Origin of the sequence: Sinorhizobium sp. NG07B (genome assembly GCF_002532005.1) — a bacterium.
Classification (GTDB): Bacteria; Pseudomonadota; Alphaproteobacteria; order Rhizobiales; family Rhizobiaceae; genus Sinorhizobium; species Sinorhizobium fredii_C.
Genome location: NZ_NWTD01000019.1, coordinates 1 through 55,707 on the forward strand (window position 1 = coordinate 1; position 55,707 = coordinate 55,707).

Consider the following 55,707-nt stretch of genomic DNA (forward strand, 5'->3'; position numbering starts at 1 on the left):
GCACTCCTTATCAAGGATCCGTTCCGCTCCGACCTGAGAATAGCAGAGGTCAGGCAGCCGAAGCTGTTCATCCACGGGCGGCGTGACGCTGTCATTCCGCTTTCCTCGGGCGAGGCGCTGTATAAAATCGCACCCAAGCCCAAGCAAATGCTGATCTACGACGGCTCCGGCCATAATGACCTCTGGGACGCCCCGATGGTCGACGACATTATCCGGTTCTTGGAGGGCTTCAACGAGCTCTAGTACCATATCTGAGGGAGCGGACGGCCGCTTTCAGAGTTTCGGTTGATACATTTTACGATTTTCGAAGCAAGAACATATAAATCGCGGCGACTTTCCGCTTCAGGCGCAAATGCCGACATATAATCCGTTCTCACCCTACTGCGACGAAACTGAACCGGACAGATCGACCCGAATCCGTCGCCGGCGACAGTCCGAGAGAACGTCCCCTGTCGGCCCCGAAGCGGCCTTTAGCTGGCGTTGCTACCCTGCGTCAGCCGCTGTCACTGGCTCTCTGTCAGAATGGCATATTCGATTGCCGAGGAGACCCCACCGTTGAGGGTCGAGAACGGCGGAACGATGTTGCGGGCATTGCGGCAGACGAAGAGATCTCCGGGCCCGGCTTGCGTGATCGTCTCGGGCATCACCCGGCTATCGGCGCAGGATATCATCAAAGCTTGCGGTTGCTGGCCTTCCCTCGCCAGCTTGCGGTAAAGCGCCGATTGGTTGGGAAACACCGCGCCGCGAAAATTGGAGATACCTTTCAGGAGATCACCCATGTTCGGATCCTCTTTCTGGCCGAACGTAGAACTGGGAGGAATGTCTCTCGTCCGGCGGGTTGCAGAAGCGATCTGTTCGCAGGCGCGAAAAAGAACAGCAAAAGGGTGCAGCGCAACCAGCCGCTGCCAAATCACAACCAACAATGCGTAGGGCGTGCATGCGGCCCCCCCGACTGGGGGCGTTCCGGACGACACATTATGCGATCTTCTTGGCCCAGAACGCGAACAACCCGTGCACCGGGCTCGTGAAGAGCGGCTCCACTCGACCCACCTGTGCCGCTGACGGCGACACCTGGAAGGACCGGATTGGCGTCCGAGCCGACCTTCGCCGCAGGTAACCTGCGTGACTGTCTTGCGCCTTCAAGTCGGCCGTAGAACCGGCAGCAGGCCAATGCCTACGAGCTTGCGACGCCCAAGGCCGCACACTCGACGAGACATGCGACCACGGTTCCCCACCTACCTAGCGCCGGTTCGTGAGGATCACCGCACGTCAAACGGTGCCGCGGACCTATTCAACGAGAAAAGCCGCAATCCAGCGCAAGCGCATCCCCGTGACCTATAGCGGCTGCAACCGATTTCAGACGACCTCCACGAAGGCGATCGCTTAGCCGGTTATTCGATTCCTCTGCAAACGGCGTTAACGCGGAGTAATGGGGGGAAGACGCATGAATAGGATCGAACCTCGTTTGCGAGATGGCACTGCTGAACTTCAGGCAAAGAGTCGGCGGACATACTCAACATTCTGAGGCAATAGACCAAGTTTGAGATGGCGTTTGGGGCGGCTTCATTGGAACCGGCAGGCTGTCGCCGGCTAAAACTTTCTCGCCCCATCAACTGGTTCGCGCTCAGGCACTTCCTGTGCTGCTGCAGGGCCGAGGGAATTCGCCGCTTTTAAGTCCGCCTGTTGTTCACGATCGACTGATAAGACGCGCCGCGCTGTAGTCGCGGAGCCACGACATTCAAGCCGACACTTGGGTCAGGGCGTCCGCGCGACTGGTGCGGAGCGAGGCGAAACCAGCGTCGCTTCCAAGTAGCGCGACGCCGCCTCCGTCCGATTGCGCACTTTCATCTTCTGGTAGATGTTGCGGACATGCACCTTGACGGTGTTTTCGGCAAGCCCGAGACGATCTGCGATGATCTTGTTCCGTGTGCCCTTGCATACGAGATCGAGAACCTGGATCTCTCGCGCGCTCAGGAGGCTTGGGGCAATGTCGGCCTCGCGTTCCATATTGATATCTTCCGAAATCGCCTGTTTTTGCGCGACAACGCCGCCCCCTGCGAGCGCTCTCGGCACCAGACACCGAAGCAATGCAGCGGGAAAATGCTCGCCGCCCTTCATCAAGAGATCGATGGCGCTGAGGCATACGTCGAGATTGAGATTCAGGGGCAGGACGCCTTGAAGCAACCCTTCGTCGACAAGTTCCGCAATTGACGAGTCGAGTTCGTCCGCATTCTGCACCATCAGGCCGATCGCAGCATTTGGATGGAGCTCGTGAATCGTCCTCATGAATGATGGAAATACTGCCGCCGGCAGACGATAGAGCATGATCAGGCTTACGCCGATAAGATTGCTGGTCAAAAGACCCTCGGTATCGGGAAGGCTTACGACGTCTTGACCTTGAAAACGCATGCTGATCGCCTGCGTCAGACACTCGGACAACAGATCGGCCTTGGCGAGAATGACGACCTTGTTTTTCTTCGGCAACGCCTTATTGCGCTCTTCAGCATTGCTCAGGGTCGAGCTCTTGCGTTCCATTTTGCCCTCCTTAGCACTCTCAAGATCTTGCTGATTACGTGTCGATACTATTCGACCTCATGAAAAAGAAATTTAATTATTGAACTGGCACGCTCTTGAACAATCAATACTTGGTCTAATTGTGTTTTATCGATACTATTAACGAGCGCCATTGTCATTATCGCTAAGTTCCGATAGTTATCGCACCGTTCATTTCTACTCACGATGGACTAGCTCAGATCGCCGTCAACCAGAGTATGGTGCCTAATGAGCGCGCTCATTCGGTCAGAATGCTGCGTCAACGCTCGCCTCACGGTAATTGCGGTTCAGAAATCCCCGAAGGTTCAATCGGGCAGCCGCGCGCCGCGTCTGCCGTCGCACCCGAGAAGAGTGGCCGGATGCGCGGGAATTCCCGGGCTGCGGAACGATTGCCTTTTGCCGCCTGTTGTGACGCGCCCGGAGCAAAGCAGTTTTTTCACAAGGAGAGACGTCGCGCCCCAAAATACCCTTCGATCCTGCCGGGATTGCCGCGCAGGATGAGGGTATTCAAACTTTGCGGCTACAGTTGTTGCTGTAGGCGGAATGCAGTTGTGAAGCTTCCTTCTTGCCGGGAATGCGGAGCTCGCGCGCTTACGATTGCTCGCACCACCAACGTCGCAAGCAGACGAGCGAGAGCAAAGCACGACCGGCATCTTCAACTCGCTCCCTCTCCGGGGTTCCCGCTCGGCTTGGCCGGCGGCAAGCAACTGGCTGGACGCAAGCTTCCCTCAGGCAGCGCCATCGCGGCCGGAGGCATGTGTCTCTTTATGGCGACTCATGGCGCGAATTCTTTATTTGTTAGCTTCTATCGCATAAGATTTTGAGTGAGCGCGAGCGAGCGTGAGTCTAGGTTGGCCCAGTGTTTAGGGGATGAATATTGACCTATCAAACTCAGTCACGACTTGGTCGTCTTTCGCCATTGCTGTTGGTCGCGCTCTTCGTTTGCGGATGCCAATCGGCTGCTTTCGACGACGTTGCGGCATTTGGCGATAGTGCCAAAACCCTTGAGGACGACTCGGCCGTCGCCTTCTACAAGAACGACGAACTGATCCCGACCGGCAAGTTGCAGTTCAAGGAAAAGAACTACGGCAAATCCTACGCCATATATAAACGTGCGGTTGCCGTTTTTCCGCAGGACCCCGCTGCTTGGCTCGGCTTCGCTGCCTCTGCTGACATGATCGGACGGTTCGACACATCGGATCGGGCCTATCAGCAACTCTCCAAGATGATCGGCAAGAGTCCGGTTTATTACAACAATGTCGGCTATTCCCATCTTCTGCGCGGCGACTTGCCGCGCGCACGCCAGTACTTTCTCAAGGCGTATGAGCTCGACCCTGCGAATGAGACGACGGCGCGCAATCTCGAGCTGATGAAGAACAGCGTCAAATACGCGCAGCGGTAATAGCCGGCGGACTGCCGACCGCATGTTTCGCAAAAACCCTACAGCGCCGCGCGTCTTATCAGACGCGCGGCGCTGTAGTTTTTTTAATTGCCGCATGTCTGTCGATCAATTCTTGGACCGGCTACAAGTTAAGAACTGCTTCAGTTCTATCGCATGTTTTCCGGTCACACGCCGCCGCTGTAGCCTGCGCGTTCTCGCCGCTTTGATTGCCACATAGCTTCGGCTATCGCACCTTCCGCAGGATCAACTTGCCTTCCGGCGAAATCGATCTTTCGTAACGCGGCAAGTTGGATGGGGCGCCCTCGCTCCCGATAGCGGGCAGGCTGCCGTCCTGGGGCTGCAACTCCGTGGCAGCCGTAGTCAGCGAGGGCTCGAGGCGCTGCGTCGCCCCCTTGCCCGGGGCGCTCAGGATAACCGAGCCGCCGGAACTCGGAAGGCCCGAGCGCATTCCGTCGTCCAGCTCCGAGACCGCCTTCTGCAGGTTCTCAACCCGCTGGCGAACGATCGCCAGTTCATCGGCTCCTGCGACCCTGGCGATGTTGCGGCTCTGTTTTTCGAGTTGAAGCTTCAGTCCGTCAATGGAGCGCTTCACGCCTGCGAGTGTTTCGCGGCTTTCTCGGACGTCTGCTGCGTTCTTGGCCGTGTAGAGCAGTATACCGGCGTTCAGCGGCAGAAACACCAGTGCCAGAGCAATGAATGGCGCAGCCCGTTTTCGGACAGGCTCATCCGCTTTTTCGCGTCGCGCGTCGGGTTCGATCTCGATATTCGCCATGCCAACCATCACCTTACTCCGCCCCAAACCGGGCCGTGGCCCCCGAACTACCAAATCCCCGGGACGTCGGGGCAGATGTTGCCGAGGCAAGTGCTCCGCCTCGATACCCATGAATCTTTCCGCCGCCCGACGGCTAGTCCGCCGTGAAGACCCCTTCCCACGCCCGTTCCAGCATCTCCAGCGATGCGACCTTTCGCAATCCGTTGAACGCGCAATAGGACCCGATAAAGTCGAGAAGATACTTCGGATGGTAGCAGGAGCCCAGTGATTCGCCACCGTATTTCCGATCGTAGAACAGCTCCAAGTCCGACACAGACATCTCTACTGCCACGCCTCGCGCATAGGCCTCGAATATTTGGATATATTCTTCTCGAGAAGGATTGTTGACGAATATCTTGTATTTCAGCCGCCGCAGCCCAGCCTCGTCGGAAAGTTCCTTCGGGGCAATGTTGGTCGAGAAGACAACGAGCTCATCGAAAGGAACCTTGAATTTCTTGCCCGTATGCAGGGTCAGGAAGTCGTAGCCGCGCTCGAGTGGCACGATCCAGCGGTTGATGAGCGCCTGCGGCATCACCTGCTGGCGGCCGAAGTCGTCGATGATGAAGACACCGCCGGAGGCCTTGAGATGCAGCGGCGCCTCATACACCGTCGAGCCTTCGCTGTAGGCGAGGTCGAGCAGGTCGAGCGTCAGTTCGCCGCCGGTCTTGATCACCGGACGCCGGCATTCGACCCAACGCTGATCGGCCTTCGGATAGGGCATCCCGTTCACCGGCTGGTGAACCGCTTCGTCGTAGAAGCTGATGACGTAACCGCCGACCTCGATGGCATAGGGCACCCAGATCGTCTGTCGGAACAGGCGCGAGGTGCGCTCGGCGATGCTGGTCTTGCCGTTACCGGGCGGGCCGTAAAGCAGGATGGATTGCCCCGAATTCATAGCGGGACCCAGCTTCTCGACCAGCGACTGTGACAGCACCAGCCCCTCGAGGCTGGCGAGCAGTCCTTCCTGGGTCACGCGCTCATGGTGAATGGACTGCAGGCCGAGCTGGCGGCAAAAGGCGTCGAGCGAGACCGGCGCCGGCCCCACATAGGAGGACTGGCGAATGGCTGCATGGGCATATTCCATGCCCTTGGTCGAAAGCGCGTAGCGGATGTCGGACCTCGCGTCCTCCCCGGCCAGACCCCTTGCCTCCATATAGGCGAGCTTCACCAGTTCCTTGACCAGTAGATTGATCACAGCCTTGGGCAGTTTCATCCGTTCCGCCAGATGCGATGGCGTCACCGTGTCCTGCTCGGTCGCGCATTTTGCGGCGAGCCGCAGCAGAAAGGAGAACTCGAGCCCCGTTTCTTCCACGCTCATCGGCGCCAGCGGCATACGGGCGTCGAGTTCCGGAGCGCTATCTTCATGAACCTGATTGAGCGAATGCATGGGAACCCCGCTTTTCCTTAACCGCCGGGCGTCAGGCCGACGATGAGACTGATGACGCGAATGACGACCGGCACCAAAACGATGACAAGACTTACCGGAAACAGGAAGGCGCCGAGCGGCAGCAGCATCTTGATCGGCAATGCATTGGCCTTTTCCTCCGCCCGGACGACGCGCATGTCGCGCATTTCCTTGCTATAAACCCTGAGCGTCTGCGTGACGCTGGTTCCGAGTTCTTCCGACTGGCGGAAAAGCACCGCAAGTGCCCGCGCCTCGTCGATTCTGAGCCGCGCCGCGAGATTGGCAAGCGCTTCGCGCAGCCGCCGACCGCCGCGCACCTCGAGCATCATGATCGAAAGATGGAGGCCGAAGTCCTTCCGCTTGCTGACGAACTCCCGCGCGACGCGGTTTGCCGCGGCTTCAAGGCTCATGCCCGCATCCAGGCAGACGATCAGCATGTCCATGAAATCCGGGAAGAGACGGCGATACTCGCGCTCCTTCGCGTCACCGCGCCGATCGATGTAGATGTTCACCAGAATAAAGGTCGTGCCGGCGGCGAACATGCCAACAAGCAAGGTCATCATCCGCGTCGTCTCGGGGAAGAAGCGATTGAACGCCCAGACCGTCAGGACCATCATACCGATGCAGACGATCGCGCGGATCGCCTGGAAGGTGGTGACCGCATTGGCGCTGAAATAACCGGCGCGAATGAGCCGGTTCTGCGTGGAATTCACGTTGGTGTCGTGTCGGGTGATCTCGAAATAGCGGCGGATCAGGCGGTTCTCGGCCTCGCCGAGATCCGCCATCGCGCCATCCGCGATATCATTGCCCGTCACCCGCGATTTGGTCTCCGAAAGCCGGACACCCACCTCGCGCCGACGGAAAACGACTTCAGACGCAGCCGCAGAAAAGATCATGACCGAGAAGAAGACGATGAGGTATATACCGTACTCGTTCCACATGGCGGCGCCTCAATACTCGAAGTGGACCATTTTATAGAGAATGACGTTGCCGATCGCCATTACGACGAGCAGCCCCGAAACGATGGTGGTGCCGTAGCCACTGTTCCAGAGTGGATCGAAATAGGTCGGCGACAGCGCCTTGATCATACCGTAGAGCAGGAACGGATAGATCGACATGAAGATCGCCGTGATGCGCCCCTCCGCGGAGATCGCCTTGACCTTCGCCTTCAGCATGAACCTGTCGCGGAGCGTTTTCGAGAGATTTTGCAGGATCTCGACGAGGTTGCCGCCGGTCCCAGCCTGGACGCTGAGCGATATGGCTAGGAGATTGAGGTCTTCGACGCCGACGCGGTCGTTAAGGTTCATGAGCGCGTCGTCGAGCGTGACTCCATAGGTTAGTTCGTCCGACAGAAGGCCGAATTCGGTGCCGACCGGGTCCGGCATTTCACGTGCCACGAGCGCGATCGCCGCTGGAAGCGGGTGTCCCGCCGCCAGACTCCGGTTGGCGACGTCGAGCGCCTCCGGCAGCTTTTCTGCGAATTTGTGCATGCGCCTGGCGCGCACCCGCCAGACGACAACCGCCGGCACTAGCAGGCAGATAGCAAGGAAGAGCGGTATCCGGACGAGGTTGCTTGGCAGGAGAAACTGAAGTGCCAGCCAGATGCCCATGGCGGCGGCGGCGCCGTAGAGGGCAAATCGCTTGGCATCGAACTTGATGCCGGATTGCACATAGTACCGCCGTAGCCGCTGCAACAGGGGCTGCCACCGAGAGTCCCCGTCGACGCCGCGTGCCTTCAGCATCTCGTGGTAGGTCTCGCGATGGTCCTCGCTCCCCTCGATGAGGCTCAGGCGATGGTTAACCGCCTTGTGGCGCTCCGAGCTTCGGAAATAGCTGCGCAGCAGCGCTTCTGCAGCGACCAGCGCGGCGACGAATACGGCGGCATAGAGGAGGATGAGGGTCATGGCTTGCCGGGTCCCGTGTGAAGTGGTTTACCGGGTTCGAAGATCGCCGGGGAAATGATGACTCCCACTTCGGCGAATTCCTCGATGAAACGCGGTCGTAGGCCGGTGGCGCGGAACTCGCCCTGAATGCGGCCATTTTCGTCGGTGCCGGTCTTCTTGAAGCGCATAATCTCCTGCATCTGCACGACCTCGCCTTCCATGCCGGTGATCTCGGAGACCGAAACGACCTTGCGGCTACCGTCGCTCAACCGCTGCACCTGGACGATAATCGTGATCGCCGAGGCGATCTGCGAGCGTACGCTCAACTGCGACATCGGCATGCCGGCCATGCCGACCATCTGCTCAAGGCGGCTCACCGCATCGCGCGGCGTATTGGCGTGAATGGTGGTCATCGATCCTTCGTGGCCGGTATTCATCGCCTGCAGCATGTCGAAGGCCTCCTCGCCACGCACTTCGCCGACGATGATACGGTCGGGGCGCATGCGCAGCGCGTTCTTCAGGAGTTCGCGCTGGCGGATCTCGTTGCGGCCGTCGAGCGTCGGCGGCCTGGTTTCCATGCGGCCGACATGCGGTTGCTGGAGTTGCAGTTCCGCGGCATCCTCGATGGTGATCAGCCGCTCCTTCTCCGAAATCTGCGAGGAAAGTGCATTGAGCAGAGTGGTCTTGCCCGAGCCGGTACCGCCCGAGATGATCATCGACACCCTGCCCTTGACCGCTGCGCTGAGCAGAATGCGCATTTGATCCGCCATGGCGCCATATTCGACGAGGCGCTCGAGCGTCAGCGGCTTGCGGGTAAATTTGCGGATGGAAACGAGCGGCCCGTCGACGGAGATTGGCCGGATTGCGACGTTGACGCGCGAGCCGTCCTTGAGGCGGGCGTCGACCATCGGTGTCGATTCATCGACCCGTCGCCCGACGGCAGAGACGATCTTGTTGATCACCCGAAGAAGGTGATCCTCGTCCTTGAAGCGGACCGCGGTGCTCTCGAGCTGACCACGGCGCTCCACATAGACGCTTTTGTGGCCGTTGATCAGGATATCGGCGACGGTTTCATCGGCCAGCAGCGGTTCAATAGGCCCAAGCCCCAGCATCTCGTCGGTGATGTCGCGGACGAGGTCGTTGATTTCCTTGGCATTCAACGGTGAGTTGTTGCGACGGATGTATTCCTTGACCAGCGGCCGGATCTCGGCGGCAATCTCTTCCTCGTCGAGTGTGTCAAGGATGCCTAGATTGATCTGGTCCAAGAGGTGGCGGTGCAGGTTGACCCTCTCCGATACCATATCAAGGCCGAGCGGCCCCTGCTCTTCCGCGGTCGCTTCGGTAACCGCTTCCTTCGGCACGGCAGCGACCGCGGCTGCACCATTGGCGGCAATCTCGGCAATCTGCCTGAGCTCCGCACTCTCCTGCGGCGGCTGCTTGTAAAAGCGTCCTATAAACCCGTTCGCCATCAGCCTTACTCCTTACACCTACTTGACGACCACCGTGGCCCCGACCTTCACGCGCTTGTAGAGATCGATGACGTCGGCGTTGCTCATGCGGAAACAGCCGGAGGAGGCAAATTCACCGACCGTCGACTGCTCGTTCGTGCCGTGGATGCGGTAAAGCGTGTCCGCATTGCCTCGGTAGAGATAGATCCCTCGCGCCCCCATAGGATTGAACGGCCCAGCGGGCACGAGTTCAGGAAGCCCCTGCACCCGCGCTTTCATCTCGGCGGGCGGTCGCCAGTCGGGCCATTCGGCCTTTCTTCCGACTTTCACCACGCCGCTCCAACGAAAGCCGTCGCGGCCGACTCCGATCCGGTAGCGGAGAGCACGATCGCGGGAGAGAACGAGATCGAGCGTCCGCTTGTCGCTGAGAACGACAATGGTGCCCGGCGGATGGCTCTGCTCTGCGGTCACGATGGTTGCCGTGCTCGGCCCGAGGCTTCGCGGCACCTGCTGGTTGGCCCCCGCTTCGTCGGCTAGGTCAACCAGGCCGAGGACCAGTGCTGCGCACACCATCCAGTTCCGCCATCTCCCCTGGCGCCCCGGTATCCTGTTCTCCGCTACGCGAGCCTTCATCGTACGAGTGCTCCGAGTTTGCCGACACCGCGGCAGAAGTGAGAACGGGCATTGACCTCAAAGGGCAGCACGCCGCGGTTGAGTGCCTCGCTCAGAGTTTCCCAGTCATAGTCGATGAGATGCGCCTGGGTGTCCGTGAACACCTTGTCGACCTGTTGCCGGCGGAGCCCCAGGCTGAACAGGCTGCTTCGGTGCTTGTTGATGACGACGAAAATGGAATCGGAACTGCCACGCAGCCGCGTGAGATTGAGGAACAGATCTTTTGCCTGGTGAAGCGCCGGAATCGTCATTTCCGTAACGATCGTCACGCTGTTGACCGATCCGAGCACGTCATCCTTCCATGGCGTCTGGTAGTAGGGCACGTCCAGGATGGTCTGGTCGCTCTCGAAGGCGACGACATCGAGCATGCGCAGCACCAGTTCGGCCCCCTTGGGCGAGAGGAGGACGGAAGGCTGCTTGAATGACAGCAGCGAAAAGCCGCCTGAATGACGCTTGCGCACCAGATCGACAAATTCGACGTCGACCCGCGATGGATTGGCAATGACCGGCACCAGGTCGTAGTCATTGACGAGATTGAGATACTGCCCGAGCGATCCGGACGAAAAGTCGAGATCGAACAGATTGACCCGCGGTGCGGAATTCTTCGTCGGCTGTGCAAGAATATGGGCGAGCGAAGAGGCGATCACGCTGGCCCCTGCCCCGCCGACCGCCGAGACGACGGCATGGACGCGGCTGTCGCTCGCGCCCGCTGTCGGCGCATGCAGGGAGATCATGTCGATCAGCGCACGGCGTTCCAACGGCTTTTTCAGCCAATCGTTGCCGTTCAGTCGGAAGAGAAGCCGCAGCCTGTCGTCCCGCAGCTCTTCGGAGACGACCACGAGCGGGATATTGCGGTTGTTCGTTCGGAACGCGATAAGCTCCGGCCGTTGCAGGACATCGCCATTGTCAACGTCGAGGACGATCATGTCGAACTGCGTCGGGTCGATCCGCCCCTTTTCGCCGAGGGCCTTCAGCGCCATGTGCCGTACGTCGTAGCGCGAAAGCGAGCCAAAGGTGTCGAGCATGAAGCTTGCGGCCGCCGCGTCGTCGGAAAGAACGAGGATCTTTGTGGTCGCTACGAAGTTCATATGCGCTGTCATTTCGCAATTCCCACGCTATATCAAGGGTTTAGCACGTCGAGCATGTTTGCAGGTCTTCGGTCGTGATCGTCACCGGATGGGCCGGAACCGCAATTTCATCGAGCCCGAGCAAGGGCCCCAGAAAGAGCATTTCGAGGGTTACATCGCGAACTTCGAGGCGCATGGTCAGCACCGGGCCCTCGGGCCGCCCCCAGTAGCCGAGTCCGGAACGCTGATAGGTGACGACCAGGTTCTCCGGCTGGATACGCCAATTGATGTCGCAAATTCCCGGGCGCGGATCGCCCGCCGTCCCGCATGCGCCATCGCTGCCGAGCACGATCCGGCTCAACTCGTCGCTGCAATTGGCAAGGTCGGGACCGCAGGTGGAAGTGATCGTCGCGTCGTTCGGCGTCGCATCGCCGTTGTTGAGCGGGTTGTCGGCCTCGGTCGGGAACACGTCGTCAAAGTCACTGGTGAGTGGATCGGAGACCGCCGCGAGTCTTGCACCCATCTGCAGCGCCTTGACGGTCTGGTTCCATTGCGACATCGCGTAGCCGAATTCGATGAAGGTTGCGAACATCAGCATCACGATCGGGAAAGTGATCAGCGCCTCGGTAAGGGCAACGCCGCTTTCGTCCTGCCTGAAAGGCTTGAGGAATTGAGAGATTACCATCCCATATACCTCTCTTCATGCGAGGCGCTGATGGTGATGTCATCAATGCCGAGCCAACCAAACAGTGGCGAGGCTTCGTAGATGTGCGCAGTTTCAATCGTGAAAGTTCCGTCGGCACCGACTGCGTTGACTGTGATGTCGGCAAGGGCGGGCCCCCAGCCGGGGACGCGCAGGACAGCGCCGTCTGCCGGGCTCTGCGTTCCATAGAAGGCGATCAGTTTCGCCGTCCCCTCCGAACAGGTTGACGTGTAGGTCGGCGACGTCGGTCGGCAGCGTGCCAGGTAGCGTCCGGCGTCGCGCAATCCGGCATCGATCTGCATCCGCTCCCAGAAGAGGTTGCCGAACTCCAGGATACCCGCTGCAAACACGGTGACGAACGGCACCACGATGATCGTCTCAGTAAGGACAGCCGCATCTTCGCTCAACCAGAAATGGAACCGCAACCGACGGCGAAGGATTTTTCTAAATGCGTTCATCGGACCAACTCCGCTTCTTCGCGAAGGAACTCGTCGAGCGTGCCGCGGCCGCCCTTGCCGGTGATGTCGATCATTTCGAGCGAAAGATAGCGCTCGCTGCCGGCTTTGATCGCCGGTTTTGTCAGGAACATGCGGGCGAAGGCGACAGCCTCCGTCTCCTTGTGGCCGTTCAGGTGGCCGACGGCATTTTCGTAGCCGCAGTTCACGATGGCGGCGAAGATCTCGCGCCGGTCGCCATAGTCGCCGCTCGTATAGTTTGAGAGATCGGGGCCCGTGTAACACTGACCGCCGGTCAGAGGCGCGCCCGTCTCTCCGCTGGCCGAGGCATGGTTGATCATCGCGGAATTGTTGAGCTCGTAACGGTAGACATCATAGGCGGAGGGCTGCGACGGAGAGCCGGTCGGCGACGGATAACTTGAATGATTGCTGAGGATCGTGCTGACGGAAGGAGCGCCGCTCCCTTGGGCAACGTTCCAGTAGCTGTTGTACTGCCAGTCATTGCCGCCGCTGATCTTTCCGCCGGCCAGCGAGGTCATCGACGCGCCGTAGCCGAGCGGCACGGCCTTGGTTACGTCGCCGACGGTGGCGCCGCTCATGAGCGGGTTGTATTCGCCGCAGATCTTGTTGGCGCCGCCCGTCTGGTTCTGGGCAGAGCGCACGTTGCGAGCGGGTCGGTAACGTCCGTCGCTGCGTGCATTGCCGAATGAGCCGGAATACAAGCCAAAGCGCGTATTCAGTCCCGCCTCAACCGGTCCCGCCATCGCGCCGGTCTTCGTCTCTAACGCGTCCTGCTTGTAGCACACACCCGGCGAACCGGTGGCGAGCGCCTCGGCGAGCACGTTTGCACCGTTGCCATAGGTCGCCAGGAAGCCGAAGTTGCCCGGGCCCGGCGCCGACGAGGAGGTGCTGTGAAGCTCAATCTGGCGGCCATACAGATTACCGGCGGCAAAGTTGGTATGCAACGCCTCGGCCGCCGCCTCGTTGGCGGTCGCGCTTGTGTTGCCGGCCGGTTCAAACGGATTGCAGATGAAGATCGGCGTGACGTCGCAGGCGCTGGAGCGATAGACAGCAACGGCATCGGCGGAGACATTGATGGTATCACGGTTGAGCCCGACTGGGACCGGGAAGATCGTCGTCATTGCCTGCGGTTTCGCAATAACCCAAGCATAAGACGCTTCGTTCGCATCCGCCGCCATCATCGAGGCCTCGATCGGATTGTCGTCGTCGGCCGGGATCTCCTTGAGGTAGATGACCGTGACAGTGCTTCCGGCATCGTTGCCTGCATCATAGGTGACGGTGATGTGCGAGCCGAGCTGCATGCCGGTGCCGCCACCGCCGAAGGCGGCACTGTTGGCGAGCGCCTCGATCGCCGCATCGGCGCGGGTAATCGCATCGTCGCGGCCGTCGAGCTCGCGGGCGCCGGCAAGGGCCATGGCATCCACCGCATTCTGCAGGTCAGTGTGAAGATTGCCGGTGCGGCCGACGTCAATGATGAGCAGCGAAAAACCGAGCAGGAGTGGCATGGAAATCAGCGTCAAGGCGATGACGTAGCCACGATTGTCATCCAGGAAGCGTTTAATAGCCTTACGCAACAACATTGGCATGCTCCTCGGACCACGGCGGTTTCCGCCGAGACTCTGATTCGTTGCCGAGGCATCAAAGCCTTCGGGGCAACGACATGCTTTAAAAAACGAGAACGGGACTTTGAAAAATCATGAGCGGCAATTCGCTCGCATCCCGCGTCTCAGCTAATAAAATGCGTTAAATTCCGTATCGTCTTTATGATCTTGGGACCTGGCTAGACCCAGTATTACGGTCAATTTGGTATTTCTATTCCTATTCCCTTCCGGCTCAGTGCCGTTCCTTCAATATTATCCAGTCTACCTTGTTGCTCCGTTCGGCGGCGTGGCCACCGGCAGGATCACCGCCGATGGCGGCGGCGCGCTCGACTGTCTTCCGCCCTGATAGCCACCGATCGCGCGGTAAATCACCTTGCCGTCGCTGGCGATCTGCGTGTTGTACGCCGCCCGCGGGAACGGATCCTGTGTGTGGATGCCCTTGTTGGCCTCCACCGCATTGCCGAGCCCGAAGGTGATCGAGTCGCGGTGATTCAAATAGTCGGCACAGCCGGAGAGAAGGCCGGCTGCGGCGATAGCGAGGAATGCGCGCTTACTTCTTGGAAAGAACAACTGCGCCTCCCACGTCGAGATCGAGCCGGTGGCCATAGGGACCCTTCACGCCTTCGCCATTGCGGAAGCGGCGCAGCATGTCCTTGTCCACCTCCAGAATGCCGAGAGCAAACAGCTCGACGTCGTTGGACGAGCGCGTCTGTTCGAGCGGGCTATAGAGGTCTTCGCCGGGCTTCGACGGCCGCACGATATGCGGGGTGACGACGATGACCAGGTCCGACTCCCTTTTCAGGAAGCTCGTCGAGCGGAACAGCGCCCCGATCACCGGAACCTGCCCGAGCCACGGCAATTGCTGAACGTCCTTGGCGTTGACCGATTGCAGCAGGCCGGCCATCGCAAAGCTCTGACCGTCACGTAGCGCGACAGTCGTACTTGCAGCGCGCGAGATGAAGCCCGGATTGCCGTTGACGCTGATCGAAGGGTCGATTTCGGAGACTTCGGGCTCGATCTTGAGACTGATCAGCCCGCCATCGAGCACCACCGGTGAGAAGGTGAGCCGCACGCCGAAAGGCCGGTAGTCGGTCTCGGTCGCAAGCGTTGCACCGTTCGCGACCGTTGATTGGATCGGCACTTCGCCGCCGGCATGAAAGCTTGCGGTTTCGCCGCTCATGGCAATCAGGTTCGGCTGCGCCAGCCGGCGCACCAAGCCTTTTTGCTCGAGCGCGTTGATGACGATGTCGATCTGGCCGCCGGAAATTTCAAGCACCTTGGCAATCAGCTGGCCGAAGGGCTGCATGCCGGTCGCCGCACCCGCGGCGTCCCCGAGCGTTCGAGCAAGATTACCATCATCATCGACGGTAATACCTTGACTGGTCGTCGCCTTGCCGATGCCGTTCCTGCCCTGACCGGACCAACCGATGCCGAGATCGCGGCCGGTCTGGCGCGAAGCTTCGATGACGCGAACTTCCAGCATCACCTGCTGCGATTCGGCAACACGCAGCTGGTTCAGGACCGGTTCCGCCGAATAGGATTGAGCAATTTCAACCACCCGCTGCAGTTCGACCGCATCGCGAACCGTCCCCGTCAGGCGAATGCGATCATTGGAGTTGAACACCCGCACTTGCGCCGAGGGGGCGGTGGAGCGGATCGCCGATGCAACTTCAGTGAAGTCGGCGGCGACCCGCACGTCGATAACACCGACAAGCGCCTTATTGTCGTCATAGACGGAGATATTAGTAGCACCCGTCTGCTTGCCGCGAATGAACAGCGACTGGTCGGAAAGGGGCACCACGTCGATCATCTCGGCGCTGCCAATGACCAGATCGCCGAAGGGCTTGCCGGTCCTGACTGTAATCGTGTCGTTTGGCGCCAGCGTCACCTGCTGGACCGAGCCGGTGAGGCTTACGAATTTTTCTTGGGCCTTGGCGGGACCCACAACACCGGGTCCTCCATTATAGGCAATTATTGCCGCGGCTACCGCCGCGAGGGTTCCGGCTCTTGCCGCCCCCTTCATGAGTCCCCTGGACATTCCCGCTTCAGCCTCCGCTCCTCGTTCAGCCACAGCGCCTGCGGGCAAAAAAGCCGCTCCCCTCGCTTCACTGGACCATGCCGACTCGGTGCTCTTCGCGCTTCGTCGAGTTCCAGACGCCGACCGTGGCCCATTTTGGCTCTACGGGCAAGAGTGGTTCTGCTTTTCGCTCTGCAATCTGTACCTGTTTTTCTTTAACAGGTTGTTTCATTTTGTCTTCGACGGAATCGATCCGGCTTCCAAGCTCGTCGCCGACCTTGCGCACCAGATTTTCGATGGTCTCGAATCGCCCGTCTTCATTTTTCGCGAGATCCGCGCTGAGGTCGGCGGAGATCAGTCCGCCGCCGAGATCCGCAACCGTGATCGGCCGCGTCTGCTCGACATTGGATGAGGCGATATTGCGCAAAGCCAAAGAAAGCGTGCCGATGCTCGCTCCCAGCGTCAACCGCTGCGCCTCGTCGGTCGTGACCTCGAAGGTGACGGTCTTTACGACAGAAGGCTCGTCCTTGCGCTCATCGGCGGTCTGGTCGACCGCCAGGACCTTAACGCCCTGGAGCAGCACGTCGACATAAGTCTGTTCACTGTTGTTCTGTCGCCGGACGACCCGGGTCAGCAGAACATCGACACGATCCGCCGGCCTCACGAAACCAGCGACGCCCAGAACGTCGTTGACGCGAATGGAAACGGCCTTCATGCCCTGGTCGAGCGCCGCCGACAGAGTGGCGCGCTCGCCGGTCCCGGTAATCTTGGAAGAAAGCACCGGCTCGCCGGGATCGATCGCCTCCATGGCGTAGCGAGGCTCGTCCTTGTCACCGATCACCGACTCGATTGTCTGAAACGAACCTTCCGGCTGTTCGCCGGTCGGCCAAGGGATGGTTTTCAGGCTCTCCGGATAAACCCGATCGCCGAAGCGCATGGGCTTGGCGGCAACCACGAGGGTCTTTTCCGGAGCCTTTACGGAATTAGCTGCTGCAAGTCGAGCCTGTTGTTCCGCGAGATAAGTGCGTGTCCCGAAGACCGCCGCAGAAGCAAGTAAAATGGCGACAGCAAGACTGGTGACCGTCGAAGTACGCATCGCCGACAACTCCATACATGCTAAAATACATTTTCTACAATAATCAAATTGCTAAGGAGGGATTAACAAACCCCTCCTTAGATTCTACCAAACTTCACTGAGTAACGATAGCATCGGTCGATACTGAGTTCATCCACCACGATCCCCATGAGCCCCAAGCATCGCTCAGGTTCCCGCCTGCGGCCGTGACGGTCCCGATCACACCACCGACGAGCAAGGCCAAGAGAATAAGATATTCAGTCAGTGCAACACCGTCTTCTTCCCGCGCGAAAGCGGATACCTTAGCTACAAAAGCTTTCATCGAGAAATTCCTTTCAAATATACTTCGCGTGCCGCAAAATTCCCCGGGCCGCGCCGCCGTTGAGACCATCTCTCCGACTGCCTTGATTAATAAACTGTTAATTTCTGGATCGTCAATCATTATATTTAGCAATTTTCGGAGGAGGTTGCTTATGGTTAAGATAATAAACGAATATCTCTGGCTTTGCGGCGTGAAAAGCGGTATAGAATTGGCGTCCCCTGAATTATATAGTCGGTTTTAAATAGCCCATACGGATTAGATCCCTTCGGTAATTTCTTAAAAATAATCAGTTTGACTGCGTATGGAGTACGATAAAGATGATTTCCGCAATCAACATCTTAATTGTGACAAAAGTATTACTTTTATTTTATGCCGCCTGGAGCGATTTCCGGCTCTGGAAAATACCGAACCTAATCGTGCTGGCTCTTGTCGCCGTTTATGGGTTTTATACTGCCCTGCAGTTGCTGACGGCTGAAGATGTCGGCGCGGCCCTCTTCTCCTCGTCGGGCATTGCCGGCGATGTCGGAGCCGGGCTGCTGCTCTTCGCCATTGGATTTGGCCTATGGTCGTTCAAGCTCTTCGGCGCGGGTGACGCCAAGCTGTTTCTGCCGATCGGCCTCTTCATAGGCTGGCACGGCATGCTGCCCTTTGCGGTCTTCCTGCTGATCGGGGGCGTGGTGACGCTCCTCATCCTCAAGTTGCCGATGCCGCTGCAATTGGCCCACTTGTCCGTGGTGATGCGCGTGGAAGAGATTCGTACGACGCGAAAGATTCCCTACGGCGTCATCATGGCCGCAGCCGCGCTCACCATGATGGCCCTGCGGCCGGGTCTTGCCTAACTCCTAAAACCATTCAGACGAAAAGCAAGAATCGCAAAATAGCAACATTAACGGAGCAGTAACTAATAAATACGGGCGAGTTGACCGCTTAAAAGAATTCAGATCAACTGCCGATTGGGGAAATAATCTATTGGTTTTACAACGATGAGAGCGTTCCTTTCTGCTATGGGGCGAACAAAGGCCGATTACCGCCTTGCCCATTTGATACTGCTATTGCACATTTCTTCCATGTGTGGGCTGGTCTGGTATTTGGGAGTTGAGCCATACTACCGGACCGGCAAGTTCTACCTTCAGCTGTCGTTCATGGCGATGCTGGTTTACGTGATGTGTTATATGCTGTGGACTGTCGTTCGGTTTTTGATCGAGCGGAGAGAGCAGCCGACCGCGGCATTGATCAAGCACATGCGTGATGTTCTGGTCCGGGACGACCGCTATGCCCATGCGCTTCACTCGATGGCAATATTCATTGGGATGATCACGGTCTTTGCGACGATCAAGTCAACGATACCTGCCATCAATCCATTCTCCTGGGATCCTGTCTTCATCGAAATCGACCGTGCAATTTTTGGCGGAGTCGATCCATATATCCTCACAAGTGCGCTCTTCGGCAACGCCTATGCGATTATCGTCATAAACTTCTTCTATAACCTGTGGCTCATTCTCGTTGCGTGCGCCCTGGTGTGGGCCGCGTGGACCTCCAATCATTTCTTGCGCTTGCGCTTCATGTTCTCGGCCCTGCTAGGATGGCTTGTTGCAGGCAATATTCTTGCGATCACCTTTTCATCGGTCGGGCCGTGCTTCGTAGAGCCGTTAACAGGCGATAACACTTATGCCCCGCTGATGCAGCTGCTTGAGCACGTGAATTTGGAGACTCAAATGGTCTGGGCGCTGACTGCTCAGAAAGGCCTCTGGGTCGCCTATACGAGTGAAATCGGGGCGATTTCCGGAATCTCTGCCATGCCGAGCCTGCACGTCGTCTTTGCCGTGACAATCGCCTGCGTAACATGGGGCATGGGACGTCTTCGACGCTGGGTCGGAACCGGTTTTGCGGTCATAATAGGGATTGGGTCAGTCCAACTCGGATGGCATTATGCATGTGACGGCATTGTCGGTGTCGCCCTAGCTCTCCTGTTCTGGAAGGTCTCCGGTTATCTCGCATCTTGGTCACTGGATCATTCATCGCCAGTACTGAAGCCTGCCTAAGCGGACCAGGATATAGACCCAACCCGCGTTGACGGTGTCTACCAAGTCAGCATCCGGGAAGAAACCGGCGAGACGGAGGACGAGAACGGCAGCGGCTTGCCGTCCGTCCCTTGGCAGTTCCCCGACTACTCAACGAGCGACACCGTTCGGCCCACGACGATCTCGTCGGTAGGCGAGGCGCAGGTTTCCATCGTCGAATTCCCCGTGAACGTGATCTGGTCCGCGACGATCTGTGTGCATCCCCCGGACACGGTTGAATTGCCGGTGAAATCGATACTGCCGGTAGGAATGTAGAGGTTTCCTTCCAGGCTCGATTCGGAATTGCCCGTCACCTGATGGGCCACACCGGTGTCGCGCCGGCTGCCGAAGAAGAGCAGCCCGGCGAATGGCCCGGTGGTCGGAGCGGAGAGATCGATATCGCCGTTACCGAGCAGTTTCGCGGCGGCTCCATTGGTGAAGAACAGGGTGACCCCCTCGCCGGTGAGCTTTGCCCCCGCAGTGACCGTGAAGTCGCCGCCGTCTATGATGTAAAGGCCAGGTTTCAGCGCAATGGTGCCATTGATATCCAATCCGCCGCAGAACCGGATTGCGGGGGTCCCGTTCGCAAGCTTGTCGAAGGTGTAGGCGGAATCCGAGATATAGGCGAGCGTTCGACAGGGGAGCTGCTCGACATGCAGCTTGTCGGGCTCGGCGACGGAGGCAAAAGGATCCGCGGTCGGCGGCACCCGCTCGGCGGGTTCGCTACAACCGGTCAGCGTCAGTCCCGTCGTGGTTACGGCCTCGCCGACGGTGTAAACGCAATCGGTCGACATCACTGCGCTGCCGTTCTTCATCAGGAATGCGTCGGCGGCGCTCGAATTCGAGACCACGCTGCAGCCCGACAATTGCACCTGGGTCGAGCCGGTAACGGTTACCGCGCCGGACGCCGCGTTCGACAGCGCCAGCACGCAGGCCTTCGAGCCACCCTTGACCTCGGCGACCGCACGGGCCGAGATCGTCACGGGCTCGCCGATGAAGACGGAGGAAAACAGGCGCGGATGCGTCTCCGTCAGCTCGACCGTGATCTTGCTCGATCCGGCGCTCAGCCCCGGCTTCGTGCCGACGGTCAGGGTACCGGGCGAGTAGCCGGAGGCGCGTGCGATCCTCAGCGCTGTGCTCTCGAGGCCCGATTGCTGGTCGCCCGCCCGATGGCGAATAGCTGCGGCATGGGCCGAGACGTCCGCCGCATGCTGGAGTTTGCGGCTCTCCATATACCAGTAGCCGCTTTCCGCCCCGAGCCCCATGGCACCAACCAGAACGGGGAACACGATCGCCGCGATGACGGCGACGGCGCCGACATCGTCTTCCAAGAACGCGCGCGAAAGGCGCCGCGGGCGCGGCGATGTTTTCCTGGGTTCGCTAACGTTGTTTCCTTTGCGCATCCGAGTGTCCTGGAGTGCTGTTGATCCGGCCGAGGATATATCCCTGCATTGAGGTGGTTGCGATTCGGCCGGGTGGACTAGTCCTCTCCATGCGCCTTTGCGGCCTGTGCTTAGACCATCAGGCCGAGTGGCGACCGGGCGACGCAGAAGGCATATTTCGCAGCACCTCAAACGGCCTTCCCGGCCCTCGTGAAAGGCGCCCTTGTGATGCTCTCCACTTCCGCAGCTTGGCTCGCATTCTTAGTCTTTGCCGGAACGATGACTTATGCCGGCGTAAAGGACGTGGCGACGATGACGATTTCGAACCGTCTCGTCGGTTTTCTGCTGATCGCCTTCGCGGTGCTTGCGCCGCTCGCCGGCCTCGATCTTTCCACGATCTGGTCGAGCATCCTGGTCGCCTCGGCGGTGCTCGCCTGCACCTTCGCCTTCTTTGCCCTCGGCTGGATCGGCGGCGGCGACGCAAAGTTGCTGCCCGTCGCGGTGCTCTGGCTCGGCCCGGGGCTTGCCCTCAGTTTCGTTATCTACGCCTCGGTGCTCGGCGCGGTTCTCACGCTGACGCTGCTGCAGTTTCGCAGGGTGCCGCTGCCGCTCGTCCTGAAGAAGCGCGCCTGGTCGAGCCGGTTGCACCAGCCGCAATCGGGCATTCCCTACGGTGCAGCGATGGCCCCTGCGGCACTTCTCCTGCTCCCGGAAAGCCACTGGTTCTCCGCCCTTCTCTGAGGACTCCCTTAGTCCGTAACGCACAGGTCCTACCATGATCCGCTTGGTCATTCTCCTTTTCGCACTCGCCTCCGGCGGTGCCGCATCCTGGTTGGCGCTCGGCTTCACCGATCAGCCGACAGTCGAGGCAGCCGAAGTTCAACAGTCTCCCTCGCAGGAGGTGCTCGTCGCCGCGCAAGAGCTGGCCCGCGGCACGACGCTCGAGGAGTCGCACCTGCGCTGGCAGGCGTGGGAGGGAGAGATCCCGCCGGTGTTCATCAGCCGCAGCGCACGACCGGACGCGATGGCGACGCTCAAGGGGCTGCTCGCCCAGAGCGGTTTCGTCGCCGGAGAGCCGATCCGCGAGGATAAGCTTGCCCAGCGCGGCAGCGGTTTCCTCTCCAGCATGCTGCCTTCGGGAAAACGGGCGATAGCCGTCCGCGTCACGGCGGAGAGCACGGCCGGCGGCTTCATCCTGCCGAACGACCACGTCGACGTCATCCACACCGTCGCGCGTCCGGACTCATCTGGAAAGGACGGCAAGGTGGCCAGCCGTGCGATCCTTTCCAATATACGGGTGCTCGCGGTCGACCAGACCGTTTCCCAAGGTGCCGACGGTACGTCGGTGGTCGGTAAGACCGCGACACTCGAGGCAGACCCCGAGCAGATCGCCGTCATCGCCGCGGCAGAAGCCTCCGGCACCGTGTCGCTGGCGCTGCGGGCGGTCGCCGACAACCTGGAAGCACCGGTTGTCGAGACGGAAGGAAACCGACCAGGGGTCGTGCGCATTGTTAGTGGTGGGCGGCTGTCGATGGTCGAGGTTCCGTCCCGCTCCGGTGGCAGTTGATTGTTTTTCACGGGATTTCGGACAGATGAAACAGCTCGACGCAAAAGCCCAGGACACCCCGCGGGAACCGGTCGCGCCGCTCCTGTCGATCCCGAAGGTGGACATCGCCGTCTTCTGCCGCTCGGAGGCGTTGAAGGAGACGGTCCACGCGGCGGCCATGGACCGCCGGATGGCTCGCGCCACCGTGACGGTCAAGGAAGGCGGTCTCGAGGAAGCGACGGCACTTTACGCGGGTGTCACTTCGCCAAACCTCGTCGTCGTGGAAAACACCGACGACGAGGAGCGCCTCATGAGTGCACTCGAAGCCCTGGCGGTTGAGTGCGTCACCGGAACCAAGGTCATCGTCGTTGGCTCGTCCAACGACGTGGGACTCTACAAGAGACTCGTGGATGCGGGCGTCAGCGACTATCTGGTCATGCCGCTTGACCCGATCGACTTCGTGGCGGCGGTGCATCGCTGCTTTCGCGACTCTGGCGAAGGGAAGCTCGGGCGCATCGTCGCCTTTATCGGCGCCAAGGGCGGAACCGGATCGTCGACGCTCGCCCATAACGTCGCTTATGCGATGTCGAAGCGCGTCGATGCCGATGTGCTGGTGGCCGACCTCGACCTCCAGTTCGGCACGCTCGGGCTGGATTTCGATGTGGAGGCGGTCCAGGGCATGACCGACGTCCTCAGCAGCCCCGACCGACTGGACGACGTCCTCCTGCGGCGCCTGGCGGTGCCCTATACGGAGCACCTGCACCTGCTTCCGACGACTACCGATCTCAACAGGTTCTTCTATCTCAAGGAGGAGCATGTCGATCATCTGCTCGATGTCGCCCGGTCCAGCTCCTGGCAAATCGTCGTCGATCTGCCGCACATTTGGATGCAGTGGACTCGAAAGATCCTGCTTGAGGCGGACGAGATCGTGATCACCGCAACGCCCGACCTGGCGTCGATGCGCAACGTGAAGAACCTGGTCGACCTCCTGAAGAAGGCGCGCCCCAACGATCCGCCGCCGAGACTCGTGCTGAACAGGACGGACACGCCGAAGCTCGCCGAGATCAAGCCGAAGGACTTCGCCGCCGCTGTCGGTCTTGAGGAAAGCGTATCCGTTCCCTTCGATCCCCAACTGTTCGGCAAGGCGGCCAATAACGGCCAATTGGTCATCGAATCGGCGCCCGAGTCGAAGGCGGGGCAGGCCATAGTATCGCTTGCCTGGCGGGTCGGCGGCACCAGGGAGAGACGGGTGCGGAAGAAGGGTATCGCAGGGCTGGTGCAGAGGTTCACCCAACGGCGAAAGCAGAAGGCAGCGGCGGGGCTTCGTAAGAACGCCCAGGAGCTGAAGAAGTCGGAGGCCGGCGCTTCGGCTGTGGAATTTGCGCTGTTTGCACCGGTGGTGGCACTCGGCCTCGTCGCTATGGCCGATGTGGCACTGGCGCTCCACGAGCGGATGACGATCGACCATGTGCTTCGGGCCGGAGCGCAAGCCGCCATGGCCGATCCGGGGGCGACGCAGGTCGACAAGGTGCTGCAGTCGACGCTGGCGCAAAGCGCGACGCCAGCCAATGTCGCCGTGGCGCCGGTACAGCGTTACTGCGCCTGCCCGGAAAACGCCGACGTCCAGCCGGAGGCCGCGCCGCAATGCGGGACGACATCCTGCGCAAATTCGGCACAGCAGCTGGTATTCTATCGTCTCCAAGCGGCGAAGAATTACCAGCCCATGTCCCTGCCGGAGGCGCTCCCGCCCTTCCAGCTCAACTCCTCGATGCAGGTGCAGGTCCGATGACCCGATCGTTTCATACCCTTCGTCGCGCCTGGCGCAGCCAGTCGGGCGCGACGGCGGTCGAGTTCGCACTTGTCTGTTTTCCCCTGCTTCTGCTGGTCCTTGGCGTGATCGAGTTCGGCCGCGCCTTTTACGTGCGCAACGACCTGTCCTATGCCGCCGACTTTGCCGCCCGGCAGGTGCTCATAGGCCAGATCGCGCGCGATGCGCCCGACAGCGAGGCGCAGTCGAAGCTGGCGAGCGCCGTGCGCGACAAGTTCGGCAGCGGCGATCCCGATCTGCTGCAAATTGCCGTCAGCAAGCAAACGATCAATGGCATCGATTTTCGCGTCCTGTCGATCCGCTACCCGTTCCGTTTCTTCGTCCCCGGGCTGGCCGAAACTCCGTTCAGCCTCGCACTTTCGCGGCGAATTCCGATCGGCTGAGCGTTTTGGTCAGGCCGGTCATTGTTCGCCCCCTTCGTCGAGCGGCGGAGCGTTAGGCGGAGGAGGTGCCGTCGTTTCATCGCTGGGCGGAACCGGGTCGCAATGTTCCGTGCAGCTATAGGTCGATCGCCCGCCGCCGCCGTGCACGGTGACCAGACGGCCGCCCGCTGCGACTACATCGAGAACGATGTTGGCAACCTCGCCGCCTTCAGCGTCCATGACGATGAGGTTCGTCGAGCCGGGCGTCTTGCCGGTCAGGATGACCGTCTTGTCGTCGCTGAGCGTCGCGTGGGCGATGGCGGGATTGCCGATGATGAGCGTGCTCGCCGGTCGGGCGAGGATCAGTGGCCTCGCAAAATCGACAATGACCCTGACGACGCCCTCGGTCTGGCGGCTAGGCTCCAGGGCCGTGGACGGGGGGCTCTCTTCCGCCGCCTGCGCCGCGCTAAGGACGGTACAGGTCATCAGGGCGAGAATAAGCCACCCGGCCCCGCCCTGCCTTGGAACCACTCGCATCGTTCGCTCCCGATCTCTGTGAACGGACACACCTTCCGTTCGAAGAAGGCTGGCAAAAGCAAGAGGATAGTGCGGCCGAACGATTGGACTAGGCCAACAAGCCGACCTTACTGCGGAAGTGGTATCGGCCATCAGGCTGAATGGATCAAAAGGGTTAATAAAGTCTATATCAAGGCCACACAGCAAGCGGGAAACGAGCAGAAGCCGCCCCGGCCTGTGATGCCGAACTTGGCGTCGGCGCAACCCCAACCCACTCGAAGGATCGTCTCATGAAAAATCTTCTCGTCCGCTTCGTCCGCAACGAATCCGGCGCCACGGCCATCGAATACGGCCTGATCGCAGGCCTTATCGCCGTCGTCATCATCACTGCCGTACGGACCGTCGGCACCGACGTCAACACCGCATTCAACGCCATCGCAACGGCCCTCTAAGGCGACCCGAGTCACTGCGTCGGTCGCCAAGCGAAGCGGAAGGCACAATCGCCTTCCGCTGTCGCATCTGAAGAGCACAGCATCTCAACGACGAGTGAAGCGACAACGATGTTCGGCAGAAAATCCACTCCGGATCAAAAGATTACCGAAACGGAAGCGCATGAGGCGGCGCGCGAGGCGCATTCCGCCGCGCCGCGAGAAATGCCGCGGCTTGCCGAAGTCCCGGCCGCCGCCAAGGCGGAAAAGGCCGACCAATACTACAGCCTTAAAAAAGAAATCTTCAGCGCGCTGATCGCCACCATCGACGTGGCGGCGCTGTCGAGCATGGACGGCGAACAGGCGCGCGAGGAAATCGGCGCGATCGTCAACGACATCGTCGCGGCCAAGAAGGCTGGAATATCCATGGCCGAGCAGAACGAGCTGCTCCGCGACATCTGCAACGACATTCTGGGCTACGGCCCTCTCGAACCGCTGCTCGCACGCGACGATATCGCCGACATCATGGTGAATGGCGCCGACCAGGTCTTCATCGAGGTCGGTGGTCGGGTGCACCAGACGGGCATCCGTTTCCGCGACAACGAACAGCTCCTCAACATCTGCCAACGCATCGTCAGCCAGGTCGGCCGTCGCGTCGACGAAGCAAGCCCGATCTGCGACGCGCGTCTGGCCGACGGCTCGCGCGTCAACGTCATCGCGCCGCCGCTCGCGATCGACGGGCCGAGCCTGACGATCCGCAAGTTCAAGAAGGAGAAGCTGAACCTTGACCAGTTGGTCCGGTTCGGCTCGATCTCGCCCGAGGGCGCCGAGATCCTGAAGATCATCGGCCGCGTCCGCTGCAATGTGCTGATTTCCGGTGGCACGGGCTCCGGGAAGACGACGCTCCTGAATTGCCTTACCGGTTATATCGACGATGGCGAACGCATCATCACCTGCGAGGATGCGGCCGAGCTGCAACTGCAGCAGCCCCATGTGGTGCGGCTCGAGACCCGCCCGCCGAACATCGAAGGCCTGGGTGAGATCACCATGCGCAGCCTCGTCAAGAACTGCCTGCGCATGCGGCCGGAGCGGATCATCGTCGGCGAAGTGCGCGGACCCGAAGCCTTCGACCTGCTGCAGGCGATGAACACCGGCCACGACGGTTCGATGGGGACGCTCCACGCCAACTCTCCCCGCGAAGCGATCTCGCGCGTCGAGGCGATGATCACCATGGGTGGCCATTCGCTGCCGGGCAAGGCGATCCGGGAAATGCTGGTTTCATCGGTGGACGTGATCGTCCAGGCGGCGCGGCTGCGCGACGGCTCCCGCCGCATCACACACATCACCGAAGTCCTCGGCATGGAGGGCGACGTCGTGACGACGCAGGATCTCTTCGTCTACGACATCCTCGGAGAGGATCCGAAGGGCAACATCATCGGACGGCACCGCTCCACCGGCATCGGCCGACCGGCCTTCTGGGACCGCGCCCGCTATTATGGTGAAGAAGCGCGCCTGGCCGCCGCCCTTGACGCGGCCGAGATAAAGGCGGCCGCCTGACGGTCGCTTCGTCGAATTCCCCGAGCATCTGACAAAGGCTAATACGGACATGCTGAGTGCTTCGCTGTTTCCCGTGCTCATCTTCTTCCTGGCGTCGACCTCGGTCGGCGGCCTGATGCTCACCGCGTTTTATCCGCGCGCAGCCAAGGCCAGCGCCTATCGGCAGAGATTTGAGCACGTCGCCGGACGCACGGAAATCAAGGCGACAGAGACGACAGACGAGGAACGCCGCGACCGCCGCCGCTCCGTGGAAAAGACACTGCGGGAAATAGAGGAGCAGCAGAAGGCACAGGCGCGCAAGGGCGGCAAGCCGAAGCTCGACGTTAGGCTTCGCCAGGCCGGTCTCCGCTGGTCGATCCGCACCTATTGGTCCGTTTGCGCCGGGTCGGGCCTTGTCACCTATTTTCTGGTGACGCTTCAGGGCCTCGGCGCCTTCGCGGCATTGGGCTTCGCCATAGCTGGCGGACTTTTCCTGCCGCACCTCTATGTGAACATGAAGCGCAATATGCGGCTGAAGCGTTTCGCTGCCGAGTTTCCGAATGCTGTCGACGTGATCGTCCGCGGGCTGAAGGCAGGTCTGCCGATGACCGATTGCCTGAGAGTGATTGCGGCCGAAGCGCAGGAGCCGGTCAAGGGCGAATTCCTCACCATCGCGCAGGACCAGACGCTCGGGCTGCCGGTCGACGAAGCCGTCGAGCGCCTGTGCGATCGCATACCCCTGCCCGAGGCCAGGTTCTTCGCGATCGTCATAGCAATTCAGAGCCGCACGGGTGGCAGCCTCTCGGAGGCACTTGGCAACCTTTCCAAGGTGCTGCGCGAGCGCAAGAAGATGAAGGCGAAGATCAAGGCCATGAGCGCGGAGGCGAAATCCTCGGCCGGCATCATCGGCGCCTTGCCGTTCTTCGTGGCTGGCGCCGTGTACCTGACAAGCCCCGACTACATGTCGCTCTTGTTCACCACGGTCGCCGGAAAGATGGTGCTTGTCGGCTCAGCCCTGTGGATGAGCATAGGCACGTTCATCATGCGCAAGATGATCAACTTCGATTTCTGAGAAAAGACATGAACCTTGGCGCCCACATTCCCGATTCCGACCAGCTGTCCGCGATGTTGGCTGGCCTTGCTGCCTTTTCCGCCGTCGTGGCGGTTTCCTGGCCCTATATTTTCCGCGATACGCTCGCAGAGCGGATGCGCAAGGTGGAGGGCGAGCGCGAGCGCATCAGGCAGCGCGAGCGCACTCGGCTGAATGCCGAGAAGAGCAAAGTTTCCCTTCGCGCAGAGCCCAGGCGCTTCTTTCAGGCGATCGTCGATCGCTTCAACCTTGCCAAGCAGGCGGAGGATGGCAATATCCTTCGCCTGCTGAGCATGGCGGGCTACCGCGGCTACGCGCCGGTGACGACCTTCCTTGCCTTCAGGCTGATAGCGCCATTCGTGCTCTTCGCCGCTTGCCTCATCTATATCTTGCTCGCGCTTCGGCCCGAGGCGCCGTTGCTTGTCGTCATCGCGGTGGCCGGCGCGATGGGTTCGCTCGGCTATTTCGCTCCGGCGATTTTCATCCGGAACAGGATCACCAAGCGCCAGCAAGCGATCCGCCGCTCGTGGCCAGAGGCGCTTGACCTGCTGTTGATCACCGTCGAATCCGGCATGGGCATCGAAAGCGCCCTTCGCAAGGTGGGCGACGAGATTGGCGCGCAATCGCCCGAAGTCGCGGAGGAGATCCTGCTCACTACGGCGGAACTTTCCTATCTCCAGGACCGGCGGCAGGCCTTCGAGAACCTAGGGCAACGGACGGGCGTCGACGGGGTGCGCGCCGTGGTGACCAGCCTGATCCAGGCGGAGAAATATGGAACGCCGCTGGGTCAGGCGCTGCGGGTGATGGCGCAGGAGAACCGCGACATGCGCATGAGCGACGCGGAGAAGAGAGCCGCCGCACTTCCCCCGAAGCTGACCGTGCCGATGATCCTGTTCTTCCTGCCTGTTCTGTTCGCGGTGATCGTCACACCAGCGGCCATTCAGATCATGAGTGTGTAAGTCGATTTAAGGACACATGCAGTTGAGTTGGGGTGGGCGAGCGCGGCGCTGTGTGTCGAGATCGCCGCCTAGCGCCGCAACTCTCTTTCAACGTTCTCGTGTTCCGCTCGTAAGAGCGGTGATCTTCCCGGCTATATCGTCGAGGGGCAGCACGAAATCGACGAGACCGGCCGAGATCGCCGATTTCGGCATTCCGAAGACGACGGAGCTTTCTTCATCCTGCGCAATCACCTTCCCGCCCGCAACATGCAGTGCCCGAAGGCCCTCGGTGCCGTCTTCGCCCATCCCCGTCAGGATGACGGCAAGCGACTCCTCCCCGAAAGCGCGAGCGATTGAACCGAATAGATAGGATCCGGACGGCTTGAAGCCCTGGATGGGATCCTCGTCCACGACGCGAAGGCGTGATCTGCCGGAGACGCCGAGCTGGTGGCCGTCAGGGGCGAGGTAAACAGTGCCGGGCCGCAGGCGTTCGCCATTCGCGCCAACTTTTACCCTGAGCGCAATCGTGGCGTCGAGGGATGCAGCAACGCCTTCGATGAAGCCGTTCGACATATGCTGCACGATGAGGATGGGTGCGGGGAAATCGGCGGACAGGTCCTTCAATATCGAACGGATCGCGGCCGGTCCTCCCGTGGAAGCAGCGATACCCACTATCGCGAGCTGGGTGTTGGCCGCAGGCTGGGGCGTCTCCTTGCGCTGGTGATCGCCGCGCCCTTTCTTGCGCCATTGACGAACGACTTTCACCTGCGCCATGGCCTTGATCGTCGATAGGAACCTCTCCATGGCTGCTTTCTCGAGCGACGTGCCGGATGCAGTCGGCGCCGGGATGACCGCGAGCGCGCCCGAATCGAGCGCACGCGAGGCCATGGCCCCTAGGTGCGAACCGTCTCGATAGGCTACCATGACGACTGGCGTCGGTGCGGTGATCATGATCTCCTTGACGGTTTCGGCGGTGCCGTCGTCCCGCAGCTCCACTGCAACAATATCTGGCAAAAGCTTACCGGTCATCTTGACCGCGTCCTTGCCGTTTTTTGCGACGCCTATGAGCTCGACGGAGGCGTCGCCCAGAGTCGTCCTTTTGATGAGATTCTCGAGATCGGGCGTCGATGTCGCCAGAAGAATACGTGTCATCCTCGTCCTCACACGACCCGACGCATCGTCTCCAGGAAGTGCTGCGCATCGAACTGGTCCTTCCTCAGATAGGCATTTGCGCCGGCACGCAGCCCCCGCACCTTGTCTTCAACCGCCTCCCGACCGGTGACGAGGACGACGGGAGTGTTGGTGAAACGCTCCGATCGACGAATAGCCTCGGTGAGTTCGAAGCCGTTCATCGACGGCATGTCGACGTCCGCGACGACCATATCGGCGCCGTCGTCAAGAAGCTGCTGCCAAGCCTCCCGGCCATTGCTTGCCATTTTCACATCGTACCCGGCGCCTTCGAGGATGAGCTTGACCAGCGTTCGGACGTATTTTGAATCATCGACGACGAGCACCTTGCGCCGCGCGGCCTGAAGTGGCCGGGGCATGCGTGCGCCGTCCGTCGACCGTGTCCGGGCGGCGGCCTCGGCGAGTGCTGCAACGTTGAGGAGGAGGGCGATGCGCCCGTCGGGTAGGACCATGCCAGCACTATAGCGACGAACCTTCGTAAGCCGTGGGCCGAGCGGGCGTGCGAGAAGGTCCTGCTCCCCGGCAATAGAATCGACAAGCACCGCCACCGGCCCGCCCGGAGCGTCGAGCACGACCGCCGGCACGGCATGCCGGGTATCGGAGCTAGCCGACCGCATCCCGAGCCAATCGGCGAGATCCACGAAAGGCATCGGACCGGTCGGGGTGCTGAGGATGTCCGTCCCCTCAGACGTTGCAAAGTCTTGCGCATGAACGCGCATCACCCGCTGGACCGATGCCGTGTCGATCGTGAACATATACTCCCCTGCCATGACCATCACTACACGCACCATCGCAAGAGTCAGAGGGAGCGTGAGGGTAAAGGCCGCACCTCCCGTCGGCACTTGCGAGACCTCCGCTGTACCTCGCAGCGTTTCGACATTGCGTTTGACGATGTCGAGTCCTATGCCGCGCCCCGACAGGCTGGTAACCGTCGCGGATGTCGAGAGGCCCGGCTCGAAGACACGCCTCAGGAGCTCCGCTTCGTCTTTCACCTCCTCCAGATGTTCGCCGGCTGCCTTGCTGAGCCGGGCTACATCCACACCACGGCCGTCATCCTCCACGCGCACCTGCATCCGATCTCCTGATATCGCGGCGGCAATGACGACTCTTCCCCTTTCCGGCTTTCCCGCCTTTCGGCGTTCCTCGGGCGACTCGATGCCATGTGCGACTGCATTGCGCACGAGATGGCGAAGCGAGTCCTGCAGACCGGAAAGAATGGAACGGTCGATCTCGATCTCTCCACCCCCGATTTTCAGTTCCGCCGATTTCCCCGACGCGGCCGCCATGTCACGTACGACCCGATCGAGCCCCTTGCAGGCTTCCGCGAACGGTTGCGTGCGTGCGTGCCGTACCTCGTTTTCGAGTGCTGTCGCGACAGTGTGCATCAGTCTCATTTCCCGGCGCAGCGATGTCGCAAGCTGACGCAACCCGTTTTCGATACCTGCCGCCAGCGCGGCAGACTCGGGGACCGTGCCCCTCAGTTTCATTGCCTGCTCCCGCAGCAGGGATGCCTCCTCGGCGTGGCGCCGAATGACCGCGCCAAAGCTGAGCAGTTCGCCACTCCTGTATAGAAGAGCATCCAGTCGATCGGCGGAGACGCGCATGGAGCCGTCGGTATCGCTGTTGCGAACGGCCACCTGCCCCATCTGCGGAGGCCGTGGATTCGATTTGCCGCTGGGGTCATCCTCCCCTGTCGCCACGGCAGACTTCAGGGCATCGACCACGCTCTCCCCGTGCGCGGGCGAAGGCGTCTCCCCGCTTTCCAAGAGGTGGGCCGCGTCCTGGATTGCGTCTGCGGCAGACAGAAGCAGTTCCAGCCTGGATTTCTCGAGCACGAGCTGCTCATTTACCGTGATGGAGATTATCTCTTCCATCCAGTGACAAATCGCTTCCACACCTCGCACTTGAAGCAAACCGGCGGCGCCCTTGAGGCTATGCACGGTCCTTAGTAGCTGCTCCTGCAGGCGGAGTTTCTCGTCGGCCCCGCCGGGGTCCTCGATGGCGAGCAATGTCTGCTCCATGTCGGATGCACGCTCGCGCACTTCCTGGGTGAACATCTGCAGCAATTCTCGATCGAATTGGTCGCGTTTTGTCATGTCAGTTGCCATGGTCCGCAAGCATTTCCTTCAGCCTGGAGCCAAGCTCGTTCAGATCTTTCGCGGCCTCTTCCGCTTGCCGGATCGCCGAGAAATTTTGGCTGCTCGCTTGCTCGATGTAATGCATCGCGTCGTGAATCTGCTTCATGCCTGCTTTTTGCTGGCCCGCCGAAGCCGCGATCTGGGCGACCGATCGCGCCGAATCGGCAACGATCGCCTCAAGCTGCCGGATCGTCTCGCCCGCTTCGTTCACCGTCTCTAGGGCGCGGCTGACACTCTTTGTGCCATCTTCAGCGCCAATGACCGCCGCGTTCGTCGCTTTCTGGATCTCCATCAGAATCCGCCGCACACGGGTGGTCGCTGACTTCGACTGGTCGGCAAGTGTCCTGATCTCACTGGCAACGACACTGAAGCCCCTGCCGTGCTCGCCGGCACGCGATGCCTCGATCGCCGCGTTCAGCGCCAACAGGTTCGTCTGGTCGGCGATCTCGGCGACAACCGTGACGATCTCACCAATTTCCAGGCTATTTTCCGCCAGCGATAGAATGTCCCCGGCAATCGCTTCGGTGCGGGCACTCACTGCGTTCATCACATGCACGGTATCATCGAGCGCCCTGCGGCCGTCATTGCTGATCTTGACGGCCTGGTCATAGGAGCCGGCAACCTGCTGAGCGCGCTGCGCCGCCTGTTCCGACGTCTGCAGCACCTCGTCGACGCTCGTCACCGTCTGAGCTACCGCCGATGATTGTTCACGCATGCCTTCGACCTGTTGCGTAGTCCCGGCAAGGATTTCGGCGGCAGACGACGAAAGATGTTGCGCCGTGTCCGATATCGTGGCGAGCAGCTCTTCGAGCCGCTCCCTGCTGCTCCGTTCACTGTCAATCATCCCGGCAAGCCTCGCGGTCATTGCATTGAAGGAGAAGCCGAGGGCCGCGAGTTCGTCGCTGCCTTCTACGGCCGCCTTCTGCGTCAGGTCACCGGCGCTGACCCTTTCCGCCTGGCCTACGAGCGCGCGCGTGCGGCGGACGAGGCGACGCGCGACCCGCAGCACGTGGAGAAGCATAAGAACGGCGAGGACAGCAAAGCCCAGTTGCAGCAATTGAGAGCGCTGGAGCCGGACCACTCCTGCCTGCTCGATCCGATTGATCAATTCGTCCATGCGAGCAGCGAAGTCTCTAATCCCTGGATCAAGTTCATCCAGCGCAGCGGGACCGAGCGGCGCGTTGACCATCGCGCTTTCGAGCGCGGGCCTCACCTGCTCCCGCCATTGTTGGCGGGCTTGCTCGAGCTGCGCGAGAGCGGCAGGATCCGTCGTTGCTTCAAGCCCGAGTCTTTCGTCGCCATCGGCCAGACTGGCAAGCAGTCGCTCATTGCGATCCATCAGGCCGCGCAGCTCATCGGCAGCGGCGATCCGCACGGCGCCTTCCGCTCTTTCCAGGCGCGTGGTTGCGTACATCAACTGATAGGCAAGGCGCTGCTTGCCCAGCGATGATGTCGCGGCAAGATCGGCTCGCACCTGTTGCAGGGCAACTGAGCTCGACCCGACGAGCAGCGCCGAAGCGGCCACGAACAGCAGCATGGCCAGGCCCAAGGTGCCATAGAGACTATTCGTCAATCGCAGGCTCATGGAATTCGGTCCTTTCCGTCTCATCGGTGGCGATGATCTGCTCGTCCTCGAGAACGAGACGGCGATCGTTCAACAGAAGGTGGCCGTCCAGAAAGACAATGACGCCTTCCGTTCTTGCGCAATCGAAGGATCCGCCGCTTTTACCGGGCTTCGCCGCAGCGAATTCCTCCGGTGGGAGCGCCACTATCTCCGGAACAGAATCGGACAGGATCAGGAATTCGGAATGCGTTCGCCCGCATACAATTGCCCATTCGCCGGCGCTGCCGGCCGATCGCGGGAGATCGAACAATCTGCTAAGGTCAAAGACGGGCAGCAGTTCGCCGCGCAAATCATAGACGCCACAGGCGTGCGGGGGCATCCCGGGAAGCGGACTGACGCGTGCCTTCGAAACGATCTCGCAAACATAGCGGATCTCCAAGGCAAACCGCCGATCCGATAGCATGAAGGTCACAAGTCCGACTGTCTGCTCATCTCTGCTGCCCGCGAATGCATCGCCGGCCGCTTGTCGTGATTGCTCGTATTGAGCCGCTTTCTGTGCCGATTCCAAAAGCGCTTCGGTCTGTTCTATCGCTGCCTCGATCCGTCTTCTGACGGCGATCCAGTCGACCGGACGAGCGGCGGGCCGGGAAAGCATTGTCATCGGCTTTCGCTCCCCCGCGCTTGGCGGATCTTGCCCATCTCCCGCCTTGCACGCTCCACCAGATCTCCAGCCGTCGCGTCTGCCATCAGAGAGATGCGCTCCTGTGGCGGACGGGAGAGGCAAAACTGCAGCACGTTTTCGAGGGCACGCAACGACGCTTCAGGGTCGCTCTGCCGGAGACAGACCCCGAGGAAGAACTGCGCGGCGGCCAGAGTGCTGTCCAGGTAGACGACTCGTCGCAGGGCTGCCGCAGCCGCATCGATCTCACCGTCGGCCATCTGCGAGAGCCCCTGCAGGAAATGCAGTTCCGATGACAACGGATGACTTTCAACCGCCTGCGCAGCGAGGCACGCGGCTTCGCGGGTTTCACCCACGTCGTAACGCGCTCGGATTTGGGCGATGGCCCTGGAGAGCTTGTCGCCAGGTGCTTTTGGCGCAGCCGTGTCGCATGCTCGAGCCGCCGCCATGCGGGTGACGGGATTCTTGGGCTTGCCTCGAGCGGAAACGACGCCTGAGATCGGGCTCTTGCGAGCGTCCCCACGAGCCATCATGCGCCGGTAGACAACGCCTGCCGGCGTGATGCACGTCTCGAACGGGGCGTACTTCCACAAGGGCGGATCGGTCGGGGCGGTCAACAGCCAGCCTCGATCCGCAAGGCAGGCGAATAGCTGCCGTGCAATCCGAGGCACTTTACTCGCGTCCAGGTAGACGAGAACGTTGCGGCAAAGGATCAAGCGAAAGTCCGCCAATCCCCTTTCCGGCGCCGGAAGATCGGCTTCGCCAAGATTGAGGACAGCGAAATCGACCTGCGGGCGCAGTCGTTCGCTCAGTCGAAAGCGATCGTCACATGCGGTGAAGTATCGCTCCTTCAGCCTGCGATCCGTGTTCCTCAACGACCATTCGCCATACTCGGCGGCCCTGGCCGTTCCGAGCGCCCGTCGCGAAATGTCGACTGCACATATGCGAACTTCCTCCAAGAGACCTTCCTCGTCGCAGAGAATGGCAAGGGAGTAAGGCTCCTCCCCCGTTGCACAGCCGACACTCCAGATCCGGGCAGGCGCGCCGTCGGGCCGCCGCGTTAGTTCCGGAAGAATTTCCTGCCGTATCAGCTGAAACTGCTCGGGGCCGCGAAAGAAGTGCGTTTCACCGACGGTGACCGCTGCGATGACGTCGTCGGTCAAGTCCTGATCCAGCCCAAGCCGGCGAAGCAGCAGGCTGCTGTCGTCGATGCCGCGCCGCGCCATGATCCGGGCGATCGCCGAGGCTACGGTGCCTTGCCGCGATGCGGGAACGCTGAGGCCGACCCTGCAGGCGACCTCCCCGGCGAGATTGGCCGGAAGCGCGTGTCGGGTCACCGAACGCCTCCTGCCTCAATCGCGGCGGCGCAAAGAGGGCTATTTGATGAGCTGGCTGTGGAAACCGGCTGGCGCATTTTCGTCCCTAGCTTCGTGGCTCTGCCGTCGTCAGTACGTCCTCGCGTGCTTTTGGGCTATTCGGCCGGATGGCCTAGAAGGCGGCCTATCCGGCCGTCCTAATGCGGGCTCCCGGTCATGGGTAAGAGGCGCGCCCCTGCGGCAGCGGCCTCCTGACGGTTCCTCACCCGCAAACTGCGGAAGAGTGCCGCCATGTGGATCTTCACCGTACCCTCGCCGAGTTTCAGCTTGCGAGCGATCTCCTTGTTCGAAAATCCCTCGACGAGAAGCAGGAGGACCTCGCGCTGCCTCGGCGTCAGGAACTCGATTGCACGATGACTTCGTTCGTCCTGGTTTCCGCGGGTGACCTGAGGCAACTCTATTTCCTCGGGAGGGGCGGGACGGCCCGCTATGGAGGGCGGGACGTAAACAGCGCCGTTGAGGATCGAGCCGATTGCTTCGGCCAGTTCGCTCGCCCCGAGGCCCTTTGGCACATAGCCGTTTATGCCGGCAGTCAGGGCAGACAGGATGTCCGACCGTCGCGACGACGCCGATACGACGGCGACCTTCAGATCGGGATGGATGTCACGGACGGCCGCAAGGCTCGCCGCACTTTGCATGCCCGGCATCGCCAAGTCGAACAAGGCGAGCGATATGTCTTCGTGCTCGGCGAGCCTTTCAATCGCTTCATCAAGCGACCCGGTTTCGATGATTCCCGTGAAATGCAATTTGCTCTTCAAGATGAACGCCAACGCGATGCGGAAGAATTCATCGTCATCGGCTATAAGTGCGACGCGTGAGGTATTCATTACGCTTCCCTCGCCGGTTGTCTGATGCTTGCGGGTCTTCAGTTCGGCCCGCTCCTAGGCCTGCAACTAACGATCGTCTCAGCGAACGCGTTCCCGCCGTTGCCAATCAATGCGCGGTAGTACCAAAATTGTGCCACACACGCCTTGAGACGTGTAGGGCTAAATGCTGCTGCTATTTCTCCGGGCTGTTCACAAATCGTTCGTAAACGCGTGGTGGGCCGCCCCTTTCGAGCGGTCCGTCAATCAATTTGGAGCCTTCCGACACAGGTAGCGGCCGTGAGAAGATGTATCCCTGCCCCCTGATGAAATCCTTCGGCATTCACCACCGCCAATTGATCCCCTGTCTCAATGCCCTCGATCGTCGTTGCCGATGCGCTTGAGAACTTGGAGGCGACTCTCCGGCATTTTTCTGAAGGCTTTCAGACCCGCGACCTCCAGAACGCGAAGGTCCAGATCGAAATTTTTTCGATCCTCGCCTTGAGCTTCGATAGTTGCGTTTCGGCGGAACCCGTCCTTTGATGCGCTTTACAACTTACGCCATGTCGGGGAGACGCATGGACGGAACACACCTCTTCGAACTCGGGATCGCGATGTTCCTCGCGATCATAGCGCTCAATTATGCGGCCCACAGGCTTGGCCTTCCACCGTCGGTCGCATTGCTCGCGGGTGGGGCGATCCTGGCGTTCCTGCCGGGCCTGCCGGCGATCACCATCGATCCTGAACTCGTGCTCGTCATCTTCCTGCCGCCGCTCCTCCTCGACGGCGCCTGGTCAATCGCGGTTGGCCGCATCCGACACCATATGATGGGTATCGCATCGCTTGCCGTCGGCGCCGTCTTCTTCACATGCGCCGTTGTGGCCGTGGTCACTCATCTACTCTTCCCCTCGCTTCCTTGGGCCGCCTGCGCGGCGCTCGGCGCGATCGTGTCACCCCCCGACGCAGTTTCCGCACGAGCCGTCCTGGAGGGTGTGAAGCTGCCCCGGCGGCTCCAGATCCTGCTCGAAGGAGAGAGTCTCCTGAACGACGCGAGCGGCCTCGTGCTCTTCCGTTTTGCCGTCGCCGCCGCCGCAACGGGGATCTTCAGCCCCCCAGCGGCGTTGGGCAACTTCCTTCTTCTGGCGGTCGGCGGCGCCACGGTGGGCGCCGTCGTCGGAACGGCATGGGTGAAGCTCGTCAGGCGACTGGGCGACGAATACCTTATCATCGCCGCAACGACATTGCTCGCCTGGATCTCCTACCTCCTGGGAGAGATGCTGCATGTCTCCGGCGTCATCGCCACCGTCACCACGGGTCTGATCGCGACTTGGCATCAGCACACGGTTCTGTCGGCCGCTACGCGCATGCGGGGGACGTCGTTCTGGACTGTCTTCGTATTCCTGATGGAAGCTGCGGTCTTCGTTTTGATCGGTCTATCGCTGCGGGACGTCGTCGAGCGAAGCGGTGGATTCGTCACGGTGGTCGCGACGATGGGACTGCCGGTCATCGCTGTGCTCACCACGCTTGTCATCGCGCGCTTCGCGTGGGTTTTCGGATCCGAGCTTGTGATAAAGCTGCTCAATGTCCTTAGTCTCGCTCGAACGCAACCTCTCGGCTCCGGCGGCGCAACCGTGCTGAGCTGGGCGGGCGTACGGGGCGTGGTCACGCTCGCTCTCGCGCTCAGCTTGCCGGAAGATTTTCCCGGCCGCGACTTCATCCTTGTGACGGCATTCGCCGTGATATTTGGAACGGTGCTCGTGCAGGGCACGACGCTCGGACGCGTGATCGCCTGGGCGCAACTCGCTGAGCCGGACTCCGAAAAGGCGCCTCTGACAATGAGCCAGGCAGAAGCAGCGATGGCCCAAGTCCAGCTTGCCACCATCCAGAGCTTGGCATACGACGCCGAAGGAAACCTCATCCACCCTCAACTGCTGGAACGATACCAGCGTCGCGCGACGACGATCGTCGACTACGCCGTGCGGACTGAGCATTACCGACCCGCCTTGCATGCCCACTTCGACGTCGTACTGGAAGCTGTTGCGACCGGCCGGAGGGAACTGATTCGCCTTCATCGCGCTGGCGAGATAGACGATGAAACGCTTCAGGAACTTGAACGGGATCTCGACCTGGAAGAGTTGAGTGCCATCTCTGCAAAAGCATGAAGTTCACGATGCGTTGGCGGTCGCTTCTGGGGCGACTGCAGACGTTCATCGCCCCCGAGTGAACTTCCGCTCACCACCCGAAAGGTCACTTCCACGAGGATTATCATTGGGCGGCTTGACGGGTAAGCGCTGCGGCAGTGGAGGGGAGAAAAGCTATGTCTAGCTGGAACTCGGGCCGCATTATTGGTCAGAAGCCTCCGTTGAAGCCGAAGGAGGTCTGGGCCATCCGAACCCGCCTCCAAATGTCCGGTGCGGTACGCGACCTGCGCTGTTCAATCTCGCGATCGACAGCAAATTGCGAGCTTGTGTTTCAGTTGCCGATGTTGCGATTTCCGGAAGGGTTCGCGACCGCGCGATCATCATCCAACGGAAAACAGGCCGACCAGTGCAGTTCGAACTGACCGATCAAACGCGGGAGGCTATCGCTGCATGGATTGGAAGTCGCAGGCTCGGTGAACGGGATTATCTGTTTCCCAGCCGCGTGCACGCAAAGCCGCACCTGTCGACGCGGCAATATGGCAGGATCGTCGAGCGCTGGGTGTCGAGCACCGGGCTTGATCCCGAACGTTACGGCACGCATTCGATGAGACGGACGAAGGCGGCGCACATTTACAAGAAGACAGGCAACTTGCGCGCCGTCCAGCTCTTGCTCGGCCATAAGAAGCTGGAGAGCACCGTGCAATACCTCGGAATAGAGGTGGACGACGCCTTAGCAATTTCTGAGCAAGTGGAACTCTAGTACTCAAGGGCGGCATTTCTCGTCGAAGTGCCAACCCGTGAGCCCTGTTGAAGGCAAAAGATCGGTAGAGTCGAGGTGTGGCGCGGGTGGCTGTAGGTCGAGCCTATCTGTTTCCGCCCCTTTCGTCTGGCGGTGCCTTGGTGGCTCGACCGTGACTGCCGTTTCCACACCCCGCTCATCGAACCGGACATGCAGGTCTCCCGCATCCGGCTCTCGGACAAGATCTCACGCCTTCACCCACGGCACGCCCCGTCCAAGTCGGGTCAGACGTACCAGCCCATAGTGCTGGTAAAGGTGCGAGTCTGGATAGGACCCACCTCTCTTCCGTCTGGTCTTATGCTTGGAGCGCAGCCACCGGAGCAACCGCACTGCGGTATAGCTGTCGAGCAGCCGATACGCCTTGCTGGTGGTCCCTACCGAGAAGTAGTTCGCCAGCCGCGCAGCGTGCGGTTCAACTTTGCTATCAGCAGTGTGGTCTCTTGCCATGTACCCTTTCGGTCGGTCAGCGCGTGGACAGTCTCGACCGCGCGCCTGATGCTTTTCTTCGATGGCCGGTAGCCCAGGCGGGCGTGGCCGGTTATCGGAGAGTACATCCGTCCGAACGTGTAGCCCAGAAAGTCGAAGTCGCCCTCCGGCACCTTGCAGATGCGTGTCTTGTCCTCGTTCACCGTCAGCTTCAGCTTGTCCATGGTCATGCGCAGGCACTGGAGCGCCGCTTCCGCATTGCCCCTCCTGCACAGGATCACGAGGTCGTCGGCGTAGGTGACGAGCCGCGTGCCTAAGCTTTGCTCAAGCCCGAGCTTCTTCCATCCCAGCACGAACCGGCGCATTTAGAGGTTCGCCAGCAAGGGTGAGACGGGTGAGCCCTGCGGAATGCCGCGCCGCTTATCCCGCGCCTCCGTCGTTCGCGTCTTCCGGCCTCGATCATCGGTTTCTTCGACGGGACATTCCAGACACATCTTGATCAAGTGCAGCACCCGCCGATCAACGATCCGGCGCGCCAGCGACTTCATCAGTTCTGAATGCGGAACGCTCCCGAAGTAGTCCGCGAGGTCGGCGTCGACGACTTCAGGATGACCACGGAACAGCGTCTCCTCCACCTTGGTCACCGCCTGCTGGGCGTTGCGCCCGACACGGTAGGCATAGAGTTCCGGTGGAAGGTCGGCCTCAAAGATCGGTTCCAGCACCAGCATCGCTGCCGTCATGCAGACCCGATCTCGCACGGTCGAGATGCCCAGCGGCCTGAGTTTGCCGTTGGCCTTCGGTATGAACACGCGTCTGATTGGTTCCGGTCGGTAGGTCTCCTTTCTGAGCGCAAGCGCCAGTTCACCAAGCCACCGCTCTAGCCCTTACGCTTCGACGTCCGCAAAGTCGCGACCGTCTACCCCCGGTGCGCCCTTGTTCGAGCGGCACTGAGCATAGGCATGGGCCAGAACATCCTCGCGGCTGATCTTGTCGTACAGGGCGTAGAAGCGGTAGCCGGCTTCTGCCTTCGCTTTCGCGTGGAACGCCGTCTGCAGTTTCTGAACACTTGTCGGAGTTGATAGGTTTCCCAATCTCCGGTCCCTCTCCACTTGTTGCGCTCGTCTTGAACTGAGGCCCCTTCCCTCCACCGGCATTACCCGGCTTCTCCGGTACTACGAGCCTCTCCGCCACCCCAGGCCGCCCGGCCTGTCCCTCGCGGGCGTCCGGTTGGTCATCCCTGACCACGTCCTGGGGCTTCCCGTGTTGCGTGCGCTTTCCTTGTGTACATGCTGCCGCAACTACCCCGGTGCAGCAGATGGGCTCAAACGTCGCTCAAACTCACCCATCCATATCAGCCTTCCCCGCAAGGGTTGACGGGTCGGCCTGCACATCGACCTTTTCGAGGGTTGCTCGGCGTTCACTCGCGTTGCGGCCTACACACTCGCGCGGTCACCAATTTCGTGACCCGCTAATCGAAGGCTTCAGACATGTCGTCTCCTCCATGCCTGCTCCGATTGATTCCCGGCTGGAGCGGTTGCCGGGTGCACTTGCACCCACTGGAAAGCGCCGCCTTGGCACGGCGCACACCCAGAGCGGTCGCCCGCCGATCACACATGGAATGTCCTGTACTGGCACGCAGACTTCTTTGCCGAGCCGTGGAGCGCGGCGAGAAGTCACCGCTGCCTCCCGGCTTATGCGTGTCGCGTTCGTGACGCATCTATAATGTTATTACGTAACTTTCCATTTGACGAATGTAATAACGTAACCTATCGAGGGCGAGACACATGCACTCTGCATCCATCTTCGTCACGGAAAAAATGTTTGGAGGTCTGAATGCGCACACTGTTCGTGCTGCTCACTACGGTTGCACTCGGCGTCGCCGCGACGCTCAACCCGGCCCATGCCGAGGTGCTCAAGGTTGCCGGCCCATGGGAGATTACCGGCATTGATCCGGCCCAGACCGGCTATGTCTTCAGCCGATTGCAAGTCGCCGAAACTCTTGTGACCGCCAACCACAATGGCAAGATCGTGCCCGCGCTTGCGGATCGGTGGAGCGTCAGCGGCGACGGTCTGATATGGCGCTTTACGCTCCGCGAGAACGCGCGTTTTCATGACGGCACGCCCGTGACGGCGGAAACGGCCGCCGCCAGCCTGACGCGAGCTCTTGCGGGTGTCGGCGTGCTCTCACAAGCGCCGCTCGCCGACATCACCAGTGAGGGGCGTGACGTGGTGATCCGGCTGACGAAACCATTCTCTGCCCTGCCCGCCTATCTCGTGCATTTCAGCACCATCGTGCTGGCACCCTCTTCATACGATGCGGCCGGCAAAGTCACGCAGATCGTCGGGTCCGGACCCTACAAGGTGAAGAGCCTTACCGCTCCGGCACGCCTGGAATTGCAGGCCTCCGGCGGGTGGTGGGGCGGCAAGCCCGCGATCGAGGAAGTCAGCTATCTCGCAGTGGGGCAAGGCGAGACCCGAGCGCTGATGGCGGAAAGCGGTGAAGCCGATCTGGTGTTTTCCATGCTGCCGGTTTCGGTGGATCGATTGAAAGCCAATCTGAAACTCGATGTGCAGATTGCCACCATTCCCCGCACGCGCGTTCTCAAGGTCAACGCGGCATCGCCTTTCTTCGACCAGGTCGAGGAGCGGCAGGCGATCAGCGCAGCGATCGACCGCGTTGGAATCACCAAGGTGATCCTACGCAACGCCGACCTTGCTGCAACCCAGCTTTTCCCGCCTGCGATGAAGGGCTGGAATTCCCGCGACATCCCGCCGCTCGTGCGGGACGTCGACCGGGCGAAGGAACTCTTGGCCGCGGCGGGCTGGAAAGCCGGAAGCGACGGTGTTCTGCAAAAGGATGGCAAGCGGTTCAGCGTGACGCTGCTGACCTATTCCAGTTGGCCCGAACTGCCGCCCATCGCCACGGCACTCCAGGCCCAGCTTCGACAAGTAGGAATAGAGGTGAAGGTATCCGTGGGTAACAGCTCGGAAATTCCCGCGCGCCATCAGGATGGAACATTGGAGATGGGACTGATCTCCCGGCTCTACTCCATCGTGCCGGACCCCGTTGGCACACTGCTCCAGGATTATGGTGCCGGTGGCAGCGACTGGGGTTCGATGGCATGGGACAACAAGGAAATCCAGAGCGTCGTCGAACAACTAGCGGCGACGAGCGATGCGGCGGCCCGCGCTCCGCTTCAGAGCCGGGCCCTGGAGATTCTGCAGCAAGAGCTGCCAAGCATCCCCATCACCTGGTCGGAGCTCGCCATTGTCTCGAACAAGAGGATCACCGGCGTCACGGTTGATCCGCTTGAAGTGAACTATGGCCTGTCCGCCATCCGTTGGGCGGAGTAACGGGGAGAGCGCGATGCGAAACTTCCTTCTTCCGCGCCTCGTCCAGGCGGTGCTGGTGGCCGTCGTGGTTGGGGCTCTGTGCTTCGTCCTCATGCGGGTGCTGCCGGGCGATGCCGCCATGCGCATTGCTGCCGGCCGCTACGGGCCGGATGCGCGGATTGCCGAAGCGGCAGAAAAAGTCAGGCTGGAGCTGGGCCTCGACCGCCCGATGGCGGCCCAGTTCCTCGAGTGGTTAGGCGACCTTCTGCGCCTTGACCTCGGACATTCGCTCGTCACGGGTTCGCCGGTCGTCCATGAGCTGCAGGTGCAGCTCGGCGCTTCCGTGTGGCTTGCCGCATCGGCGCTGGCGCTGTCGGTTCTCATCGGACCCGTCGTCGGGGTTTTCGCGGGGTTGAAGCCGGGGAGCGCCATTGACCGTCTGGGCCTCGCAGGTGCGGTGATCTTCCGCGCCATTCCGCCGTTTGTGCTCGGCCTCGTTCTGATGCTGATCTTTTCGAAGCAGCTCGGCTGGTTGCCGCCAGCCGGTTTTGGCTCGCCACGTGAGATCCTGCTGCCGGCACTGACGCTCGCTCTTGGGCTCGCCGCCATGTCGAGCCGGATCACGCGCAATTCGGTCGCTGCGGTCGTAAAAGCACCATACTTCGCCTTCGCCCGATACAAGGGACTGCAGGAATCGGTTGTCGTCCGCCGGCATGGACTTCGGAACGCCGCGATCCCCATCGTCTCCTATATCGGACTGCAGGCCGTCTACCTGGTCGAAGGGGTTGTCGTCGTGGAATCGCTCTTTGCCTATCCGGGCATCGGCCACGCCTTGGTCCACGCGGTCGTCGAACGGGACATTCCCATGGTCCAGGGGACGGCGCTGGTGATGGGACTGATGTTCGTCGTCATCGCCGCCATTGTCGACCTTCTGACGCATTGGCTCGATCCGCGCGTGAGGAGAACGGCATGAGTACGATCGGCGATCTGTCCTTTGCTCGGCCGAAAGGGCGACTGACCACCGGGCGCATGTTCGGCGCCGGCATTCTAAGCTTGGTCGGTGGCTTTGCGATCATCGGACCGGCCCTCATTCCTGCCGATCCTGCAGCGCAGGATTTTAGCGCCAGCCTCGCCCCGATCGGCGGCGACTTCTTGCTTGGAGCCGATCATTACGGCCGCAGCCTCCTCGCGCGCCTCGCCCACGGCGCCCGTCTTTCCTTCGGCCTCGCTTTCCTGACTATGCTCGCGGCCGCGGTCCCTGGCGTTCTGTTCGGTCTTGCCGCCGCGTGGAAAGGCGGCTGGACGGAGCGGTTTCTGGAACTGACGGCCACAATTGTGCTGGCACTACCCGGTCTGATGCTGGTGCTGCTGCTGCTAGCCTTCGCGCCCGGCAATTATGGTCCGCTGTTCCTGGGCATGTCGCTCACCCTTTGGGTCGAGTTCTACCGTGTGACAAAGGCGACGACGAAGACCGTCCTCGCGCAGCCGCATATTGAGGCGGCGCGCATGCTCGGCTTCGGCTCGCGCTACATCCTCGTCAATCTCGTTCTGCCGGTGATCGCACCGATGATCGGTACGCTTTCGGCCTTTGCCATGGCGACGGCCATCATCGCGGTGTCGACATTAAGCGCCATCAGCGTTGGCCTGCAGCCTCCCACGCCTGAACTCGGCAGCATGATCGTGGAGCTCTTGCCGTATTACGCCGAGGCGCCTGTGCATGTGCTGCTGCCGGCAGCGCTGATCTTCCTGCTGGTGCTTGGCCTTCAATCTCTCGCGCAGGGAGATCATCGATGAACATTCAAGCAACCCCGGATCTTTCGATCGCCGCCCTGTCGATCGATTCCCCGGCTGGCCGGATCGTATCCGATGTCTCCCTTGCGCTCGGACGGGGGCGAGCGCTAACGCTCCTTGGCGAGAGCGGATCGGGCAAGTCGCTCGTGGCGCAGGCGATCATGGGCAATTTGCCGCCAGGGCTGCGTGCGACGGGGCGCGCGGTCTTCAACGGGACGGACCTTCTTGCGGAGACGCCCGCCCAACGACGCCGCCGCTGGGGCCGGAACATTTGCCTGCTGCCGCAGGAGCCGTGGCTGGCGCTGGATCCGACCATGCGCGTCCTGCCGCAGGTGGCAGAAATACACCGCTTCGTCAAAGATAAGGATGCCACCCAAAGCGATGCGCTTGCAAGGGAGAACCTCGCCGGGGTTTCCCTCGCCAATGCGGAAGCGCTTTACCCCTTCCAGATGTCGGGCGGCATGGGACAGCGGGCAGCGATCGCGATGGCGCACGCCGCCGACAGCGAGCTTCTGATCGCGGACGAGCCGACGAAGGGCCTCGACACGGCGCTGCGGGACTCGGTGACGGCCCGCCTGAAACGAGAGGTCGAAGCGGGACGCTTGCTGCTGACCATCACCCATGACGTCGCCGTCGCGAGGGCAATCGGCTGCATGATCGGAGTCATGCTCGATGGCCGGCTGGTCGAATACGCTCCCACGGAAAAGCTGCTCCAAGCGCCCGAGCACGCCTATACGAGAGCGCTTCTCGCCGCCGAGCCGGCAGGGTGGGAACGGAAGGCGTCAACGGCTTCCGGTGAGGTCGTCCTTGCCGGACGCGGACTGGCAAAGCGTTATGGTAGCAGGACCCTGTTTTCCGATCTGGACATTACGGTCGCCGCCGGCGAGATCGTCTCGATCTTCGGGCCGAGCGGCTGCGGCAAAACGACGGTCGGCAATATCCTTCTTGGCCTAATCCGGCCTGAGGCCGGAGTGGTCGAGCGCAAGTCGGGGGTGTCGCGGCTCCGCTTTCAGAAGCTCTTTCAGGATCCACCGGCCGCGTTCGCGCCCCATCAGACGATTCGCAAGGGGCTCACCGATCTGGCGCGCCTCCATGCCAAGGATTGGACAGCCGTCGAGGGGTTGCTGGACCGCGTGCGCCTGCCTAAGAATTTGCTCGATCGTCTGCCCAAAGAGGTCTCGGGCGGGGAGCTACAGCGCTTTGCGTTGCTGCGCGCCCTGCTGCTGGACCCGGCATTTCTGTTCGCGGACGAGGCGACGTCACGGCTCGATCCCGTCAGCCAGAAAGAGGTGATCACGTGCCTGCAGGACATCGTCAGGGAAACCGGCCTCGCTGTCCTTTTGGTCACCCACGACCGCGACATCGCCGAAAACATATCGACACGAATATTAGATATCGAGAACAATAGGACCATATAAAGCCGCTCATTCGACCGCCGGGCCGGCTGAGACAATTCAGCTCGAATGTCCCATGGAGCTGCAATGGCGGTCCAGGCAAGCTGCTTGGGCAGAAAAGAGAATGATCGCAAGCGGGGCCGGGGCAGCCGAGCTTCGGCTGTCCCCAAGGCGACGTAATCTGAACAGGACAGATCGACCCTTTGAGGTCATTCATTCACGGCCCTTGGAATTACCGGTGTTGGCCCCGAAGTGGACAGCGCTGCTCGTGAAAGTTTCCCGACAGGCGACCCATGGCCATCTGCTGGTGCTCGGCTGGACGTTAGGGAAGGCTGGCAATGGCTGCAGCAAGATCGGGTGAGCCCGGCTTTTTTGTTGTGTGATGGAGTCCTTCACCTCGGCTGAACGGCTGTCCGGATCTGGGCCGCAACGCGGGCAAGGAGGAGAGGTTTCATGATGAACCGACTTCCTTCGGGCAGTTCCTCCGGCGTCACCTTACGGCGACCCGAAACGACGAAAATCTTGATCGGTGGCCAGCGGTCATGAACACGCGCCGCCAGTTCCAGTCCGTCCATCGATCCAGGCATACAAACATCGGTCAACACCGCACGGAGGCCTGGATGCCCGGTGAGCAAGTCGATGGCTTCATCCGCGGTTGAAGCCTCATAAACTTCAAAGTCTTGCTCACGGCAGGATCGTATCGGAGGAGAAACTCGTCATCGACAACCAGGACGGAGATTTGATCGCTTGGCACGCGGTAAGGCCTTTCCTGGTTCCCAATCGCGTAACCGGCCCTGAGGCGTTATGTTCCTGAAGATCAAAAAATAAAATGCGTCCGCTGATTAGACAGGCGCCGAGTTCGCTTACAAGATTCTTCGCTTCACGGTCGGCGAGAGCGATAGGAGAATTGCCTGAAAACCGCGGGAGGTTTCATGGCCTCGTATTCTGTTGCCTACTGGCGACCAATTTATGTGCCCTGAAGCTCGGCTAACGCTTCTCGTGATTGTCGGGGGAGCGGATTCATCCATTCTTCAGGTCAGCCTACGGCATCCGTTGGAACAAACCTCTTAGCTCAGCAGTTCGATCCACACCGAATGGAGCTTATGATGCGCTGGCGGTACCTCATAGCGTTTCTGGCCGCTGTTTCTCCGAGTTCGATCGCGCTCCCTGCCGGTGACGTTTCAGAGGCAGTCGAAGTATTCCAGCGGACGTGCCTTGCACAAAGTTCAAGCTTCGACGCGATCGCATCCGCCGCCGCGGCAGAGGGATGGAAACCTTTGCCAGAAGGCGACTTCGAGCGTCTCGCGCCTCTCGAGCACCTTGATTCCTCAAGTGGATGGATAGCCACTGATCGGGCCCTTCCGGAACCGGTTGTAATCGGCGTCACCAAGGCTCGACGGGACGGAAGGCCCGTCGAGACCTGCACCGTCGCGTTCATGAAGGTGCCTATTGAGCCATTTCTGAACGAATTTTCAGACAGTACCAATGCGGAGAAACTATCCGAAGAACCGGAAGGAACCTGGACTTCGAGGCTCTACATGCTGATTGCCGGGGACCGCAAACAGTTCGTCAAGCTTAAATACGCCCGTTCGCCCGATGGAAGTGGGCCAATGGCCGCGAGCTCAATCGCCGAGCGGTAGGATGCATTTCGGCGTGACATGCCTCCCGTTGTAGAACTCAGACGCATTTACCCGTCACTGCCGAAAGGCACTCCGCTCAAAGGGCCTGGGTATGACCATAATAAGCAGCATCATCATAAGCATCCTGATCACAGGCCTTGCCTTCCTGGTGCTGTACCTCGTGCAAAAACTTCCGATTGACTCAACAATGAAGCAGATGGCTCAGGTCGTCGTTGTAGTCGTCGGCGTAGTTTCGTTGCTCAGCTATCTGGAGGTATTCTGAAATGCTCTGGGCTGCTCCTCCTCCTCTGGGCCGCAGTCCGGCCGGCACTTGAAATCGGAAGGGAACGTTTGGATCCGTATAGGCAGCGGCAACAGCACAGCATCCACTTGCGTAAAACACCTGAATAAAATTCGGGGAAGGGCCGCTTGTTAGCCTGCTGAGCCGCTCCCGGGCGTGTTAGAGCAACTCATTCCGGTCCTTGGTCGCTTTTTGCCCGCCGCCTTGTGCCCCCCGAGTCATTGCCACTCCCGCCGCGAGTTTCGCTGCGCGCCGGTTTGCCGACTGCGCCGCCTTCATTATCCCATTCTTCCAGCGAATCCCTCATTCGCGCCACGGAAGCAGGATCCGGGCTGTCTACGTCGAAACCCGCAACGAATGCTTCGCTGATGATGGCATCCATCAGGTCTGGATCTGAAATATCCAGATCAGGAAAAATACGCCGCAGTGCGCCGAGGGCCTCAGAAGTCGCAAGCGGCCGGGCTTCCTTCTGACACACGCTCAGAAACGCGCTTATGGCCGCGCGCACCTCAGGCGATATCTCGCGGGAGTGCTTTCTCATCATCACCTCCCAGTCCATCAAGGCTCTCAATCTAAACGCTGCCTGCGTCTCGATGTTCCTGGTTGCTCGCGAACTGGCCGCGATCTGTGATCTTGCCGACCTTCAGACGCCTTCTCGCAGTCAAAACCGCGAATTGAGGGCGAATTTATAATTGAGACCTCCCCTTATATCAGCCGAAAACAACGAAGCCGAGCACCTTGCTTAAATCCGATTTGAGGCCCACATATAAGAAAGTCGTTAATTTGGCTGGACTAGCCAAAACGGCGCGGCGTCAAAGGCCCCGCCATTACCACGAAACTTAATACGAACGCCTACGCCGACCGGACCCGTAGTGTCGCTTCGTTCGACTCTGGCACCGGACATTCGAGCACCGACCACGGTCGTGTCGGCTTCGGGACCGCCTCTGTTCCCGCAGAGCGCCGCCAGGACCAGCCGCACCAAGCAGACGCCTCCCCGGTGTCTGGCAACGTCTATGCGCATTCATGCATATGCCTGCGGGGCGTGCCCGCATTGCATACATGATGTAGATCATCCGGCTGATCTCGAAGCCGCACTCCAAAAGGACTACAAACAATCATGACCGCTACAAACATTCTGCAACGCAATGGCCGTCCGATGCTCCGCGACGCAGCAACACATCCTTTGAATGTCGGGCAAGCCGTTCGGGTGAAGGGCGGGTATCGGAGATCGGCTGTGCCGGTCTATCACATCACCGGTACGCTCCCGCCGAGCGGCGGTCGCCGCAATATCGCATTCGAAATGACGACGAACATCATGAACGGGTGACGACGCAGGACAGACTCGAGCCGGTGCGCATATCGTCTGTCGACGAAGGTCCTACTCTCATCGAAAAGACATTCGGCAAACAGATCAAGCCCGCTGCGAACGGCAGTCCGTCGCAGGACACGGGCAAAAAAATGACCGTTATGACGCTTCTGTAGAACCAAGAGGATGGCGATGAATATCGTGATTGCGTTCTACCGTATCCGGGACGTGGACGACGCGCACGCGATCGTCGGCCGCGAATCCGCGGAAGCTGCCGATCTCGACGAGGCGATAGAGATTGCGCTGGAGCTTTTGAGGACGCTCGACATGCCGCAGCGTCCGGACGCCATGACCATCACCGACGGTGATGGGAGCACGATCCATTCAAGCAGGCTCGACACGATCGAAAGTCTTGATGAAAGGCCAACACCATGAACGCCCACCGCACTGAAATTGAAACCGGGCATGCACTTGCGATCAGCATCTGGGAAAATGAGGGTGGGACTTCAGCACCCGAGCTAATGGATGACCAATACGGCCGCCGCATCGAAGCCCATCGCCCCTTGGCGATCTATCACGTGTCCGCAGGCGCACCGGCGCCTGTCAACGGCAACCTTCGCAATATAGAGCGCCGGATAAAGCGGCTCAGCCTATCGCGACGCCGCGCGGCAGCTTTGCGTGGAACAGAGGCACGCTGAGGATACGCTTCTGTTTCCGAATCCGAGTCGCAGCCTCGATGAAAAGCGAAACGCCGTTCGATTCATCGGCCATGACGGTATGTTCGAGGTGCGGTTTTCGTCGAGGCCGATGCGCTCGTGATATCGGATGCTGAATTGGGCAGGTCGGAAATCTCGGAATCGAAGCTCCTTTCTGCTTTTGATGCGTTGCGGCTGTCCATCTACGATGTCGCACGCACGGCCTATATTTCAGTGGCCGCCCTGATTCCTACACGCTGACCGCCGCCGATTTCCGCAAGGATGGATCGAGATGCTGATCCGCTATGGTTATGAGATCACGTTGAACTTCCAGCAACCGACCGCGTTGGTATGCCTGCTGTCGGTCCACGAGGATCGCGCGGCCGATATCCGGGTTCCTGAAACAACATTCACTGCTCCCGATGTGCCGACGTCGACCTATCGCGATCTCTTCGGCAACCGCTGCCGGCGGCTTGTCGCACCGGCGGGTGACCTGACGATATGGGGCGATGCCACGATCTCGGACGACGGCAAACCGGACAAAGTGCTGCCAGCCGCCCAGGAACTCCCGGTGCCGGAGTTGCCGGACGATTGCCTCGCCTATCTCATGGGCAGCCGCTATTGCGAGACCGACCGTCTCAGCCAGAGCGCTTGGGACAGGTTCGGCGCGGTCGCGCCCGGTTGGGGGCGTGTGCAAGCTATCTGCGATTTCGTGCATGACCATATTCGCTTCGACTACACGCAGGCCCGGTCGACGCGGACGGCCTTCGAAGTCTTTCATGAGCGCGTTGGTGTCTGCCGCGACTTCGCACATCTTGCGGTCACACTTTGCCGCTGCCTCAACATTCCCGCACGCTATACGGTCATCTCGGCGATATCGGCGTCCAGGTCGTCGACCCGATGGACTTCAGTGCCTGGATGGAGGTCTTCCTGGACGATGGATGGCACACGTTTGATCCGCGCAACAATACGCCGCGTGTCGGCAGGATCGTGGTTGCGCGCGGCCGTGACGCGGCCGATGTCCCCCTCATCAACTCGTTCGGGCCGCACGTCTTGAAGTCGTTCCGGGTGTGGACTTATGAGGTGTCGGCCTTGCAATAGCGGCATGGAACATGGGCCAGCCACGATCGAAACGCAGGAGCCATTCCCGGCATGAACGACAGCCTCTCACGGCTTCCCCAGGAACCGGCAGATCGGCTTACCAAGCCGTTCATGCAATTCCTCCGCATCGAGGCTACGGCGGGCATTGTCCTCTTGCTCAGCACGCTCTTGGCGCTCAGCCTTGCGAACACCGCGTGGTCGAAGTCATTTCTCGCCTTGTGGGAGATGCCTGCGGGCATCAGAGTTGGCGACATTCAGATCTCCCGTTCGCTGAAGCACTGGATCAACGACGGTCTGATGACGCTCTTTTTCTTCGTCATCGCCCTTGAGCTAAAGCGCGAGCTGGTGCTGGGGGAGTTACGCAACCCGCGTATGGCCGCTCTCCCAGTCGCCGCTGCTTTCGGCGGGATGGCGGTGCCGCCCGGTCTGTTCTCTCTGCTTGTCGGCGGCGGGCCGGGTGCGAGCGGCTGGACCACCGTGATGTCCACCGATACGGCCTTCGTCATCGGGTGCCTTGCCGTGCTCGGTTCGCGCATACCAGGGAGCTTGCGGCTCTTCCTGCTCTCTCTCGCGATCTTCGACGATGTCGGCGCCATCCTGGTCGTGGCGATCGGCTATGGCGACGCCTTGAATTGGGCCGCACTTGGTACCGCCGGCCTCGGACTTGCCGTCGTCGCAGCTATCGCGCGTCTGGGCATCCGCAGCATTCCGGTCTATTTCGCGATAGGTGGTGGCATCTGGCTGGCATTCGACGCATCGGGCGTTCACGCGACGCTCACCGGAGTTGTTCTTGGATTGATGACGCCGGCGCGGAGTTGGGTGAGCGACGCCCGCCTCCATGCGATACTCGACCGGGTGAGCGCCCATCCGCCCGGCGATCATTCGAGCCGCGACACGGCGGCACGCAGCGACCTTCATCGGGCAGGCGTCGCGACGCGCGAAGCACTGTCGCCGATCGAGCGTCTCGAGATGGCTCTCCATCCCTGGGTCGCCTTCGTGATCATGCCGTTTTTTGCCCTCTCTAACGCGGGCGTTCCGATAGGAGACGCAAACTTCGACATTCCCCTCACGATCGCAATTTTCGCCGCCTTCGTGGTCGGCAAGCCCGCTGGCATTGTGCTCTTGAGTTTCCTCGCCGTGAAACTGCGCCTCGCGACTCGTCCAGACGAGCTACCCTGGAGCCTATTGGCAGCCGGTAGCCTGCTGACCGGGATCGGCTTCACCATGGCTCTGTTCATTGCCGAACTTGCTTTCGAGCCCCAGCTTCTGAACTCCGTCAAACTTGGTGTTCTCGGCGCTTCCGTCATCTCGGCAACCCTCGGTCTTCTGGCGTTGACCTGGCTGACGTCTCCTGGCAGGCGATAGTCGTCGGCCGCCATAGCGTAGAGCCTCCCCACCCTGCGTTCCAACCGGTCGCAGGGTGTCATGATCAGGACCAGCAGGGGCGCAGTAAAATGCCGATCCACATCGCTAGTCTGGATCGGCACCGGCCAGCCCTCAATCGCGCAACAGGCGCGGTGCAGCGGTGCTTTGCCCTAAACTGGCGGCCAAAACCACAGGATCAAAGGCACACCCAGCACGAGCACAATGAACGAGAGCGGCAGCCCCAACCTCCAATAGTCGCCGAAGCGATAACCGCCCGGACCCAGCACCAAGGTGTTGCACTGGTGTCCGACAGGCGTGAGAAAATCGCAGGCCGCACCCACCGCGACTGCCATCAGAAAGGCGTCCGGATTGTAGCCAAGGCGCTGAGCAAGGGTAACAGCAATCGGGGCAACGACGAGAACGGTGGCTGCATTGTTCAAAAACGGCGTTGCGGCCATTGCGACCACCATGATCATTGCAAGCGCGCCGTAGAGGGACAAAGTGCTAGCAAGTTGAGCGAGGCCGCCGGCGATTAGGTCGGCACCACCGGTCGTCCGGATTGACTCGCTGACCGGAATGAGAGCGCCGAGCATGATCAGGATCGGCCAGTCGATGGCTTCGTAAGCTTCCCGGAGCGAAAGTGACCCGAGAAGTACCGTCAGGACCGCAGCCGTAAAGAAAGCCGTTGCGACGGGCAACAGACCCAGAGCGGTTAGCACCATGGCACCAGCCAGCACCAGCACCGGAACCAGGCCCTTTCGCGGATTTCCCAAGCGAATTTCACGCTCGGCCAAGGGAAGAAGACCGAGTTCCACCAGTTTTGTGGGGAGAAGTACGAGATCGCCCTTCAAAACGAGAACGTCGCCTGGTCTTAATGCGATGTCGCGCAATCGCTCGGTGAAGCGCTGGCTGCTTCGGCTCACTGCGAGCAGATTGATGTTGAAGCGATCATGCAGCGCCAAGCGCTTGGCGGTTTGCCCGATCAAGGCCGACTTCGGGCCGATCACCACCTCAATTCCCGCAATCTCTTCGTCTACTCCCTTCGCTTCCGTCGGACGGTCGTGCCCCTCCAGTTCCAGACGCGTGCGCCTGATGGCTCGCTCCAGCGCCTGAGGGTCTCCTTCCAACAGAACGATATCGTCCTGACGAAGGACAATATCCGGCAGTGGAATCATACGTTCGACCTGATTGCGAATAAGGCCTGTGACCAGGACCTCGTCGTCCAACAAGGCTGACAGGTGACTGATCGACTTGCCGACGACGGAGGAAGAGGCAGTGATGCGAGCCTCGGTCATGTAGTCCTTGATGTTCAGCGCCTTCTCCATTGACGGGACCGCCTCACGCTCCCCGGGGAGCAGCCGATAGCCAAACGCCAGAAAGACTACTCCGGCCGCGGCGAGACCTATGCCGACAGGGGTGAAATCGAACATGTTGAAGGGGCGGCCCGTCAGCTCCTCGCGCATTCGGGACACGACGACATTCGGTGATGTCCCAACGAGGGTCGTGAGCCCGCCAAGCAGGGAACCGAACGCCATCGGCATGAGAAAAGACGAAGGGGAAGCTTTCGACCGGCGCGCCATCTGGAACGCGACTGGGATCATCATCGCCAGCGCGCCGATGTTCTTGATGAAGACGGACAGAACCGAGACGGTCGTCACGAGAATAACAACCTGGCCCTGTACAGAGGTGACGCTCGGGGCCACCCGATGGAGAAACGCCTCTATGACACCACTGCGCTCGATGGCGGCACTGACGACGAGCGCGCTGGCAACAATGATGACAATGTCATCCCCGAAGCCGGAGAACGCTGCCTTATGCGGCACGATGCCGGTGAAAACTGCGGCAAGCAACGCGAGAACCGCAATGAGGTCGTAACGGAGCCGTCCCCATATGAAAGCGACCATTAGGCCGATCAGAATGGCGAAGGCGAAACCCTGAGCCTGTGTCATGGATAAAATGCCGACCAACTCTTCCCAATGTCAGGTCCATTTTACTCGCCTGAAGGAGCTAATGTCGGGGTAACTTACCAGGTTCATTCGACAGCGCGGCACTCCCAAAGTCCGTCCAGACTTTTGGAGCTTCGTAGTGCGGATGCGCGCATGATCAGAAGACTACAGGATGCCTCCGAACAGGACGGAATAGACAATCACGGCAATCGCCAGAGTAAAGGCAAGCGATACGAACAGGCGCGTGAAATCGTAGGTATAGAAGCGGGCGGGAATGAGATTTTTCATTGCCATTTCCTAAGTTTCGTTTGTCGGAATACCCAAAGCGCCGCGTCCGCTGCGCTTCAAGATAAAGTGCGACTGCAACTCGTGCTGACCCTGCCGAGGATGTCCGCGGGAACTTGGATATCGGTCATAATGGTTGCTACGAGTTCGTCGCGCTTCGCACGATTGTCGTAGCCCTTCAGTGTTGCGAGGTCGGTGCTGCTGGCAGATGCCATTCGCCCTGCCGCACTTGAACAGATGCCCGCAAGGGCAGCCACTCTGGCCTCCTCGACCGCTTGGGTGCTGGCAGTGGTGGTGGTAATCCATCCAGCATTGAAGCCGATGATCGGCGCCGCG

At 60.7% G+C, this 55,707-nt stretch carries 50 protein-coding genes and 7 pseudogenes (1 of these 57 only partly in view); 26 read left to right on the forward strand and 31 right to left on the reverse strand.

Features of this window, described 5'->3' with window-relative positions:
* Nucleotides 1-243, forward strand: a 243-nt coding sequence (locus tag CO664_RS28010; protein ID WP_141471812.1) for an alpha/beta hydrolase, incomplete at its 5' end; no start/stop codon positions are given.
* Between the two features lie 275 nt (nt 244-518).
* On the opposite strand, the pseudogene CO664_RS28015 reads toward CO664_RS28010, so the two are convergent.
* Both CO664_RS28015 and CO664_RS28020 read right to left on the reverse strand, forming a co-directional pair.
* Nucleotides 519-779: pseudogene (locus tag CO664_RS28015) on the reverse strand (carbonic anhydrase); the annotation flags it as partial.
* Between the two features lie 976 nt (nt 780-1,755).
* Nucleotides 1,756-2,535, reverse strand: a complete 780-nt coding sequence (locus CO664_RS28020; RefSeq protein WP_103451129.1) for a response regulator transcription factor — start codon at nt 2,533-2,535, stop codon at nt 1,756-1,758.
* Nucleotides 2,536-3,472: 937 nt separating this feature from the next.
* On the opposite strand from CO664_RS28020, the gene CO664_RS28025 reads away from it, so the two are divergent.
* Nucleotides 3,473-3,955 (forward strand): tetratricopeptide repeat protein, encoded by a 483-nt coding sequence (locus tag CO664_RS28025; protein ID WP_234819551.1) that lies wholly within the window; start codon nt 3,473-3,475, stop codon nt 3,953-3,955.
* Between the two features lie 223 nt (nt 3,956-4,178).
* Here the strand turns inward: CO664_RS28025 and CO664_RS28030 are convergent, their stop codons facing one another.
* The 14 genes from CO664_RS28030 to CO664_RS28095 all read right to left on the reverse strand — a co-directional run bounded on the left by CO664_RS28030 (nt 4,179) and on the right by CO664_RS28095 (nt 17,435).
* On the reverse strand, nt 4,179-4,838 hold the full coding sequence (locus CO664_RS28030) for a hypothetical protein (RefSeq protein WP_234820050.1): 660 nt from the start codon (nt 4,836-4,838) through the stop codon (nt 4,179-4,181).
* A 22-nt stretch (nt 4,839-4,860) separates the two neighbouring features.
* Nucleotides 4,861-6,153 (reverse strand): AAA family ATPase, encoded by a 1,293-nt coding sequence (locus CO664_RS28035; protein WP_097540583.1) that lies wholly within the window; start codon nt 6,151-6,153, stop codon nt 4,861-4,863.
* Between the two features lie 17 nt (nt 6,154-6,170).
* Nucleotides 6,171-7,112 (reverse strand): type II secretion system F family protein, encoded by a 942-nt coding sequence (locus CO664_RS28040; protein ID WP_097540584.1) that lies wholly within the window; start codon nt 7,110-7,112, stop codon nt 6,171-6,173.
* 9 nt (nt 7,113-7,121) lie between these two features.
* Nucleotides 7,122-8,075, reverse strand: a complete 954-nt coding sequence (locus CO664_RS28045; protein ID WP_097540585.1) for a type II secretion system F family protein — start codon at nt 8,073-8,075, stop codon at nt 7,122-7,124.
* Nucleotides 8,072-9,523, reverse strand: a complete 1,452-nt coding sequence (locus CO664_RS28050) for a CpaF family protein (protein WP_097540586.1) — start codon at nt 9,521-9,523, stop codon at nt 8,072-8,074. Before CO664_RS28050 ends, CO664_RS28045 begins: the two co-directional genes overlap by 4 nt.
* Nucleotides 9,524-9,541: 18 nt before the next feature.
* Nucleotides 9,542-10,075 carry a L,D-transpeptidase gene (locus tag CO664_RS28055; protein ID WP_234820056.1) on the reverse strand — a complete coding sequence of 178 codons (534 nt, stop codon included), beginning with the start codon at nt 10,073-10,075 and terminating at the stop codon, nt 9,542-9,544.
* 56 nt (nt 10,076-10,131) lie between these two features.
* Nucleotides 10,132-11,274, reverse strand: a complete 1,143-nt coding sequence (locus tag CO664_RS28060) for a pilus assembly protein (protein WP_037387855.1) — start codon at nt 11,272-11,274, stop codon at nt 10,132-10,134.
* Nucleotides 11,275-11,302: 28 nt separating this feature from the next.
* A complete protein-coding gene (locus CO664_RS28065) occupies nt 11,303-11,926 on the reverse strand; it encodes a TadE/TadG family type IV pilus assembly protein (protein WP_097540588.1) in 624 nt (207 codons plus the stop codon).
* The gene (locus CO664_RS28070) at nt 11,920-12,402 is read right to left on the reverse strand and encodes a TadE/TadG family type IV pilus assembly protein (RefSeq protein WP_097540589.1); all 483 of its coding nucleotides are present in this window, start codon (nt 12,400-12,402) and stop codon (nt 11,920-11,922) included. The genes CO664_RS28065 and CO664_RS28070 overlap by 7 nt, the downstream gene beginning before the upstream one ends.
* Nucleotides 12,399-14,000, reverse strand: a complete 1,602-nt coding sequence (locus tag CO664_RS28075; RefSeq protein WP_097540590.1) for a pilus assembly protein TadG-related protein — start codon at nt 13,998-14,000, stop codon at nt 12,399-12,401. The genes CO664_RS28070 and CO664_RS28075 overlap by 4 nt, the downstream gene beginning before the upstream one ends.
* Nucleotides 14,001-14,282: 282 nt before the next feature.
* Entirely contained in the window at nt 14,283-14,627 is a 345-nt protein-coding gene (locus tag CO664_RS28080) for a pilus assembly protein (RefSeq protein ID WP_234820052.1), read from the reverse strand.
* Nucleotides 14,572-16,059 (reverse strand): type II and III secretion system protein family protein, encoded by a 1,488-nt coding sequence (locus tag CO664_RS28085; RefSeq protein ID WP_097540591.1) that lies wholly within the window; start codon nt 16,057-16,059, stop codon nt 14,572-14,574. The genes CO664_RS28080 and CO664_RS28085 overlap by 56 nt, the downstream gene beginning before the upstream one ends.
* 67 nt (nt 16,060-16,126) lie before the next feature.
* Nucleotides 16,127-17,134 carry a Flp pilus assembly protein CpaB gene (cpaB, locus tag CO664_RS28090; protein ID WP_037426280.1) on the reverse strand — a complete coding sequence of 336 codons (1,008 nt, stop codon included), beginning with the start codon at nt 17,132-17,134 and terminating at the stop codon, nt 16,127-16,129.
* Nucleotides 17,135-17,228: 94 nt separating this feature from the next.
* Complete coding sequence (locus tag CO664_RS28095; protein WP_037426283.1) at nt 17,229-17,435, reverse strand: hypothetical protein; 207 nt, start codon at nt 17,433-17,435, stop codon at nt 17,229-17,231.
* A gap of 317 nt (nt 17,436-17,752) precedes the next feature.
* Here CO664_RS28095 and CO664_RS28100 point away from each other — a divergent pair, with 317 nt between their 5' ends.
* The gene (locus CO664_RS28100) at nt 17,753-18,274 is read left to right on the forward strand and encodes a prepilin peptidase (protein ID WP_037426226.1); all 522 of its coding nucleotides are present in this window, start codon (nt 17,753-17,755) and stop codon (nt 18,272-18,274) included.
* Nucleotides 18,275-18,418: 144 nt separating this feature from the next.
* The gene (locus CO664_RS28105) at nt 18,419-19,477 is read left to right on the forward strand and encodes a phosphatase PAP2 family protein (protein ID WP_097540592.1); all 1,059 of its coding nucleotides are present in this window, start codon (nt 18,419-18,421) and stop codon (nt 19,475-19,477) included.
* 125 nt (nt 19,478-19,602) lie between these two features.
* On the opposite strand, the gene CO664_RS28110 is transcribed toward CO664_RS28105, so the two are convergent.
* The gene (locus tag CO664_RS28110; RefSeq protein ID WP_097540593.1) at nt 19,603-20,898 is read right to left on the reverse strand and encodes a pilus assembly protein TadG-related protein; all 1,296 of its coding nucleotides are present in this window, start codon (nt 20,896-20,898) and stop codon (nt 19,603-19,605) included.
* 207 nt (nt 20,899-21,105) lie between these two features.
* Here CO664_RS28110 and CO664_RS28115 point away from each other — a divergent pair, with 207 nt between their 5' ends.
* The 4 genes from CO664_RS28115 to CO664_RS28130 are packed head-to-tail and all read left to right on the forward strand — an operon-like array spanning nt 21,106 to nt 24,634.
* Nucleotides 21,106-21,618, forward strand: a complete 513-nt coding sequence (locus CO664_RS28115) for a prepilin peptidase (RefSeq protein ID WP_097540594.1) — start codon at nt 21,106-21,108, stop codon at nt 21,616-21,618.
* Between the two features lie 34 nt (nt 21,619-21,652).
* Entirely contained in the window at nt 21,653-22,444 is a 792-nt protein-coding gene (cpaB, locus tag CO664_RS28120; protein WP_037426235.1) for a Flp pilus assembly protein CpaB, read from the forward strand.
* Between the two features lie 25 nt (nt 22,445-22,469).
* Nucleotides 22,470-24,212, forward strand: coding sequence for an AAA family ATPase (locus tag CO664_RS28125; RefSeq protein ID WP_097540595.1), 1,743 nt, complete (start codon nt 22,470-22,472; stop codon nt 24,210-24,212).
* Nucleotides 24,209-24,634: a TadE/TadG family type IV pilus assembly protein gene (locus CO664_RS28130; RefSeq protein ID WP_097540596.1), complete on the forward strand. Its 426-nt coding sequence runs from the start codon at nt 24,209-24,211 to the stop codon at nt 24,632-24,634. Before CO664_RS28125 ends, CO664_RS28130 begins: the two co-directional genes overlap by 4 nt.
* Nucleotides 24,635-24,652: 18 nt before the next feature.
* On the opposite strand, the gene CO664_RS28135 is transcribed toward CO664_RS28130, so the two are convergent.
* Nucleotides 24,653-25,150, reverse strand: a complete 498-nt coding sequence (locus tag CO664_RS28135; protein WP_097540597.1) for a pilus assembly protein N-terminal domain-containing protein — start codon at nt 25,148-25,150, stop codon at nt 24,653-24,655.
* 269 nt (nt 25,151-25,419) lie between these two features.
* On the opposite strand from CO664_RS28135, the gene CO664_RS28140 reads away from it, so the two are divergent.
* From CO664_RS28140 to CO664_RS28155, 4 genes are all read left to right on the forward strand, one after another.
* The gene (locus tag CO664_RS28140) at nt 25,420-25,581 is read left to right on the forward strand and encodes a Flp family type IVb pilin (protein WP_097527076.1); all 162 of its coding nucleotides are present in this window, start codon (nt 25,420-25,422) and stop codon (nt 25,579-25,581) included.
* Between the two features lie 108 nt (nt 25,582-25,689).
* Nucleotides 25,690-27,114: a CpaF family protein gene (locus CO664_RS28145; protein WP_097540598.1), complete on the forward strand. Its 1,425-nt coding sequence runs from the start codon at nt 25,690-25,692 to the stop codon at nt 27,112-27,114.
* A 49-nt stretch (nt 27,115-27,163) separates the two neighbouring features.
* The gene (locus CO664_RS28150; protein ID WP_097540599.1) at nt 27,164-28,165 is read left to right on the forward strand and encodes a type II secretion system F family protein; all 1,002 of its coding nucleotides are present in this window, start codon (nt 27,164-27,166) and stop codon (nt 28,163-28,165) included.
* Between the two features lie 8 nt (nt 28,166-28,173).
* Nucleotides 28,174-29,142, forward strand: a complete 969-nt coding sequence (locus tag CO664_RS28155) for a type II secretion system F family protein (protein ID WP_037426255.1) — start codon at nt 28,174-28,176, stop codon at nt 29,140-29,142.
* An 87-nt stretch (nt 29,143-29,229) separates the two neighbouring features.
* Here CO664_RS28155 and CO664_RS28160 read toward each other — a convergent pair whose 3' ends face one another.
* The 6 genes from CO664_RS28160 to CO664_RS28185 form a co-directional block, all read right to left on the reverse strand.
* Nucleotides 29,230-30,273: a chemotaxis protein CheB gene (locus CO664_RS28160; protein ID WP_097540600.1), complete on the reverse strand. Its 1,044-nt coding sequence runs from the start codon at nt 30,271-30,273 to the stop codon at nt 29,230-29,232.
* Nucleotides 30,274-30,281: 8 nt separating this feature from the next.
* Nucleotides 30,282-32,405: a response regulator gene (locus CO664_RS28165; RefSeq protein ID WP_097540601.1), complete on the reverse strand. Its 2,124-nt coding sequence runs from the start codon at nt 32,403-32,405 to the stop codon at nt 30,282-30,284.
* A gap of 1 nt (nt 32,406) precedes the next feature.
* Nucleotides 32,407-34,032, reverse strand: coding sequence for a methyl-accepting chemotaxis protein (locus CO664_RS28170; protein WP_037426259.1), 1,626 nt, complete (start codon nt 34,030-34,032; stop codon nt 32,407-32,409).
* A complete protein-coding gene (locus CO664_RS28175; RefSeq protein WP_097540602.1) occupies nt 34,010-34,672 on the reverse strand; it encodes a chemotaxis protein CheW in 663 nt (220 codons plus the stop codon). Before CO664_RS28175 ends, CO664_RS28170 begins: the two co-directional genes overlap by 23 nt.
* Nucleotides 34,669-36,027 carry a protein-glutamate O-methyltransferase CheR gene (locus CO664_RS28180; RefSeq protein ID WP_097540603.1) on the reverse strand — a complete coding sequence of 453 codons (1,359 nt, stop codon included), beginning with the start codon at nt 36,025-36,027 and terminating at the stop codon, nt 34,669-34,671. The genes CO664_RS28175 and CO664_RS28180 overlap by 4 nt, the downstream gene beginning before the upstream one ends.
* 176 nt (nt 36,028-36,203) lie before the next feature.
* Nucleotides 36,204-36,893 (reverse strand): response regulator transcription factor, encoded by a 690-nt coding sequence (locus CO664_RS28185; protein ID WP_097540604.1) that lies wholly within the window; start codon nt 36,891-36,893, stop codon nt 36,204-36,206.
* Nucleotides 36,894-37,447: 554 nt separating this feature from the next.
* Here CO664_RS28185 and CO664_RS28195 point away from each other — a divergent pair.
* Both CO664_RS28195 and CO664_RS28200 read left to right on the forward strand, forming a co-directional pair.
* The gene (locus tag CO664_RS28195; protein ID WP_097540605.1) at nt 37,448-39,031 is read left to right on the forward strand and encodes a Na+/H+ antiporter; all 1,584 of its coding nucleotides are present in this window, start codon (nt 37,448-37,450) and stop codon (nt 39,029-39,031) included.
* A gap of 155 nt (nt 39,032-39,186) precedes the next feature.
* Nucleotides 39,187-39,770: pseudogene (locus CO664_RS28200) on the forward strand (tyrosine-type recombinase/integrase).
* Between the two features lie 413 nt (nt 39,771-40,183).
* Here the strand turns inward: CO664_RS28200 and CO664_RS31480 are convergent.
* Nucleotides 40,184-41,044: pseudogene (locus tag CO664_RS31480) on the reverse strand (reverse transcriptase domain-containing protein).
* A 75-nt stretch (nt 41,045-41,119) separates the two neighbouring features.
* Nucleotides 41,120-41,326, reverse strand: a complete 207-nt coding sequence (locus CO664_RS31035; RefSeq protein WP_202859970.1) for a hypothetical protein — start codon at nt 41,324-41,326, stop codon at nt 41,120-41,122.
* Nucleotides 41,327-42,143: 817 nt separating this feature from the next.
* Here CO664_RS31035 and CO664_RS28210 point away from each other — a divergent pair.
* Genes CO664_RS28210 through CO664_RS28225 form a run of 4 tightly spaced genes read left to right on the forward strand, consistent with a single transcriptional unit; the run spans nt 42,144 to nt 46,777 of the window.
* On the forward strand, nt 42,144-43,589 hold the full coding sequence (locus CO664_RS28210; protein WP_234820053.1) for an ABC transporter substrate-binding protein: 1,446 nt from the start codon (nt 42,144-42,146) through the stop codon (nt 43,587-43,589).
* Nucleotides 43,590-43,602: 13 nt separating this feature from the next.
* The gene (locus tag CO664_RS28215; RefSeq protein ID WP_037426954.1) at nt 43,603-44,541 is read left to right on the forward strand and encodes an ABC transporter permease; all 939 of its coding nucleotides are present in this window, start codon (nt 43,603-43,605) and stop codon (nt 44,539-44,541) included.
* Nucleotides 44,538-45,362, forward strand: a complete 825-nt coding sequence (locus CO664_RS28220; protein WP_097527065.1) for an ABC transporter permease — start codon at nt 44,538-44,540, stop codon at nt 45,360-45,362. Before CO664_RS28215 ends, CO664_RS28220 begins: the two co-directional genes overlap by 4 nt.
* Complete coding sequence (locus CO664_RS28225; RefSeq protein ID WP_097540608.1) at nt 45,359-46,777, forward strand: ATP-binding cassette domain-containing protein; 1,419 nt, start codon at nt 45,359-45,361, stop codon at nt 46,775-46,777. Before CO664_RS28220 ends, CO664_RS28225 begins: the two co-directional genes overlap by 4 nt.
* A 368-nt stretch (nt 46,778-47,145) precedes the next feature.
* Here the strand turns inward: CO664_RS28225 and CO664_RS28230 are convergent, their stop codons facing one another.
* Nucleotides 47,146-47,388, reverse strand: a complete 243-nt coding sequence (locus CO664_RS28230; protein ID WP_337441811.1) for a hypothetical protein — start codon at nt 47,386-47,388, stop codon at nt 47,146-47,148.
* A 471-nt stretch (nt 47,389-47,859) separates the two neighbouring features.
* Here CO664_RS28230 and CO664_RS28235 point away from each other — a divergent pair, with 471 nt between their 5' ends.
* Together CO664_RS28235 and CO664_RS31040 are read left to right on the forward strand one after the other, a co-directional pair.
* A complete protein-coding gene (locus tag CO664_RS28235) occupies nt 47,860-48,393 on the forward strand; it encodes a hypothetical protein (protein ID WP_141471815.1) in 534 nt (177 codons plus the stop codon).
* A 91-nt stretch (nt 48,394-48,484) separates the two neighbouring features.
* Nucleotides 48,485-48,655 carry a Thivi_2564 family membrane protein gene (locus CO664_RS31040; RefSeq protein WP_086022817.1) on the forward strand — a complete coding sequence of 57 codons (171 nt, stop codon included), beginning with the start codon at nt 48,485-48,487 and terminating at the stop codon, nt 48,653-48,655.
* Between the two features lie 177 nt (nt 48,656-48,832).
* Here the strand turns inward: CO664_RS31040 and CO664_RS28245 are convergent.
* A pseudogene (locus tag CO664_RS28245) lies at nt 48,833-49,232 on the reverse strand (hypothetical protein).
* Nucleotides 49,233-49,790: 558 nt separating this feature from the next.
* Between CO664_RS28245 and CO664_RS31775 the strand changes: the two are divergent.
* From CO664_RS31775 to nhaA, 6 genes and pseudogenes are all read left to right on the forward strand, one after another.
* Nucleotides 49,791-50,155: pseudogene (locus CO664_RS31775) on the forward strand (hypothetical protein).
* Nucleotides 50,156-50,171: 16 nt separating this feature from the next.
* Nucleotides 50,172-50,414, forward strand: coding sequence for a hypothetical protein (locus CO664_RS28255; protein ID WP_097540609.1), 243 nt, complete (start codon nt 50,172-50,174; stop codon nt 50,412-50,414).
* Nucleotides 50,411-50,677 (forward strand): hypothetical protein, encoded by a 267-nt coding sequence (locus tag CO664_RS30475; protein ID WP_141471817.1) that lies wholly within the window; start codon nt 50,411-50,413, stop codon nt 50,675-50,677. Before CO664_RS28255 ends, CO664_RS30475 begins: the two co-directional genes overlap by 4 nt.
* A pseudogene (locus CO664_RS28260) lies at nt 50,658-50,973 on the forward strand (DUF1488 domain-containing protein). The gene CO664_RS30475 and the pseudogene CO664_RS28260 overlap by 20 nt, the downstream one beginning before the upstream one ends.
* Nucleotides 50,967-51,775: pseudogene (locus CO664_RS28265) on the forward strand (transglutaminase family protein). Before CO664_RS28260 ends, CO664_RS28265 begins: the two co-directional pseudogenes overlap by 7 nt.
* A gap of 51 nt (nt 51,776-51,826) precedes the next feature.
* Nucleotides 51,827-53,140, forward strand: a complete 1,314-nt coding sequence (nhaA, locus tag CO664_RS28270) for a Na+/H+ antiporter NhaA (protein ID WP_097540610.1) — start codon at nt 51,827-51,829, stop codon at nt 53,138-53,140.
* Nucleotides 53,141-53,310: 170 nt separating this feature from the next.
* Here the strand turns inward: nhaA and CO664_RS28275 are convergent, their stop codons facing one another.
* From CO664_RS28275 to CO664_RS28285, 3 genes are all read right to left on the reverse strand, one after another.
* The gene (locus tag CO664_RS28275; RefSeq protein ID WP_097540611.1) at nt 53,311-55,089 is read right to left on the reverse strand and encodes an SLC13 family permease; all 1,779 of its coding nucleotides are present in this window, start codon (nt 55,087-55,089) and stop codon (nt 53,311-53,313) included.
* A gap of 162 nt (nt 55,090-55,251) precedes the next feature.
* Nucleotides 55,252-55,374, reverse strand: a complete 123-nt coding sequence (locus tag CO664_RS31615) for a hypothetical protein (protein ID WP_014761927.1) — start codon at nt 55,372-55,374, stop codon at nt 55,252-55,254.
* 56 nt (nt 55,375-55,430) lie between these two features.
* Nucleotides 55,431-55,707 carry the 3' portion of a hypothetical protein gene (locus CO664_RS28285; RefSeq protein WP_176536701.1) on the reverse strand. The gene runs 65 nt beyond the window's last position, so only the last 277 of its 342 coding nucleotides appear in the window; its start codon lies beyond the right edge, outside the window — the gene reads right to left on this strand; the stop codon is at nt 55,431-55,433.

What these genes read in the sequence shown, in the direction of transcription:
- CO664_RS28255 (WP_097540609.1), top strand. Translation starts at nt 50,172, where the DNA reads ATGAATATCGTGATTGCGTTCTACCGTATCCGGGACGTGGACGACGCG.
- CO664_RS28275 (WP_097540611.1), bottom strand. Translation starts at nt 55,089, where the DNA reads ATGACACAGGCTCAGGGTTTCGCCTTCGCCATTCTGATCGGCCTAATG.
- CO664_RS28110 (WP_097540593.1), bottom strand. Translation starts at nt 20,898, where the DNA reads ATGCGCAAAGGAAACAACGTTAGCGAACCCAGGAAAACATCGCCGCGC.
- CO664_RS28225 (WP_097540608.1), top strand. Translation starts at nt 45,359, where the DNA reads ATGAACATTCAAGCAACCCCGGATCTTTCGATCGCCGCCCTGTCGATC.
- CO664_RS28150 (WP_097540599.1), top strand. Translation starts at nt 27,164, where the DNA reads ATGCTGAGTGCTTCGCTGTTTCCCGTGCTCATCTTCTTCCTGGCGTCG.
- CO664_RS28125 (WP_097540595.1), top strand. Translation starts at nt 22,470, where the DNA reads ATGAAACAGCTCGACGCAAAAGCCCAGGACACCCCGCGGGAACCGGTC.
- cpaB (WP_037426235.1), top strand. Translation starts at nt 21,653, where the DNA reads ATGATCCGCTTGGTCATTCTCCTTTTCGCACTCGCCTCCGGCGGTGCC.
- CO664_RS28140 (WP_097527076.1), top strand. Translation starts at nt 25,420, where the DNA reads ATGAAAAATCTTCTCGTCCGCTTCGTCCGCAACGAATCCGGCGCCACG.
- CO664_RS28160 (WP_097540600.1), bottom strand. Translation starts at nt 30,273, where the DNA reads ATGACACGTATTCTTCTGGCGACATCGACGCCCGATCTCGAGAATCTC.
- CO664_RS28085 (WP_097540591.1), bottom strand. Translation starts at nt 16,059, where the DNA reads ATGTCCAGGGGACTCATGAAGGGGGCGGCAAGAGCCGGAACCCTCGCG.
- CO664_RS28135 (WP_097540597.1), bottom strand. Translation starts at nt 25,150, where the DNA reads ATGCGAGTGGTTCCAAGGCAGGGCGGGGCCGGGTGGCTTATTCTCGCC.
- CO664_RS28215 (WP_037426954.1), top strand. Translation starts at nt 43,603, where the DNA reads ATGCGAAACTTCCTTCTTCCGCGCCTCGTCCAGGCGGTGCTGGTGGCC.
- CO664_RS28115 (WP_097540594.1), top strand. Translation starts at nt 21,106, where the DNA reads ATGCTCTCCACTTCCGCAGCTTGGCTCGCATTCTTAGTCTTTGCCGGA.
- CO664_RS31615 (WP_014761927.1), bottom strand. Translation starts at nt 55,374, where the DNA reads ATGAAAAATCTCATTCCCGCCCGCTTCTATACCTACGATTTCACGCGC.
- CO664_RS28155 (WP_037426255.1), top strand. Translation starts at nt 28,174, where the DNA reads ATGAACCTTGGCGCCCACATTCCCGATTCCGACCAGCTGTCCGCGATG.
- CO664_RS28050 (WP_097540586.1), bottom strand. Translation starts at nt 9,523, where the DNA reads ATGGCGAACGGGTTTATAGGACGCTTTTACAAGCAGCCGCCGCAGGAG.
- CO664_RS28130 (WP_097540596.1), top strand. Translation starts at nt 24,209, where the DNA reads ATGACCCGATCGTTTCATACCCTTCGTCGCGCCTGGCGCAGCCAGTCG.
- nhaA (WP_097540610.1), top strand. Translation starts at nt 51,827, where the DNA reads ATGAACGACAGCCTCTCACGGCTTCCCCAGGAACCGGCAGATCGGCTT.
- CO664_RS28070 (WP_097540589.1), bottom strand. Translation starts at nt 12,402, where the DNA reads ATGAACGCATTTAGAAAAATCCTTCGCCGTCGGTTGCGGTTCCATTTC.
- CO664_RS28095 (WP_037426283.1), bottom strand. Translation starts at nt 17,435, where the DNA reads ATGAAAGCTTTTGTAGCTAAGGTATCCGCTTTCGCGCGGGAAGAAGAC.
- CO664_RS28170 (WP_037426259.1), bottom strand. Translation starts at nt 34,032, where the DNA reads ATGAGCCTGCGATTGACGAATAGTCTCTATGGCACCTTGGGCCTGGCC.
- CO664_RS28035 (WP_097540583.1), bottom strand. Translation starts at nt 6,153, where the DNA reads ATGCATTCGCTCAATCAGGTTCATGAAGATAGCGCTCCGGAACTCGAC.
- CO664_RS28080 (WP_234820052.1), bottom strand. Translation starts at nt 14,627, where the DNA reads ATGGCCACCGGCTCGATCTCGACGTGGGAGGCGCAGTTGTTCTTTCCA.
- CO664_RS28020 (WP_103451129.1), bottom strand. Translation starts at nt 2,535, where the DNA reads ATGGAACGCAAGAGCTCGACCCTGAGCAATGCTGAAGAGCGCAATAAG.
- CO664_RS28220 (WP_097527065.1), top strand. Translation starts at nt 44,538, where the DNA reads ATGAGTACGATCGGCGATCTGTCCTTTGCTCGGCCGAAAGGGCGACTG.
- CO664_RS28040 (WP_097540584.1), bottom strand. Translation starts at nt 7,112, where the DNA reads ATGTGGAACGAGTACGGTATATACCTCATCGTCTTCTTCTCGGTCATG.
- CO664_RS28235 (WP_141471815.1), top strand. Translation starts at nt 47,860, where the DNA reads ATGCGCTGGCGGTACCTCATAGCGTTTCTGGCCGCTGTTTCTCCGAGT.
- CO664_RS28060 (WP_037387855.1), bottom strand. Translation starts at nt 11,274, where the DNA reads ATGACAGCGCATATGAACTTCGTAGCGACCACAAAGATCCTCGTTCTT.
- CO664_RS28065 (WP_097540588.1), bottom strand. Translation starts at nt 11,926, where the DNA reads ATGGTAATCTCTCAATTCCTCAAGCCTTTCAGGCAGGACGAAAGCGGC.
- CO664_RS28075 (WP_097540590.1), bottom strand. Translation starts at nt 14,000, where the DNA reads ATGTTGTTGCGTAAGGCTATTAAACGCTTCCTGGATGACAATCGTGGC.
- CO664_RS28030 (WP_234820050.1), bottom strand. Translation starts at nt 4,838, where the DNA reads ATGGGTATCGAGGCGGAGCACTTGCCTCGGCAACATCTGCCCCGACGT.
- CO664_RS28185 (WP_097540604.1), bottom strand. Translation starts at nt 36,893, where the DNA reads ATGAATACCTCACGCGTCGCACTTATAGCCGATGACGATGAATTCTTC.
- CO664_RS28055 (WP_234820056.1), bottom strand. Translation starts at nt 10,075, where the DNA reads ATGGTGTGCGCAGCACTGGTCCTCGGCCTGGTTGACCTAGCCGACGAA.
- CO664_RS31040 (WP_086022817.1), top strand. Translation starts at nt 48,485, where the DNA reads ATGACCATAATAAGCAGCATCATCATAAGCATCCTGATCACAGGCCTT.
- CO664_RS28145 (WP_097540598.1), top strand. Translation starts at nt 25,690, where the DNA reads ATGTTCGGCAGAAAATCCACTCCGGATCAAAAGATTACCGAAACGGAA.
- CO664_RS28165 (WP_097540601.1), bottom strand. Translation starts at nt 32,405, where the DNA reads ATGACAAAACGCGACCAATTCGATCGAGAATTGCTGCAGATGTTCACC.
- CO664_RS28175 (WP_097540602.1), bottom strand. Translation starts at nt 34,672, where the DNA reads ATGACAATGCTTTCCCGGCCCGCCGCTCGTCCGGTCGACTGGATCGCC.
- CO664_RS28195 (WP_097540605.1), top strand. Translation starts at nt 37,448, where the DNA reads ATGGACGGAACACACCTCTTCGAACTCGGGATCGCGATGTTCCTCGCG.
- CO664_RS30475 (WP_141471817.1), top strand. Translation starts at nt 50,411, where the DNA reads ATGAACGCCCACCGCACTGAAATTGAAACCGGGCATGCACTTGCGATC.
- CO664_RS28045 (WP_097540585.1), bottom strand. Translation starts at nt 8,075, where the DNA reads ATGACCCTCATCCTCCTCTATGCCGCCGTATTCGTCGCCGCGCTGGTC.
- CO664_RS28105 (WP_097540592.1), top strand. Translation starts at nt 18,419, where the DNA reads ATGAGAGCGTTCCTTTCTGCTATGGGGCGAACAAAGGCCGATTACCGC.
- cpaB (WP_037426280.1), bottom strand. Translation starts at nt 17,134, where the DNA reads ATGCGTACTTCGACGGTCACCAGTCTTGCTGTCGCCATTTTACTTGCT.
- CO664_RS28100 (WP_037426226.1), top strand. Translation starts at nt 17,753, where the DNA reads ATGATTTCCGCAATCAACATCTTAATTGTGACAAAAGTATTACTTTTA.